This window comes from Blautia massiliensis (ex Liu et al. 2021), from assembly GCF_052064225.1.
GTDB lineage: Bacteria > Bacillota > Clostridia > Lachnospirales > Lachnospiraceae > Blautia_A > Blautia_A fusiformis.
In genome coordinates this window covers 57,672-113,356 of the sequence record NZ_JBQHWA010000005.1, presented here as the reverse complement: position 1 = coordinate 113,356, position 55,685 = coordinate 57,672, and the positions used below count along the sequence as shown (strand labels likewise).

The 55,685-nt window shown below is 44.7% G+C and carries 69 protein-coding genes (2 of these 69 cut by a window edge); 57 read left to right on the top strand and 12 right to left on the bottom strand.

The genetic code is table 11. From position 1 onward, the window contains the following. Positions 1-1,797, bottom strand: the 5' portion of a protein-coding gene (locus ACTNDQ_RS03225; RefSeq protein WP_441063682.1) for a leucine-rich repeat protein. It extends 735 nt beyond the left edge of the window; only the first 1,797 of its 2,532 coding nucleotides appear in the window; it begins with the start codon at positions 1,795-1,797; its stop codon lies off the left edge, out of view. 331 nt (positions 1,798-2,128) lie between these two features. On the opposite strand from ACTNDQ_RS03225, the gene rfbD reads away from it, so the two are divergent. Together rfbD and ACTNDQ_RS03215 are read left to right on the top strand one after the other, a co-directional pair. Next, positions 2,129-2,980, top strand: a complete 852-nt coding sequence (gene rfbD / locus ACTNDQ_RS03220) for a dTDP-4-dehydrorhamnose reductase (protein ID WP_441063680.1) — start codon at positions 2,129-2,131, stop codon at positions 2,978-2,980. Between the two features lies 1 nt (position 2,981). Continuing rightward, positions 2,982-4,280 (top strand): dicarboxylate/amino acid:cation symporter, encoded by a 1,299-nt coding sequence (locus ACTNDQ_RS03215; protein WP_015526900.1) that lies wholly within the window; start codon positions 2,982-2,984, stop codon positions 4,278-4,280. A 118-nt stretch (positions 4,281-4,398) separates the two neighbouring features. Here ACTNDQ_RS03215 and ACTNDQ_RS03210 read toward each other — a convergent pair whose 3' ends face one another. Further along, positions 4,399-5,316, bottom strand: a complete 918-nt coding sequence (locus ACTNDQ_RS03210; RefSeq protein ID WP_278797222.1) for a LysR family transcriptional regulator — start codon at positions 5,314-5,316, stop codon at positions 4,399-4,401. A 191-nt stretch (positions 5,317-5,507) separates the two neighbouring features. Between ACTNDQ_RS03210 and ACTNDQ_RS03205 the strand changes: the two genes are divergently transcribed. Together ACTNDQ_RS03205 and ACTNDQ_RS03200 are read left to right on the top strand one after the other, a co-directional pair. Beyond that, complete coding sequence (locus ACTNDQ_RS03205) at positions 5,508-6,431, top strand: 4Fe-4S binding protein (RefSeq protein ID WP_021977051.1); 924 nt, start codon at positions 5,508-5,510, stop codon at positions 6,429-6,431. A gap of 196 nt (positions 6,432-6,627) precedes the next feature. After that, positions 6,628-8,610 carry a sodium-translocating pyrophosphatase gene (locus ACTNDQ_RS03200; RefSeq protein WP_044961021.1) on the top strand — a complete coding sequence of 661 codons (1,983 nt, stop codon included), beginning with the start codon at positions 6,628-6,630 and terminating at the stop codon, positions 8,608-8,610. A gap of 121 nt (positions 8,611-8,731) precedes the next feature. On the opposite strand, the gene ACTNDQ_RS03195 is transcribed toward ACTNDQ_RS03200, so the two are convergent. The 5 genes from ACTNDQ_RS03195 to ACTNDQ_RS03175 are packed head-to-tail and all read right to left on the bottom strand — an operon-like array spanning position 8,732 to position 11,711. Continuing rightward, a complete protein-coding gene (locus ACTNDQ_RS03195; RefSeq protein ID WP_278797228.1) occupies positions 8,732-9,358 on the bottom strand; it encodes a stage V sporulation protein AA in 627 nt (208 codons plus the stop codon). A gap of 25 nt (positions 9,359-9,383) precedes the next feature. Next, complete coding sequence (locus ACTNDQ_RS03190) at positions 9,384-9,740, bottom strand: SpoVA/SpoVAEb family sporulation membrane protein (RefSeq protein ID WP_059085334.1); 357 nt, start codon at positions 9,738-9,740, stop codon at positions 9,384-9,386. Between the two features lie 2 nt (positions 9,741-9,742). Then, positions 9,743-10,798, bottom strand: a complete 1,056-nt coding sequence (locus ACTNDQ_RS03185) for a stage V sporulation protein AD (RefSeq protein WP_278797229.1) — start codon at positions 10,796-10,798, stop codon at positions 9,743-9,745. Continuing rightward, complete coding sequence (locus ACTNDQ_RS03180; RefSeq protein WP_059085336.1) at positions 10,795-11,253, bottom strand: SpoVA/SpoVAEb family sporulation membrane protein; 459 nt, start codon at positions 11,251-11,253, stop codon at positions 10,795-10,797. The genes ACTNDQ_RS03185 and ACTNDQ_RS03180 overlap by 4 nt, the downstream gene beginning before the upstream one ends. A gap of 41 nt (positions 11,254-11,294) precedes the next feature. Further along, on the bottom strand, positions 11,295-11,711 hold the full coding sequence (locus ACTNDQ_RS03175) for a stage V sporulation protein AB (protein ID WP_015526908.1): 417 nt from the start codon (positions 11,709-11,711) through the stop codon (positions 11,295-11,297). A gap of 191 nt (positions 11,712-11,902) precedes the next feature. Between ACTNDQ_RS03175 and ACTNDQ_RS03170 the strand changes: the two genes are divergently transcribed. The 37 genes from ACTNDQ_RS03170 (at position 11,903) to ACTNDQ_RS02990 (ending at position 38,311) form a co-directional block, all read left to right on the top strand. Further along, positions 11,903-12,634 carry a tRNA threonylcarbamoyladenosine dehydratase gene (locus ACTNDQ_RS03170; protein ID WP_044961026.1) on the top strand — a complete coding sequence of 244 codons (732 nt, stop codon included), beginning with the start codon at positions 11,903-11,905 and terminating at the stop codon, positions 12,632-12,634. Between the two features lie 117 nt (positions 12,635-12,751). Further along, positions 12,752-13,669: a UDP-N-acetylmuramate dehydrogenase gene (murB, locus tag ACTNDQ_RS03165; protein WP_279198982.1), complete on the top strand. Its 918-nt coding sequence runs from the start codon at positions 12,752-12,754 to the stop codon at positions 13,667-13,669. A gap of 187 nt (positions 13,670-13,856) precedes the next feature. Beyond that, positions 13,857-14,735, top strand: coding sequence for an RNase adapter RapZ (gene rapZ, locus ACTNDQ_RS03160; protein ID WP_015526911.1), 879 nt, complete (start codon positions 13,857-13,859; stop codon positions 14,733-14,735). A gap of 48 nt (positions 14,736-14,783) precedes the next feature. Next, positions 14,784-15,740 carry a DNA-binding protein WhiA gene (gene whiA / locus ACTNDQ_RS03155; protein WP_279198983.1) on the top strand — a complete coding sequence of 319 codons (957 nt, stop codon included), beginning with the start codon at positions 14,784-14,786 and terminating at the stop codon, positions 15,738-15,740. Next, complete coding sequence (locus ACTNDQ_RS03150; protein ID WP_015526913.1) at positions 15,737-15,991, top strand: HPr family phosphocarrier protein; 255 nt, start codon at positions 15,737-15,739, stop codon at positions 15,989-15,991. The genes whiA and ACTNDQ_RS03150 overlap by 4 nt, the downstream gene beginning before the upstream one ends. 145 nt (positions 15,992-16,136) lie before the next feature. Continuing rightward, positions 16,137-17,216, top strand: coding sequence for a hypothetical protein (locus tag ACTNDQ_RS03145; RefSeq protein ID WP_441063674.1), 1,080 nt, complete (start codon positions 16,137-16,139; stop codon positions 17,214-17,216). Between the two features lie 348 nt (positions 17,217-17,564). Continuing rightward, on the top strand, positions 17,565-17,882 hold the full coding sequence (gene rpsJ / locus ACTNDQ_RS03140) for a 30S ribosomal protein S10 (RefSeq protein ID WP_015526916.1): 318 nt from the start codon (positions 17,565-17,567) through the stop codon (positions 17,880-17,882). Between the two features lie 65 nt (positions 17,883-17,947). Next, entirely contained in the window at positions 17,948-18,580 is a 633-nt protein-coding gene (rplC, locus tag ACTNDQ_RS03135; RefSeq protein WP_015526917.1) for a 50S ribosomal protein L3, read from the top strand. A 21-nt stretch (positions 18,581-18,601) separates the two neighbouring features. Next, positions 18,602-19,222, top strand: a complete 621-nt coding sequence (rplD, locus tag ACTNDQ_RS03130; protein WP_015526918.1) for a 50S ribosomal protein L4 — start codon at positions 18,602-18,604, stop codon at positions 19,220-19,222. Beyond that, entirely contained in the window at positions 19,222-19,521 is a 300-nt protein-coding gene (gene rplW, locus ACTNDQ_RS03125; protein WP_015526919.1) for a 50S ribosomal protein L23, read from the top strand. Before rplD ends, rplW begins: the two co-directional genes overlap by 1 nt. A gap of 62 nt (positions 19,522-19,583) precedes the next feature. Further along, on the top strand, positions 19,584-20,429 hold the full coding sequence (gene rplB / locus ACTNDQ_RS03120) for a 50S ribosomal protein L2 (protein ID WP_015526920.1): 846 nt from the start codon (positions 19,584-19,586) through the stop codon (positions 20,427-20,429). A gap of 15 nt (positions 20,430-20,444) precedes the next feature. After that, on the top strand, positions 20,445-20,726 hold the full coding sequence (rpsS, locus tag ACTNDQ_RS03115) for a 30S ribosomal protein S19 (protein WP_015526921.1): 282 nt from the start codon (positions 20,445-20,447) through the stop codon (positions 20,724-20,726). Between the two features lie 86 nt (positions 20,727-20,812). Then, positions 20,813-21,202: a 50S ribosomal protein L22 gene (gene rplV, locus ACTNDQ_RS03110; RefSeq protein WP_015526922.1), complete on the top strand. Its 390-nt coding sequence runs from the start codon at positions 20,813-20,815 to the stop codon at positions 21,200-21,202. 11 nt (positions 21,203-21,213) lie between these two features. Further along, on the top strand, positions 21,214-21,870 hold the full coding sequence (rpsC, locus tag ACTNDQ_RS03105; RefSeq protein ID WP_015526923.1) for a 30S ribosomal protein S3: 657 nt from the start codon (positions 21,214-21,216) through the stop codon (positions 21,868-21,870). Further along, on the top strand, positions 21,870-22,307 hold the full coding sequence (gene rplP / locus ACTNDQ_RS03100; RefSeq protein ID WP_015526924.1) for a 50S ribosomal protein L16: 438 nt from the start codon (positions 21,870-21,872) through the stop codon (positions 22,305-22,307). The genes rpsC and rplP overlap by 1 nt, the downstream gene beginning before the upstream one ends. Then, positions 22,297-22,506: a 50S ribosomal protein L29 gene (gene rpmC, locus ACTNDQ_RS03095; protein ID WP_021650762.1), complete on the top strand. Its 210-nt coding sequence runs from the start codon at positions 22,297-22,299 to the stop codon at positions 22,504-22,506. The genes rplP and rpmC overlap by 11 nt, the downstream gene beginning before the upstream one ends. Positions 22,507-22,523: 17 nt before the next feature. After that, a complete protein-coding gene (gene rpsQ, locus ACTNDQ_RS03090; RefSeq protein ID WP_021650763.1) occupies positions 22,524-22,778 on the top strand; it encodes a 30S ribosomal protein S17 in 255 nt (84 codons plus the stop codon). 13 nt (positions 22,779-22,791) lie between these two features. Beyond that, the gene (gene rplN, locus ACTNDQ_RS03085; protein ID WP_019162495.1) at positions 22,792-23,160 is read left to right on the top strand and encodes a 50S ribosomal protein L14; all 369 of its coding nucleotides are present in this window, start codon (positions 22,792-22,794) and stop codon (positions 23,158-23,160) included. Between the two features lie 11 nt (positions 23,161-23,171). Beyond that, a complete protein-coding gene (gene rplX, locus ACTNDQ_RS03080; RefSeq protein WP_320811010.1) occupies positions 23,172-23,483 on the top strand; it encodes a 50S ribosomal protein L24 in 312 nt (103 codons plus the stop codon). Between the two features lie 22 nt (positions 23,484-23,505). Next, positions 23,506-24,045 (top strand): 50S ribosomal protein L5, encoded by a 540-nt coding sequence (rplE, locus tag ACTNDQ_RS03075; protein ID WP_021650765.1) that lies wholly within the window; start codon positions 23,506-23,508, stop codon positions 24,043-24,045. A 13-nt stretch (positions 24,046-24,058) separates the two neighbouring features. Next, entirely contained in the window at positions 24,059-24,244 is a 186-nt protein-coding gene (locus ACTNDQ_RS03070) for a type Z 30S ribosomal protein S14 (RefSeq protein ID WP_015526927.1), read from the top strand. 81 nt (positions 24,245-24,325) lie between these two features. Continuing rightward, positions 24,326-24,727 (top strand): 30S ribosomal protein S8, encoded by a 402-nt coding sequence (rpsH, locus tag ACTNDQ_RS03065; RefSeq protein WP_015526928.1) that lies wholly within the window; start codon positions 24,326-24,328, stop codon positions 24,725-24,727. 96 nt (positions 24,728-24,823) lie between these two features. Next, the gene (rplF, locus tag ACTNDQ_RS03060; RefSeq protein WP_015526929.1) at positions 24,824-25,363 is read left to right on the top strand and encodes a 50S ribosomal protein L6; all 540 of its coding nucleotides are present in this window, start codon (positions 24,824-24,826) and stop codon (positions 25,361-25,363) included. Between the two features lie 17 nt (positions 25,364-25,380). After that, positions 25,381-25,749: a 50S ribosomal protein L18 gene (gene rplR / locus ACTNDQ_RS03055; protein WP_118513010.1), complete on the top strand. Its 369-nt coding sequence runs from the start codon at positions 25,381-25,383 to the stop codon at positions 25,747-25,749. Between the two features lie 17 nt (positions 25,750-25,766). After that, on the top strand, positions 25,767-26,276 hold the full coding sequence (gene rpsE, locus ACTNDQ_RS03050; protein ID WP_015526931.1) for a 30S ribosomal protein S5: 510 nt from the start codon (positions 25,767-25,769) through the stop codon (positions 26,274-26,276). Positions 26,277-26,289: 13 nt separating this feature from the next. Next, on the top strand, positions 26,290-26,469 hold the full coding sequence (rpmD, locus tag ACTNDQ_RS03045; protein ID WP_015526932.1) for a 50S ribosomal protein L30: 180 nt from the start codon (positions 26,290-26,292) through the stop codon (positions 26,467-26,469). Between the two features lie 12 nt (positions 26,470-26,481). Continuing rightward, positions 26,482-26,922, top strand: a complete 441-nt coding sequence (gene rplO / locus ACTNDQ_RS03040) for a 50S ribosomal protein L15 (RefSeq protein WP_015526933.1) — start codon at positions 26,482-26,484, stop codon at positions 26,920-26,922. Beyond that, a complete protein-coding gene (gene secY, locus ACTNDQ_RS03035) occupies positions 26,922-28,235 on the top strand; it encodes a preprotein translocase subunit SecY (protein WP_015526934.1) in 1,314 nt (437 codons plus the stop codon). The genes rplO and secY overlap by 1 nt, the downstream gene beginning before the upstream one ends. Before the next feature lie 98 nt (positions 28,236-28,333). Continuing rightward, positions 28,334-28,978 carry an adenylate kinase gene (locus ACTNDQ_RS03030; protein ID WP_015526935.1) on the top strand — a complete coding sequence of 215 codons (645 nt, stop codon included), beginning with the start codon at positions 28,334-28,336 and terminating at the stop codon, positions 28,976-28,978. Positions 28,979-28,980: 2 nt separating this feature from the next. Then, entirely contained in the window at positions 28,981-29,739 is a 759-nt protein-coding gene (map, locus tag ACTNDQ_RS03025) for a type I methionyl aminopeptidase (RefSeq protein WP_015526936.1), read from the top strand. Between the two features lie 34 nt (positions 29,740-29,773). Then, positions 29,774-29,992 carry a translation initiation factor IF-1 gene (infA, locus tag ACTNDQ_RS03020; protein WP_005428560.1) on the top strand — a complete coding sequence of 73 codons (219 nt, stop codon included), beginning with the start codon at positions 29,774-29,776 and terminating at the stop codon, positions 29,990-29,992. A gap of 173 nt (positions 29,993-30,165) precedes the next feature. Next, positions 30,166-31,314, top strand: coding sequence for a hypothetical protein (locus ACTNDQ_RS03015; RefSeq protein WP_441063663.1), 1,149 nt, complete (start codon positions 30,166-30,168; stop codon positions 31,312-31,314). 350 nt (positions 31,315-31,664) lie between these two features. Further along, a complete protein-coding gene (locus ACTNDQ_RS03010; RefSeq protein ID WP_441063661.1) occupies positions 31,665-33,470 on the top strand; it encodes a histidine kinase in 1,806 nt (601 codons plus the stop codon). Continuing rightward, positions 33,451-35,076, top strand: a complete 1,626-nt coding sequence (locus ACTNDQ_RS03005) for a response regulator transcription factor (RefSeq protein WP_441063659.1) — start codon at positions 33,451-33,453, stop codon at positions 35,074-35,076. Before ACTNDQ_RS03010 ends, ACTNDQ_RS03005 begins: the two co-directional genes overlap by 20 nt. Before the next feature lie 108 nt (positions 35,077-35,184). Continuing rightward, positions 35,185-36,456: an ABC transporter substrate-binding protein gene (locus ACTNDQ_RS03000; protein WP_441063657.1), complete on the top strand. Its 1,272-nt coding sequence runs from the start codon at positions 35,185-35,187 to the stop codon at positions 36,454-36,456. A gap of 92 nt (positions 36,457-36,548) precedes the next feature. Next, positions 36,549-37,442, top strand: a complete 894-nt coding sequence (locus ACTNDQ_RS02995) for a carbohydrate ABC transporter permease (protein WP_441063655.1) — start codon at positions 36,549-36,551, stop codon at positions 37,440-37,442. Further along, positions 37,442-38,311, top strand: coding sequence for a carbohydrate ABC transporter permease (locus tag ACTNDQ_RS02990; RefSeq protein ID WP_441063653.1), 870 nt, complete (start codon positions 37,442-37,444; stop codon positions 38,309-38,311). The genes ACTNDQ_RS02995 and ACTNDQ_RS02990 overlap by 1 nt, the downstream gene beginning before the upstream one ends. A gap of 97 nt (positions 38,312-38,408) precedes the next feature. Here ACTNDQ_RS02990 and ACTNDQ_RS02985 read toward each other — a convergent pair whose 3' ends face one another. The 3 genes from ACTNDQ_RS02985 to ACTNDQ_RS02975 form a co-directional block, all read right to left on the bottom strand. Continuing rightward, positions 38,409-39,731, bottom strand: coding sequence for a sodium-dependent transporter (locus tag ACTNDQ_RS02985; protein ID WP_441063651.1), 1,323 nt, complete (start codon positions 39,729-39,731; stop codon positions 38,409-38,411). A 174-nt stretch (positions 39,732-39,905) separates the two neighbouring features. After that, on the bottom strand, positions 39,906-40,631 hold the full coding sequence (locus tag ACTNDQ_RS02980) for a UTRA domain-containing protein (protein WP_441063649.1): 726 nt from the start codon (positions 40,629-40,631) through the stop codon (positions 39,906-39,908). A 320-nt stretch (positions 40,632-40,951) separates the two neighbouring features. After that, complete coding sequence (locus ACTNDQ_RS02975) at positions 40,952-41,683, bottom strand: YoaK family protein (RefSeq protein ID WP_279199333.1); 732 nt, start codon at positions 41,681-41,683, stop codon at positions 40,952-40,954. 221 nt (positions 41,684-41,904) lie between these two features. Here ACTNDQ_RS02975 and rpmJ point away from each other — a divergent pair, with 221 nt between their 5' ends. The 12 genes from rpmJ to ACTNDQ_RS02915 all read left to right on the top strand — a co-directional run bounded on the left by rpmJ (position 41,905) and on the right by ACTNDQ_RS02915 (position 51,568). Continuing rightward, the gene (gene rpmJ / locus ACTNDQ_RS02970) at positions 41,905-42,018 is read left to right on the top strand and encodes a 50S ribosomal protein L36 (RefSeq protein WP_003022746.1); all 114 of its coding nucleotides are present in this window, start codon (positions 41,905-41,907) and stop codon (positions 42,016-42,018) included. Positions 42,019-42,325: 307 nt separating this feature from the next. Then, complete coding sequence (gene rpsM / locus ACTNDQ_RS02965; protein WP_008707282.1) at positions 42,326-42,694, top strand: 30S ribosomal protein S13; 369 nt, start codon at positions 42,326-42,328, stop codon at positions 42,692-42,694. A 55-nt stretch (positions 42,695-42,749) separates the two neighbouring features. Beyond that, positions 42,750-43,142, top strand: a complete 393-nt coding sequence (gene rpsK / locus ACTNDQ_RS02960; protein ID WP_015526942.1) for a 30S ribosomal protein S11 — start codon at positions 42,750-42,752, stop codon at positions 43,140-43,142. 16 nt (positions 43,143-43,158) lie between these two features. Beyond that, the gene (gene rpsD, locus ACTNDQ_RS02955; protein WP_015526943.1) at positions 43,159-43,752 is read left to right on the top strand and encodes a 30S ribosomal protein S4; all 594 of its coding nucleotides are present in this window, start codon (positions 43,159-43,161) and stop codon (positions 43,750-43,752) included. Positions 43,753-43,836: 84 nt separating this feature from the next. Next, entirely contained in the window at positions 43,837-44,796 is a 960-nt protein-coding gene (locus ACTNDQ_RS02950; protein WP_059085345.1) for a DNA-directed RNA polymerase subunit alpha, read from the top strand. A 91-nt stretch (positions 44,797-44,887) separates the two neighbouring features. Continuing rightward, positions 44,888-45,424: a bL17 family ribosomal protein gene (locus tag ACTNDQ_RS02945; RefSeq protein WP_021976084.1), complete on the top strand. Its 537-nt coding sequence runs from the start codon at positions 44,888-44,890 to the stop codon at positions 45,422-45,424. Positions 45,425-45,621: 197 nt separating this feature from the next. Next, positions 45,622-46,362, top strand: a complete 741-nt coding sequence (locus ACTNDQ_RS02940; RefSeq protein ID WP_278796104.1) for a LytR/AlgR family response regulator transcription factor — start codon at positions 45,622-45,624, stop codon at positions 46,360-46,362. A 379-nt stretch (positions 46,363-46,741) separates the two neighbouring features. Beyond that, positions 46,742-47,446, top strand: a complete 705-nt coding sequence (locus tag ACTNDQ_RS02935; protein WP_227588377.1) for a phosphatidylinositol-specific phospholipase C/glycerophosphodiester phosphodiesterase family protein — start codon at positions 46,742-46,744, stop codon at positions 47,444-47,446. A 30-nt stretch (positions 47,447-47,476) separates the two neighbouring features. Further along, positions 47,477-48,811: a MurT ligase domain-containing protein gene (locus ACTNDQ_RS02930; RefSeq protein ID WP_015526950.1), complete on the top strand. Its 1,335-nt coding sequence runs from the start codon at positions 47,477-47,479 to the stop codon at positions 48,809-48,811. Then, the gene (locus ACTNDQ_RS02925) at positions 48,808-49,536 is read left to right on the top strand and encodes a type 1 glutamine amidotransferase (RefSeq protein ID WP_015526951.1); all 729 of its coding nucleotides are present in this window, start codon (positions 48,808-48,810) and stop codon (positions 49,534-49,536) included. The genes ACTNDQ_RS02930 and ACTNDQ_RS02925 overlap by 4 nt, the downstream gene beginning before the upstream one ends. 9 nt (positions 49,537-49,545) lie before the next feature. After that, a complete protein-coding gene (locus ACTNDQ_RS02920; RefSeq protein WP_279199336.1) occupies positions 49,546-50,163 on the top strand; it encodes a WYL domain-containing protein in 618 nt (205 codons plus the stop codon). 13 nt (positions 50,164-50,176) lie between these two features. Beyond that, positions 50,177-51,568 (top strand): substrate-binding domain-containing protein, encoded by a 1,392-nt coding sequence (locus ACTNDQ_RS02915; protein ID WP_441063641.1) that lies wholly within the window; start codon positions 50,177-50,179, stop codon positions 51,566-51,568. A 95-nt stretch (positions 51,569-51,663) separates the two neighbouring features. On the opposite strand, the gene ACTNDQ_RS02910 is transcribed toward ACTNDQ_RS02915, so the two are convergent. Beyond that, on the bottom strand, positions 51,664-52,236 hold the full coding sequence (locus tag ACTNDQ_RS02910) for a xanthine phosphoribosyltransferase (RefSeq protein WP_015526955.1): 573 nt from the start codon (positions 52,234-52,236) through the stop codon (positions 51,664-51,666). Positions 52,237-52,409: 173 nt separating this feature from the next. Between ACTNDQ_RS02910 and ACTNDQ_RS02905 the strand changes: the two genes are divergently transcribed. The 3 genes from ACTNDQ_RS02905 to ACTNDQ_RS02895 all read left to right on the top strand — a co-directional run bounded on the left by ACTNDQ_RS02905 (position 52,410) and on the right by ACTNDQ_RS02895 (position 53,951). Beyond that, positions 52,410-52,637: a hypothetical protein gene (locus tag ACTNDQ_RS02905; RefSeq protein ID WP_015526956.1), complete on the top strand. Its 228-nt coding sequence runs from the start codon at positions 52,410-52,412 to the stop codon at positions 52,635-52,637. Positions 52,638-52,651: 14 nt separating this feature from the next. Next, entirely contained in the window at positions 52,652-53,020 is a 369-nt protein-coding gene (locus ACTNDQ_RS02900) for a metal-sensing transcriptional repressor (protein WP_015526957.1), read from the top strand. A 94-nt stretch (positions 53,021-53,114) separates the two neighbouring features. Then, positions 53,115-53,951, top strand: coding sequence for a P-loop NTPase (locus ACTNDQ_RS02895; RefSeq protein ID WP_288786858.1), 837 nt, complete (start codon positions 53,115-53,117; stop codon positions 53,949-53,951). A gap of 167 nt (positions 53,952-54,118) precedes the next feature. Here the strand turns inward: ACTNDQ_RS02895 and ACTNDQ_RS02890 are convergent, their stop codons facing one another. After that, the gene (locus ACTNDQ_RS02890; protein WP_021650784.1) at positions 54,119-54,997 is read right to left on the bottom strand and encodes a LysR family transcriptional regulator; all 879 of its coding nucleotides are present in this window, start codon (positions 54,995-54,997) and stop codon (positions 54,119-54,121) included. A 154-nt stretch (positions 54,998-55,151) separates the two neighbouring features. On the opposite strand from ACTNDQ_RS02890, the gene ACTNDQ_RS02885 reads away from it, so the two are divergent. Continuing rightward, positions 55,152-55,685, top strand: the 5' portion of a protein-coding gene (locus tag ACTNDQ_RS02885) for a phosphoribosylformylglycinamidine synthase (protein ID WP_441063637.1). It continues 3,222 nt past the right edge of the window; the window shows 534 of its 3,756 coding nt (coding positions 1-534); its start codon is at positions 55,152-55,154; its stop codon lies off the right edge, out of view.

The window sequence follows — 55,685 nt, the reverse complement described above, 5'->3', positions numbered from 1 at the left end:
TACAGATGCATCGGAAATATTGCATGCATAGCTGATATTGTTTTTCTTGGCATATGTAACTGCGTAAGAGCCGTACGGAGCATGGATCTTGCAAAAATATGCATGAGAGCTGTCAGACCAGTAATAGCCGCACCACACAGCATCCGTTCCAATGCTTTTAACGGTATCAGGTATGTTGATCCTGGATAGATTGTTACAGTAGGTGAAAGCTTCTTTTCCGATCTTTCTGACCCCTTTCTGGATGTCCACCTCTTTCAGCTCAGGAAGATAAGCAAAGGCCCTTTCGGAAATACTTGTGATCCCGGGTTTTATTATGACCTTTCTGATCTGGTTTTTGATAGCTTTCCAGGAGGAATCGCTGGAGAAGGAAAACCAGCTGTTTGTTGAAGAGACCGGGTATCGGTTGTTTTCCTCTGTGGAAATAGAAAGTGGTCCGTAGCCGGAGATCGTAAGGATACCGTTTTTGAAATTCCAGGTTGCGTTGTCACCTGCGATATGGTAAGTTTTTTTGTCAGCTTTTCCGTTGTCGGAATTAATGGAATAAAAGTTCAAGGTGTTGGAGTTTGAAGCATAATAAACGACCCTGGAATCCTTTACCACAGGCTGACAGTCAGAAATCGGAGCAGCTGTTGTAAACTCTTTGCTGAGACTCTTTCCCTTTCCGTCCACAAAAAGATAATGAAGGGTGCTGGAAGAGAGCGGATCGTTAGCGGAAGAGTTTTTCTTGTTATCGTCGGAGACGTATTCTTCCCAGGAAATCATAAAACGGTTGTCATTTATTTTGGTGATCTTTACGCCCGCAAAGCTTTTTCCTCCGCCTGTAAAGTTGGTAAGCTTCCTGGTAGTGGTTGCTTTTTCGGAAAAGTCAGACATTGGTGTGACGGACAGATAAAGGTTATGAGGCGTGTTTTCAGATACCTTATCATATTTGGACTGATCGATGGAAGTGCCAACGCATAATACACTGTCAGAGGAAACAGCCATGCCGTCAACGCTTGCGTAGCAGGCCAGTGCCCACACAGAAGTATGCGAGCCTCCGTATGGCAAAAGCTCTATGGTGGTGCAGGCAAGTGTAGTGCTGTCATATCTGGAAAGCTTTGTACATCGTGAACCCTCACTCTGCTCCAGTACGTAGAGATAAGAACCTTGTGATTTGATATACTGTGCAAAGGAATGCCACAGATCGCAGGAAACGATCTTTCCTTTCATGGCTGCCTGGTCGATCTCGGCCATAAGGAAGCCCTGATGTCCCTGACCGACAGAGGGATCCACATATCCTTCGTGACCGGTAACAACATAGAGCTTGCCGTTGCTTTCTGTCATTTCCACACAGCCATAGTCAAAGGGCGTGCGGACCTCACCGCCAAAAAGCTCCGGGTTACTGGTAATTGCTGCTGCACCGTTCCGGTTCCAGTTTGTATCGTAGCGGATAACGCGGATGACCTCAGCGGAATCGTTTTCTTTGTTGTTTGTCTGGCCTTCTACCAGATAATATCCGTCAGATCCGGCATAAAAGCCACCCCACAGTGGAAGCTCCATGTTGATCTTGCGCTTGCTTCTGATCTTCAGATCATTATCATAATATTCAACGCCGACAGAATTTTTCTGGTGGAAGACCCTCATGTATCCGCCGGAAACAGGAATAAGATCAGAGGTACGGCGTAACCTGACATGGAGATTGTCCTGTGCGGTTGGCGTAAGAGAGCCTGCCCGGGCTGTCTGTGGAAACAGGATCAGACAGAAGCAAAGACAGCAGAACAGAAATAGCAGAGATGTTAATTTTTTTAGCTTTTTCATAAGTTTCTCCTTTGTATGTGTTTTTAGATGATCTCCTGTTCAGATTATAATTCATGGGACAGAATTTACAATACAAAATCGGGAGTTATGGAACTCCCGATCCTCAGGATTTCTGTAAATTCTGTTCACAAAAACATCTTGAGGAAATACTGCCGGTGGGCAGTAACATCAGCAGCAGGAACCTTATGGAAACAGGAGCTTTTTTCTTGACAGTTTTTTGTGATATTGATAAAATATATTTCAGTATATAGGTTAAAGGGGCATTGGTTTTGATCTAATCAATGTCTCTTTATTTTATGTATCACACATATTACACCAGGGAGGTAGAAAGATGTTAAAAGTATGGATCGCAGGTGTCAACGGACAGATCGGACGGGCACTGAATGATGTTCTGGATCCAATGCAGATCGAGACTCTGAACACAGATCTTGATGAGCTGGATATCACAGACACAGATGAAGTGATCAACTTCGGTTCCATTAACCGTCCGGATGTGATCATCAACTGCACCGGTATCACAGATACCGATGAGTGTGAGAAGAATCCGGAACATGCATACCGTGTCAACGCACTGGGAGCAAGAAACTTAAGCATCGTGGCAAGAAAATGCGGGGCAAAGATCGTCCAGCTTTCCACAGATGATGTTTTCGACGGAAAGAGCAAAAAACCGTATACAGAGTTTGACGATACCAATCCGCTGACTGTTTACGGCCGTTCCAAGAGAGCCGGAGAGAACTATGTAAAAGAGTTTACACACAAACATTTCATTATCCGAAGCAACTGGGTATACGGAAAAGGCGGAAACAATTTTGTAAACCGTGTGCTGGAGACAGCAGAAAAAGGCCAGGAGCTTTCCGTTGCTTCGGATCAGTTCGGATCACCGACCAGCGCCAAGGATCTGGCAAGAATGATCCTGTATCTTATCGATACCAACGAATATGGAACTTATCACGTAACCTGCAGCGGTGTATGCAACCGTTATGAGTTTGCAACCGAGATCCTTCGCCTTGCAGGAAAGAAGATCGAACTGAGATCCGTGCCGACAGAGCAGTCAGATCTTTCTTCTGTCAGACCGCCATATGCCGTCCTTGATAATTTTATCCTCCGTATTATTGAAGTGTATGACATGCCGGACTGGAAAGCATCGCTGAAAGAATATATGGATGAAAGAGCGGAGGACTAGAATGAAAGAGAAAAATATAAAAGAGAAAACACAGCAGAAAAAGAAAATGGGCCTTACCACGAAGATCTTTGTGGCGCTGATCGCAGGTGCGATACTGGGAATCATTCTCTGTTACCTGGTTCCTGACAGCAGCTTCAAGAAAGATGTGATCGTGGAGGGAATCCTTTATGTGATCGGACAGGGATTTATCCGTCTGATGAAAATGCTGGTTGTACCGTTGGTATTCTGTTCCCTTGTCTGCGGAAGTATGTCCATCGGTGATACCAAGAAGCTTGGAACCGTAGGTGTGAGAACACTGGTATTTTATCTGGCGACTACAGCTCTGGCTGTTTCGGTTGCTCTGACGGTAGGTAATCTGATCAATCCGGGTGTGGGACTTGATATGAGCTCTATTCAGTCCTCCGCTTCCTCTGTGGAGACTATGGAGGCTACCTCTCTTACGGATACCATCCTGAATATCATTCCGGACAATCCGATCAATTCCCTGGCAAGCGGAACCATGCTTCAGGTTATCGTATTTGCCCTGATCGTGGGTGTGATCCTTGCGAAAATGGGAGAGCGCGCAGAGACAGTAGCGAACTTTTTCAGCCAGTTCAATGACATCATGATGGAGATGACCATGATGATCATGGCACTTGCACCGATCGGTGTATTCTGCCTTATTAGCAGAACCTTTGCAAACATCGGTTTCAGCGCGTTTATCCCGCTGGCAAAATATATGATCGGTGTTCTCCTTGCACTGGCGATCCAGTGCTTCGGCGTATACCAGATCCTGCTGAAGATCTTCACAGGACTGAATCCGATAAAATTCATCAAGAAATTTTTCCCGGTTATGGCATTTGCATTCTCAACAGCTACATCCAATGCCACGATCCCGATGTCCATTGATACCCTGTCCAAAAAAGTGGGTGTTTCCAAGAAGATTTCTTCATTCACCATTCCTCTTGGAGCTACCATCAACATGGACGGTACCTCTATCATGCAGGGTGTTGCCGTAGTATTTGCGGCACAGGCTTTTGGTATCCACTTAAGTCCGATGGATTATGTGACGGTTATCGGAACTGCAACCCTTGCTTCCGTAGGAACTGCCGGTGTACCAAGTGTTGGTCTTGTTACCCTGACCATGGTATTTAACTCTGTAGGACTTCCGGTTGAGGCAATTGGTCTGATCATGGGTATTGACCGTATCCTGGATATGACCAGAACAGCGGTTAACATTACCGGTGATGCAGTCTGCACAACCATCGTTGCACACCAGAACGGTGCACTGGATAAAAACGTGTTCAACGAATCAAACTAAATATCCGGTTCAAAAAAAGATCCGACCCTGTCGGGTGAGAAAAAACGAAAAACGGCTGTACATATCGTAAGAGCGATATGTGCGGCCGTTTTTTTACTGGATCAGGTAAGTCCCCTGCTTATTCCTGTTCCAGAACACCCATGACAGAGGGCAGTTCCAGCTGCTGATAGGTGTGAAGGATCTTTTCCAGCTCAAAGATGGCAGGGGTAAGAAACTTATTCTTGTGATAGACCAGCTTGAATTTCCGGTTCCATTCCCCTGCTTCGTTGCAGAAGACCCGGACTGAACGGTGACGGATCTCATGATGCATAAGACGGATGGACATAACAGAGAGCATCTGGTTATACAGCACTGCGTTCAGCAGTGCCTGCGGACTGTTGGCTTCCCAGGCAGTCCGGATCTTCAGATCATGGCGAAGGGTGTAATCCTCAAAAAGCTGTCTGGTACCGCTTCCATGTTCCCGGACTGCAAATTTCTGGTTGTTCAGCTCCTGGACATGGATGCGTCCTCTGCGGTAAAACGGATGCTTTTTTCCGGCGGCAAGGACCAGACAGTCATCGATGATGGGAAGAACGACAAGGTCCGGGGAATGGATCTCACCTTCTACCACAGCAGCGTCCAGCTCAGAACGCAGAAGCTTCTGCTCGATATTTTGCGTGTTGGTGACAAAGGAGTAAACGTCAAGGTCCGGGATTTTTTTCTGCAGATCCAGGATAATGGATGGGGTCAGGCAGGTTCCCACAGTGAGGGTGGAGCCAAGCTTCAGGGTGGAAGACTGTCCCTGGTTCTGCATCAGCTCTTCCAGCTGCTGAAACTGGCGGATCATTTCACGGGCATGGGGAAGAAGAAGCTTTCCCCGTTCTGTGAGATAAAGCTTTTTTCCAAGACGTTCAAAGAGAAGGCCGTTATAATGAGCTTCCAGCTCACGGATGGCCTGACTGACTGTTGGCTGGGAAAGATAAAGATGTTTGGCAGCAGCACTCATGGAGCCCTGTTCCGCAACGGCCGCAAAAACAGTGAGATGGCGGATGGTCATATGGAATCTCCTTTTATTGTAAATTAATATATAGGTAAAACCTATCATTTTTATAAAATAATATCATTTTTCAAATACATCTTCAAGTGGTATAGTAGAAAGTACGTGAAAACGATTTCAACATTGCAAAATACAGGGCAACGATACCATGGGAAAGTATCGGAATGCCGGTGAGACCAGGAGGAGGAAATATGTCAGCATTAACTGTAAGCAAAGAGGAAGAGAAAAGACTGAAGGGGCAGGGGTTTTTAAATAATCGGGGAACCGATGAATTTTCTGCACGGGTGATCACTGTAAACGGAAAGGTGACAGCGGCACAGCACAGATGTATGGCGGAAGCAGCAGAGAAATTCGGCAACGGAAATCTTACCTACACGACCAGGCTCTCCGTGGAGATCCAGGGAATCCCCTACGAAAAGATCGAAGAGTTTCAGGAATTTATTGCGAAGGAAGGTCTGGAGACAGGAGGAACAGGAGCAAAGGTCCGACCGGTAGTATCCTGCAAGGGAACCACCTGTCAGTATGGACTTCTGGATTCCTATGCAATTTCAGAAGAGATTTTCCGGAGATTCTATAAAGGCTACCGTCAGGTTGCACTGCCGCATAAATTTAAGATCGCAGTAGGCGGATGCCCGAATAACTGTGTGAAACCAAATCTGAATGATGTGGGGATCATCGGACAGAGGATCCCGCACTTTGACAGCGAGGCCTGCAAGGGCTGTAAAAAATGTGCCATTGAAGCTGCATGTCCAAACAAAGTGGCGAAAGTCGTTGACGGGAAACTGCACATTGATGAGGAGCTTTGCAGACACTGCGGAAGGTGTGTGGGAAAATGTCCATTCCATTCCATCCCGGACGGTACCTACGGATTCAAGATCTATATCGGTGGACGCTGGGGAAAGAAAATTTCTCATGGAAAGGCCCTGAACCGGATCTTTACGTCAGAGGAAGAGGCACTGGATGTTATTGAGAAGGCAATCCTGCTTTTTAAGGACCAGGGATTAAAGGGAGAACGTTTTGCCGAGACTATAGAACGAATTGGATTCGAAAATGCAGAAAAACAATTATTGGAAAAAAATCTTCTGGAAAGAAAAATGGAAATTTTGTCCAAATAGATATATAAAAAAACTTCCTATTATATAAGCTGTCTGAAACTGATAAAATGCGAGCAATAATATAAAAAAATTTTATTTCATTTATATAAATTTTTATTATATCACAATATTAACAAAAAACTAAGTGAAAATTCTATTTGAAATATGCAAAATAATGTGATAAAGTATTAACAATACATGAACGGAGGTAAAAAGAGTGGAAAACTACATGTATTTGGTGCCGGTGGCAGCAGTACTGGCACTTCTGTTCGCAGCATACCTTGCAGCGAAGGTCAGCAAGCAGGATGCAGGAACAGACAGAATGAAGGAGATCGCAGGTGCGATCGCAGAAGGTGCCCGCGCCTTCTTAACAGCAGAGTACAAGATCCTGGTTATTTTTGTAGCTGTACTTTTTGTACTGATCGGAATCGGAGTTGGAAGCTGGGTAACAGCAATCTGCTTCGTAGTAGGTGCTCTGTTTTCAACAATCGCAGGATACTGCGGTATGACCGTTGCAACAAAGGCTAATGTAAGAACAGCAAATGCAGCAAAAGAGGGAGGAATGAACAAGGCTCTTTCCATTGCATTCTCCGGCGGTGCTGTTATGGGTATGTGTGTTGCAGGTCTTGGTGCACTGGGTGTCAGCGTTGTGTATATCATCACAAAGAACGTTGACGTACTTTCTGGATTCAGCCTTGGTGCTTCTTCCATCGCACTGTTTGCACGTGTTGGTGGTGGAATCTATACAAAGGCAGCTGACGTAGGAGCTGACCTTGTAGGTAAGGTTGAGGCAGGAATCCCGGAGGATGACCCTCGTAACCCGGCTGTTATCGCGGATAACGTAGGTGATAACGTAGGTGATGTTGCCGGTATGGGTGCAGACCTTTTTGAGTCCTATGTAGGATCTCTGGTATCTGCCCTTACACTTGGTGCGGTAGCCGGAGCAGTTTCCGGTGTTCTCTATCCGCTGGCTATTGCAGGCTGTGGACTGATCGCATCCATCATTGCAACATTCTTTGTAAAAGGTGATGATAATTCCAATCCGCAGAAAGCCCTCACAAGAGGAAGCTATGTATCTGCAGCACTTGTTATCATCGTGTCCCTGATCCTCAGCAAGACTCTCTTCGGAGACATGAAGGCAGCCATTGCTGTGATCGCAGGTCTTGTTGTCGGTGTCATCATCGGAAACATTACAGAGTATTACACATCTGCAGATTACAAACCGGTTCAGGGAATCGGCGAGCAGTCTGAGACAGGTGCAGCTACAACTATCATCAGTGGTATCGCAGTAGGTATGAAATCTACAGCATTCCCGATCCTGCTGATCTGTGTTGGTATTTTTGTAGCATACGGTGTGGATGGATTATACGGAATCGCTCTTGCAGCAGTTGGTATGCTTTCCACAACAGGAATCACAGTTGCCGTTGACGCGTATGGACCCATCGCTGACAATGCCGGTGGTATTGCAGAGATGTCAGGTCTGGATGAGTCAGTTCGTGAGATCACAGATAAGCTTGATTCTGTAGGTAACACAACAGCAGCTATGGGTAAAGGCTTCGCGATCGGTTCCGCAGCTCTTACAGCGCTTGCTCTGTTTGTATCTTATGCGAATGCAGTAAATCTGGATGCGATCAATATCCTTGCTCCTCGTGTTACGATCGGTATCTTTATCGGTGGTATGCTTACATTCCTCTTCTCGGCCTTCACAATGGAATCCGTTTCCAAGGCTGCTTACAAGATGATCGAGGAAGTAAGACGCCAGTTCCGTGAGAAACCGGGTATCATGAAGGGTACCGAGAAACCGGATTACAAATCATGCGTTGCGATCTCCACAACAGCAGCTCTTCACGAGATGATGCTTCCTGGAATCATGGCGGTCGTTGTTCCGGTTATCGTAGGTGTTGTTCTTGGCGTTGAGGCTCTTGGAGGACTTCTTTCCGGTGCGCTTGTAACAGGTGTACTGATGGCAATCTTCATGTCCAACGCAGGTGGTGCATGGGATAATGCAAAAAAATACATCGAGACAGGTCATCATGGCGGAAAAGGCAGCGAGGCGCACAAAGCAGCCGTTGTCGGCGATACAGTCGGCGATCCGTTCAAAGATACATCAGGGCCTTCCATTAACATCCTGATCAAGCTTATGACTATTGTATCACTGGTATTTGCTCCTCTGTTCTTATCCATCGGAGGACTTCTGTAAATATCATTTCAGAAAAAAGTAAACCCATATTATATAAAAAAAGCTCTTTGCAGAGAAATCTGCAGGGAGCTTTTTTTTGCGACAGGCGGCGGAATTGTACGGATATGAGAGTGTGCTCTGGTTATGATTCAGTTTCTGGATTTTCTGTTCGTGCAGCCTGTTCGATCAGTGTCCGGTTTACATCATCCTCATAGGTACGCATCTGCACCTGCATAGGTGTGGGATCATCGCTTAGCTTCAGATGCCCGAAATGATTAAAGAAGATCAGTACGCCGAGGCCGATCCCGATGGAGTAGGAAATCTCCAGGATGGTAAAGCCGGAGGAACTTTTTCCCGTAACAAGAGCGTAAAACTGGCTAAAAAGGCTGCCCATATCTACGTCATTATTAAAGGTCATAATGGAAAAAGCGGCGCCGAAAAAGGAAACCAGGCATACAAAAAGGATTTTTACATACCGGAAAATTTTCCCTGTGGCAGAGCTGATGCGGTAGGTGATGATAAAATCCGTTTCCCCGATGGGAGAAATATCAATGGAGGGTTCCAGCTTCTGGATCTTTTTCAGAAGATCCGAGACAGACATCACATAGTGTCCGGGCTTTTTTGCATCCAGAACGATCACAGGCATGACCCGCAGACGATTGAGGATTTTGGGGTCACTCATGGAAAGTGCAGCGATATCCTGAAGATATACATGTGGGTTGGTGACTTCAATGTTCTGATCCAGCTGCAGATAAAGAGTATCACTCATGAGAAAAAACTCCTTTCCCGGAATATTATTTTTTCATTTTTGGACGGAAGAAGAGACTGGCCAGATAAGAGAAGATCAGGGCGGAGGAAACTCCGGCAGCACAGGCAGTGAAGCCTCCTGTAAAAAGCCCAAGGATGCCGTCTTCTTCAATGGCTTTTTTCATACCCTCCCATAATACATGTCCGAAACCGATCAGCGGGACGGAGGCCCCGGCACCTGCAAAATCCACCAGCGGCCGGTAGACGCCAACGGCACTTAACAGGGCGCCGCTACATACCAGAAGTACCATCACACGGCCAGGCATCAGCTTTGTCTTGTCCAGAAGGATCTGGATCAGGGCACAGACAAGGCCGCCGAACCAGAATGCGTTAAAGTAATCCATGCTCATACCTCCATATGCTCGATGACAACTCCGTGGGCAATACCTGGAATACTGTCACCTTCATTAAAGCTTACTTTGGAAAGAAGCGCTCCTGTTGGTACAAAAAGGATCCGCTTCCATTCTCCGGATACAATCTTCGGAAGGATATAGGAGGCAAGGACTACAGCAGAACAGCCGCAGCCGCTTCCTCCTGCGTGGGTGTCCTGAGAAGGATTGTCATAGATCAGGATACCGCAGTCTTTATGAATGGGAGAAAGCCGGATATTTTGTTCCTCCAGAAGATCCAGGAGAATTTTCTGCCCGATGATCCCCAGATCCCCGGTAAAGACGGCATCATAATCCGAAGGCGTCCGCCCGAAATCCGAAAAGCTTCGTGCAATGGTATCGCAGGCTGCAGGAGCCATACAGCCTCCCATGTTCATGGAATCCCTGAGACCGTAATCCATCACACGGCCGGCAGTAAGGCCGGTGATAGCAGCACAGCCTTTGCCGGAGCGCAGAGGAGCTTTTTCTCCGGGAGGAGATGTACTTAGGATACAGGCACCGCTTCCGGTTACTGTCCAGGTGGCAGAAAACGGCCGCTGGTTTCCGTATCCCAGAGGAAAACGAAATTCTTTTTCCGCACTTGCGAAATGGCTGGAGGTGGCACATAAGACCCGTGTGCCGAATCCGGCGGTCAGAGCAAGGGAACCGAGAGAAAGTGCTTCCCCTATGGTGGAGCATGCGCCGTAAAGACCGTAAAAGGGAATTCCAAGTCCAGCGGAGCCGAAACAGGTGGCTGATGTCTGAGCAAGAAGATCTCCGGCGAACATCAGATGGATATCTTCGGAGCCCAGTCCGGCTTTGCTTATGGCCTGAGTGGCAGTTTCTTTCTGCAGTGTGCTTTCCGCAGATTCCCAGGTGTCACAGCCAAACATGGGATCTTCACAGACCAGGTCAAAAAGATCTCCAAGAGGACCGTCCGCCTCTTTCTGACTGACGATGGATGCGGCGCTTTCGATATACAAAGGCTGTGAAAATGCAATGCTGGCTGCGCCAAGTCTGAGATTTTTGCTCATGATATCACCTCCAGGATCTTCAGGATATAATAGATCACACCCAGTCCCCAGGCGCTTAAGATGCCGTAGAGGATCACAGGACCTGCAATAGTAAAGATCTTGCACCCTATGCCGAAAACCTGTCCTTCTGCCCGGAACTCAATGGCGGATGCAGCCACTGAGTTGGCGAATCCGGTAATGGGAACAAGACTTCCTGCACCGCCGAATTTGCCGATTTTGGGATAAATACCAAAGCCTGTGAGAAGGACGCTTAAGAGAATGAGAAGGACAGAACACCAGGTTCTGGAATCGGAAGCATCTGCACCGAGAGCCTGTGCTGTGTTTAAGATAACCTGTCCAAGAAGACAGATCAGTCCGCCTGTGAGAAAAGCTTTTGCCATATTCAGCGGCAGACTGTGGGTGGGAGTAAGCTGCTTGACATATTGTTCATATTTTTTTTCGTTGATATTTTGCATATGGAAAATCCTTTCGTGAGATGGTAGAGTGACAGTAAGAATTACATCCAGCTCATGGCATAATAAAACAGGGAGCCCAGGGCTTTTCCGGCAGCAATGGAAATTATTACCGGAGAAAGCCCCTGAGAGAGCTTCAGCCGTCTGGCAAAGACGGGAAAGACTTTTGCGATTTCTGCCAGTGCAAGGATCCAGCCGCCCAGGAAAATTCCGAAAAATACTCCGCAGACAGCCAGGAAAAAAGGTCCCAGCGGAATTCTGATCGGAAACAGGGTGACGACGGTTCCGGCAACTGTTCCCAGAAGTGTCAGATCTTCATAAAGAAAAATCTGGTCAGCTGTATGCGTGATACCTGCATAGCGGGGAACAATGGAAAGGCCGATCAGCAGTCCGGAGACACCTCCTGCAACGATGATCCCGGCACAGAAACCGATAAAGCACAGAATCAGCTGTTGAAGCATGGACAGAACCTCCTTGTGGGATTGTATGGGAATAGTATGAGAAAATATAAATTTTTTATGCGAAAATCTTAAAAAACAAGAATATCTGTACATTTACGGACAGAGATAGTATAATAAAAAGGAATATGGACAGCGGCGGACAGGCGCTGTCTTTCTCAATCAAAAGAAAAAACAGTGTCAGGAGGACGGATATGCAGGATGCTTTTTCACGTATGGAATTGCTCGTTGGAAATACAGGTGTAAAAAAACTCAGCAGGGCGAAAATTGCAGTATTCGGTCTTGGCGGAGCCGGATCACAGGTGGCAGAGTCACTTGCGCGCTGCGGTGTGGGGAGTCTGACACTGATCGATCATGAAAAGATCACATTGACGAATATCGGAAGCCAGGTGCTGGCACTTCATTCTACTCTGGGAATGAGCAAGGTAGAGGCGGCCAAGAAGAGAATCCGGGATATTGATGAGAATATTTTGGTGCATACCTACGAAACCTTTTATAATGAGGAGACTGCGGGAATGTTTGAATTGCGTTCCTTTGATTATATTGTGGATACAATGGGAACACTGTCGTCAAAACTGCTTCTGATCAGCAGAGCAAGGGAGGGACGTGTGCCTGTGATCTCCTGCCTGGACATCGGGGACAAGATAGACCCGTCTAGACTTGAGGTTGCGGATATCAGCAGGACCACAGTATGCCCGGCGGCCAGGATCATAAAAAAAGAACTGCGTAAACAGGGAATACGTAAACTCAAAGTACTGTATTCCAGAGAACAACCGGCAAAAGAAAAGCTTTTCAGACGGAGAAGAACTATGGTGAAGAAGCCTGCCGAAGGAAATATTTCCTTTGTGACAGGGACTGCGGGATATCTGCTGGCGGGAGAAGTTGTGCGGGATATACTGTCAGCCGGAAACGTTTCACACAGCTGACAGCAAATGAGAAATTGAGCGCAGATCACGGACAGATCCAGTTCATGAGCATGAGTCAAGGCGGAACAGTAATGTCTGCTTTACAGAAATAAAACAGAAAGACTGAGGAAATAAAAAGTGAATTCAGAAATCATAAAAAAGTTCTGCGATCTTCTTGGAGAAGAACGTGTTTTTACAGGCGAAGCAATGAGCCGTCATACAACTTTTAAGATCGGAGGTCCGGCGGATTATTTTCTGATGCCGGATAAAGACACAGATGTGGGGCGTATCGTAAAAATCTGTAAAGAAAGTGCGATCCCTTATTTTATCCTCGGAAATGGAAGTAATCTTCTGGTAGGAGACGGCGGTTACCGTGGCGCGGTTATCCAGATCTACAAAAATATGTCTGCCGTTACCGTAGAAGGAACAGAGATCACCGTACAGGCAGGTGCGCTGCTTTCATCGGTGGCAGCAGCAGCAAAAAATGCAGCTCTTACAGGCTTTGAGTTTGCAGGCGGGATCCCGGGAACTATGGGCGGTGCGGTTGTGATGAATGCAGGTGCCTATGGCGGCGAGATGAAGGATGTTCTCACAGAGGTAACTGTGATGGATGAGGAGGGAGAGATCGTTACCCTTCCGGCAGATAAACTGGAACTGGGATATCGTACCAGCATCATCAAAACCGCAGGTTATATCGTGCTGGAAGCAAAGCTGCAGCTGAAGGAGGGAAATCCGGAAGTGATCCGTGAGACCATGAAAGATCTGACGATCCGTCGTACCACCAGACAGCCGTTGGAGTATCCCAGTGCTGGAAGTACCTTTAAGAGACCGGAGGGATATTTTGCAGGTAAGCTGATCATGGACAGCGGTCTTGCTGGATATCAGGTAGGTGGTGCACAGGTTTCTGAGAAACACTGTGGCTTTGTGATCAATGCAGGCGGTGCAACTGCCAGGGATGTCCGCACGCTGATGGATAATGTCAGGGATATCGTTTATAAGAAATATGGAGTTACGCTGGAACCGGAGGTGAAGTTCCTGGGTGATTTTGAAGCCTGATGACCATTTCTGGTACATCGTTTTCAAAATAATTATACCACTTACTTGTCTGTGGATCCGATCGCACAGACCTAAAAGGCTCAGCGTAGTCCGGCTTTCAGGTACCCAGGATACGAAACAGAGGGAACAGGAATGCGTATGTACGCTTTACAGATAACGGAAGAAGAAATGGAAAGGAAGAGAGACTATGCGTTTTGTGATCGTTACAGGAGTGTCAGGAGCAGGAAAAACAGCTGCACTTAAAATGTTGGAGGATATGGGATATTTCTGCGTGGATAATCTTCCAATCCAGCTTCTGGAAAAATTTGCTTCCCTTCTTCCTGAGATGCAGAGCGAAAATGTTAGAAATGTGGCTCTGGGGATCGATGCCAGAAGCGGAAGTGCCCTTGATGAACTGGAAGTAGTTCTGGACCGTATGAAGCAGACCGGATATGATTACGAGATCCTGTTTATGGATGCAGAGGATTCGGTCCTTGTAAAACGCTATAAAGAATCCAGAAGAAGCCACCCGCTGGCAAGAGCAGGGAGAGTGGATGAGGGAATCCGCCTGGAACGTGAGAAAACAAAATTTCTCCGGAAACGTGCGGATTATATCATTGATACCAGCCATCTGCTTACCAGGGAGCTTCGCCAGGAAATCGAAAAGATCTTTGTGGATGACAGAGAGTTCAGCAATATCATGATCTCTGTGCTTTCCTTCGGCTTTAAGTATGGAATCCCGGCAGATGCAGATCTTGTGTTTGATGTGCGATTTCTTCCCAATCCCTATTATGTGGATGAACTGCGTCCTCTGACAGGCCTTGACGATGAAGTGTTCAATTATGTGATGGCCAGTGATACGGCGAAAGCCTTCGCGGACAAACTGGAGGATATGATCCGTTTTCTGATCCCTAACTACATTAAAGAAGGGAAAACAAGCCTTGTGATCGGTATCGGATGTACAGGGGGAAAACATCGTTCTGTTACTATTGCCAGAGAACTTTTTTCCAGGCTTTCCAAATCGGATGAATACGGCATCCGCCTGGAGCACAGGGATGCGGAGAAGGACAGACTTCTGAAAAAATAACTGCCGCGATGAAAAGGGTGGCAGGGAAACAGTAAAAGAGGGTTCGGGATGTCATTTTCAGGAAAAGTCAAAGAAGAACTTGCAGGACAGCTTAGTCTGGCCAGGCACTGTCAGGTGGCAGAACTGGCGGCACTGCTCTGCGGCTGCGGCCGTGTGGAAAAAATGTCGGATGGAAACAGAAAACTGTGGATCCAGACAGAAAATGAAGCAGTTGCAAGAAAAAGCTTTACATTATTGCGAAAAACCTTTAATATAGAGACAGCGATTGTTATTCGGGAAGGGTCTCATCTCAAACGGGGTAAGGTATATCTTGTTGAGGTTACGGATCCTGCCAGAACAGAGGAAGTACTGCAGGGGACAAAGCTTTCTGTGGATAACGAAACCGGTTTACTTGAAATGGATAATTCGCTTGTGGTTCAGATGAACTGTTGCAAGCGGGCATTTATTCGCGGTACTTTTTTGTCGTCCGGTTCGATCAGTGATCCAGAGAAAGGGTATCATTTTGAGATCGTGTGTCCGGACAGCAGGAAAGCAGAACAATTACAGGGGATTATCCGCAGTTTTCGCGTAGAAGCTAAAATTGTGGTGCGCAAGAAATCATATGTGGTCTATGTGAAGGAAGGCGCGCAGATCGTTGACATGCTGGCAGTCATGGAGGCGAACGTAGCCCTTATGGATCTGGAGAACATCCGGATACTTAAGGAAATGCGTAACACGGTAAACCGTAAGGTGAACTGTGAGGCTGCGAATATCAATAAAACGGTAAATGCGGCAGTGAGACAGGTGGAAGATATACAGCTGATCAGCAGAACTATCGGCTTTGAGAGCTTAAGCGATGGACTGGCACAGATAGCCAGGCTGAGACTGCAGTATCCGGATGCCACTCTGAAAGAATTAGGTATGATGTTGAATCCGCAGGTGGGCAAATCAGGTGTGAATCACCGGCTTCGCAAGCTGAGTGAGATCGCAGATGAGCTGCGGGAGAAGAAGGAGGAGCTATTATGATTAAAAAACCAATCACTATCAACTTATCCACTGGACTGGAGGCAAGACCTGTAGCACAGCTTGTTCAGGTGGCAAGCCAGTTTAACAGTGAAATTTATGTTGAGATTGGCAAAAAAAGAGTCAATGCAAAGAGCATTATGGGAATGATGACCCTGGGACTTGACGCTGGAGAAGAGATTACACTGTCAGCCAACGGTGATGATGAGAATGCAGCGATGGAGAGCATTGAACAGTATTTAAGCAACCAGTAATCAGTTGGGACAGAGCAGTCCGCGGAAAAGGGTAGATTCCTGCGGATGTGGAATATAAAGGGATACAGACGGAAAGGAAGACCGATTCCCGCTGTATCCCTTTCCGCTTCAAAGTACCTACAAATATGAAAGAGGAAGATTACCTATGTCAAAAGTATTGAAATTTATCGTACATTTTGTTGTGATATGCACACTGATCTGTGTACTGGGACTTGTTCTTCCGCCGTTCTTCGGGGTGAGAACAGTGATCGTGGATAAATCCGATAAGGCAACGAACCTCCCAGTCGGATCTGTTACATATGCGATCCCGGAGAAGAGTTCTGCGATCAGCGCAGGTACTCCGATCCTTGTACAGAAAGATTCCGAGACATATAAATATACGATCACCAATCTCGATGCCTCCAAGGGAACCGGAACAGTAACAGATCAGTCCGTTTCCGGAGGAAAGACTTTTACCATTAAGGTTGGAGATTATGTTCCGAAAGTTGTAGTTACCATTGGCTATGTGGGATATCTTATGGTGGCCACAGAAAGTATTGAAGGCCTGATCATTCTTGGTCTGGTCGTATTGTTCCTGATCATCCTGTATGTGATCGCAGAACTCTGGAAGAAAGAGCCGGATGATATTGAGGAAGATGTGAACGATCCGGAACCGGGTTATGTGAAGTCCAGGAAAGAGCTGAAGCAGGAAGAAAAAGCACGTGCCAGAAGAATGAAGGAAGAAGAAAAAGAAATCATTCAGGAAGAAAAGGCACGAAAGCACAAAAATAAAAAAGCAGATAAGCGTAAGGTCCGTACGGGCGGTTTCGTAGATGAGATTGACGAAGAGGATGTTGCAGGCTATTCGGAGAATAAAAAGAAGGCTGCCATACAGCAGACTGCACAGACTGCCGCAAGTGAAGCTCATGCGGAACTTAAGAAAGAGATTGCAGCAGCCACTTCAGAAGAAGCAGATATGCTTTCCAGACTGGAAATAGCAGAACGTACGGTTGAAGAAAACAGAAAGCCGCATCCGGCCGGAAAGGTCGAAGAGGTTCCGGAAGAGGAAGAGGAGCCGGTTACCATTGGAAGCCTTGCGATGCCGTCTTATTCCGCAGCGCAGCTTGCAAGCCGCGTAAAGAAGGCCGGTGATGCGCCGGATATTGTTAAGGATGACATCACGAAGGTTACACTGTTTGATTACTCGGATATCATCAGTAGTGATGTGGACGATATGGAAGAATAAAATAAGTACCTATTATATAAGAAGAAAATGGTTCAGAAATGAGCCATTTTCTTCTTTTTAAAAAAAATCAAAAAAATTAAAAAAAAGGCTTGCATTCTGAAGAATCATCGTATATACTAATCCTTGCTGTGACATTGATAGCTATGAAGCGCGAGGTTGCTGCCACACTGGCAGGTTTTCCGTGGAGCGAATGTCAAGTTAGGAAACTGACGACAAGTCACTGTACAAAGTTCAATAACCATCTTGGGATGGGACGTGTGTGCAAATATACCATGACACACACGGAGATGTGTACAGTCGCCGCTTGTCGTACTGCTATATAAGTACGAATAGGAGGAGACTTTTTTTATGGCAAATCAGGTAATGAGAATCACATTAAAGGCATATGATCATCAGCTCGTTGATGCATCTGCAGCAAAGATCATCGAGACAGTAAAGAAGAACGGAGCAATGGTAAGTGGACCGGTTCCGCTTCCTACTAAGAAAGAGGTTGTTACAATCTTAAGAGCTGTTCATAAATACAAAGATTCCAGAGAGCAGTTTGAGCAGAGAACACATAAGAGACTTATCGATATCCTGACACCAACTCAGAAAACAGTAGATGCACTTTCCAGACTGGAAATGCCGGCTGGTGTTCACATCGATATCAAGATGAAAAACCGCTAATAATGTCATTTGACATTAACTATATGATTACCGAATGGTAATCCGCTATAAGGAGGAAGAAAGAAATGAAGAAAGCTATTTTAGCTACTAAAGTCGGAATGACTCAGATCTTCAATGAAGATGGAATGTTAATTCCGGTAACTGTTTTACAGGCAGGTCCTTGCGTTGTAACTCAGGTTAAAACTGAGGAGAACGATGGATACACATCAGTTCAGGTTGGCTTCGGCGAGATCAGAGAGAAACTGGTCAACAAACCGGAGAAAGGCCACTTTGACAAAGCTGGTGTAGCTGTAAAGAGATTTGTAAAAGAGTTCAGATTTGACAATGCCGGCGAGTATGAGGTTGGACAGGAGATCAAGGCTGATATCTTTGCAGCAGGAGATCATATCGATGCTACTGCAGTTTCCAAAGGTAAAGGCTTCCAGGGCGCCATCAAGAGACATGGCCAGTCCAGAGGACCTATGGCTCACGGTTCTAAATATCATCGTCATGCAGGTTCCAACGGCGCTTGCTCCGATCCGAGCAAGGTTTTCAAAGGAAAACATATGCCAGGTCACATGGGACATGTTCAGGTAACTGTTCAGAATCTTGAGATCGTACGTGTAGATACAGAAAATAACTTACTGTTAGTTAAGGGTGCTGTTCCAGGACCTAAGAAATCTTTGGTTACAATCAAAGAGACAGTAAAGTCCTTATAATAGGAAAGGAGGAGCATCAGAATGGCTAATGTAACTGTTTATAATATGGAAGGCAATGAAGTTGGCACAATGGAGCTGAATGACGCAGTATTCGGCGTTGAGATCAACGAGCATCTCGTTCATCTTGCAGTTGTTCGTCAGCTTGCAAATAACCGTCAGGGAACTCAGAAAGCGAAAACTCGTTCTGAGGTAAGAGGCGGCGGAAGAAAACCGTGGAGACAGAAAGGAACAGGTCATGCAAGACAGGGTTCCATCCGTGCACCACAGTGGACAGGCGGCGGTGTTGTATTCGCTCCGGTTCCGAGAGATTATGAAGTGAAAATGAACAAGAAGGAAAGAAGAGCAGCTCTTAAATCCGCTCTGACATCCAAGGTTCAGGATAATAAACTTGTTGTTGTTGACAGCCTTGCACTTGCTGAGGTTAAGACAAAAGAGATGCAGAAGGTTCTTACAAACCTGAAAGCAGAGAAAGCTCTTGTAATCACAGCTGACAACGATCAGAACGTAGTTCTTTCCGCAAGAAACATCGCTGACGTGGAAACTGCAACACCGGCTACAATCAACACATACGATGTTATGAAACACAACACCGTAGTTGTTACAAAGGATGCCGTTGCATCTATCGAGGAGGTATACGCATAATGGCAAGTATTCAGTACTATGACGTAATCATCCGTCCGGTTATCACAGAGAAATCCATGGCAGACATGGGTGAGAAGAAATATACATTCCTTGTACATCCGGAAGCTAACAAGACTCAGATCAAAGAGGCTGTTGAGAAGATGTTCGAGGGAACAAAAGTTAAGAGCGTAAACACCATCAACAGTGATGGAAAGAAAAAACGCCGTGGAATGGTAGTTGGAAAAACTGCTAAGACTAAAAAAGCTATCGTAGCTCTTACAGAAGAGAGCAAAGATATCGAGATTTTTGAGGGACTTTAATTAACAGATAAGTCCGAATATGTGCACGAAAGCACGAGAACAAATTCGAAAGGAGAAACATCATGGGAATCAAAAGCTATAACCCATATACACCGTCAAGAAGACATATGACTGGTTCCGACTTCTCTGAGATTACAGCTGCAAAACCAGAGAAATCCCTCGTTACTTCCCTTAAGAAGAACGCTGGACGTAACAATCAGGGTAAGATCACTGTAAGACATCAGGGTGGCGGAAGCAGAAGAAAATACAGAATCATCGACTTCAAGAGAAGAAAAGATGGAATCCCTGCAACAGTTAAAACAATCGAGTACGATCCGAACAGAACAGCTAACATCGCTCTGATCTGCTACGCAGATGGCGAGAAAGCTTACATCCTCGCTCCAGAGGGACTTAAAGTAGGCCAGAAGGTTTACAATGGTCCTGAAGCTGAGGTTCGTGTTGGAAACTGCCTCCCACTGGAGCTTATCCCGGTTGGTACTATGGTTCACAACATTGAGCTTCATCCTGGAAAAGGCGGACAGATGGTTCGTTCTGCAGGAAACGGCGCACAGCTCATGGCTAAAGAAGGAAAGTACGCAACACTTCGTCTTCCTTCCGGTGAGATGAGAATGGTTCCGATTGTATGCCGCGCAACTGTTGGTGTAATCGGAAACGGAGATCACAACCTTATTAACATCGGTAAAGCCGGACGTAAACGTAACATGGGTATCAGACCTACAGTTCGTGGTTCCGTAATGAACCCGAATGACCATCCACATGGTGGTGGTGAAGGTAAGACCGGTATCGGACGCCCAGGTCCTTGCACACCGTGGGGCAAACCTGCTCTCGGCCTGAAGACCAGAAAGAAAAACAAACAGTCCAACAAGTACATCGTAAGAAGACGCGATGGAAAAGCATTATCGAAATAATAAGGAGGAGAAAGCATGTCTCGTTCACTGAAAAAAGGACCTTTTGCAGACCAGAGCTTACTTAAAAAAGTAGACGCTCTTAACGCTGCAAATGATAAATCCGTAATCAAAACTTGGTCTCGCCGTTCCACAATCTTCCCGTCTTTCGTAGGACACACAATCGCTGTTCATGACGGAAGAAAACATGTGCCGGTATATATCACAGAGGATATGGTAGGACACAAACTTGGTGAGTTCGTTGCAACAAGAACTTACAGAGGACACGGAAAAGACGAGAAGAAGTCCGGAGTACGCTAGTCATCAGATTTATAACTGCCCGCTGTCAATTTAAGACAGCTGGCAGATAACTTAGATATCGAATTTAAGAAAGGAGGCACTTTAAGATGGCAAAAGGACATAGAAGCCAGATAAAGAGAGCCAGAAATGAGAATAATAGAGAGACAAGGCCGTCTGCAAAGTTATCTTATGCAAGAATTTCTGTTCAGAAAGCCTGCTACGTATTAGATGCGATCCGTGGCAAAGATGTACAGACAGCACTTGGTATCCTGACATACAATCCGAGATACGCTTCCAGCGTGATCAAAAAACTGCTTGAGTCAGCAGTAGCAAACGCTGAGAACAACAACGGAATGAACGCAGACAACCTTTATGTTGCAGCATGCTATGCAGATAAGGGACCTACAATGAAGAGAATTCAGCCGAGAGCACAGGGTAGAGCTTACAGAATCGAGAAGAGAACTAGCCATATCACAGTTGTGCTTGATGAAAGGTAAGGAGGAAAAGCATGGGACAGAAAGTTAATCCGCATGGCCTTAGAGTCGGAGTTATCAAGGATTGGGATTCCAGATGGTATGCAGAAGACAAGTTTGCTGACTACCTGGTAGAAGACTACAACATCAGAACATTCCTTAAAAAGAAATTATACAGCGCAGGTGTTTCCAAAATCGAGATCGAGAGAGCATCTGACAGAGTTAAGATCATCATCTACACAGCAAAACCTGGTATCGTAATCGGTAAGGGTGGCGCAGAGATCGAGAAAGTTAAAGCTGAGCTTCAGAAATACACAGACAAGAAGCTTATCGTTGACATCAAAGAAGTTAAGAGACCGGACAAAGATGCACAGCTGGTTGCTGAGAACATTGCTCTTCAGCTTGAGAACCGTATTTCCTTCAGACGTGCTATGAAGTCCACAATGCAGAGAACAATGAAGGCTGGCGCTAAGGGAATCAAGACTTCCGTATCCGGACGTCTCGGCGGAGCTGATATGGCTCGTACAGAGTTCTACAGCGAGGGAACAATCCCGCTTCAGACACTTCGTGCAGATATCGACTATGGCTTTGCGGAAGCAGACACCACATACGGTAAAGTTGGTGTTAAGGCATGGATCTACAATGGTGAGATTCTTCCGACAAAAGGAACTAAGGAAGGGAGCGATAAATAATGTTAATGCCAAAAAGAGTAAAACGTCGTAAACAATTCCGTGGCTCCATGAGAGGAAAAGCCCTTAGAGGCAATGTTATCAACTATGGTGATTTCGGTCTTGTTGCTACTGAGCCATGCTGGATCAGATCTAATCAGATCGAGGCAGCCCGTGTTGCTATGACCCGTTACATCAAACGTGGCGGTAAAGTTTGGATTAAGATTTTCCCGGATAAACCGGTAACAGCTAAACCAGCTGAGACTCGAATGGGTTCCGGAAAAGGCGCTCTGGAGTACTGGGTAGCAGTAGTAAAACCAGGTCGTGTTATGTTTGAGATTGCAGGCGTGTCCGAAGAGGTTGCCCGTGAAGCATTACGTCTTGCAATGCACAAGTTACCATGTAAATGTAAAATCGTTTCTCGTGCAGACTTAGAAGGCGGTGATAACAGTGAAAATTAATAAGTTCGTGGAAGATTTAAAAGCAAAGTCAGTTGCAGAACTGAATGAAGAATTAGTAGCTGCTAAAAAAGAGCTTTTCAATCTGAGATTTCAGAATGCAACAAACCAGTTAGACAATACAGGACGAATCAAAGAGGTTCGTAAAAATATTGCCAGAATCCAGACAGTAATCACTGAGCAGGCAAACGCTTCCAAATAGGACAGGAGGACATAATCGTGGAAAGAAATCTGAGAAAAACCCGCGTGGGTAAGGTTATCAGCGACAAAATGGATAAGACCATCGTAGTTGCAATTGAAGACCATGTAAAACATCCTCTTTACAAAAAAATCGTGAAGAGAACATATAAATTAAAAGCTCATGACGAGAACAATGAGTGCAACATCGGAGATACCGTTAAGGTAATGGAGACCAGACCGCTGTCCAAGGACAAGAGATGGAGACTGGTTGAGATCGTAGAGAAAGCTAAATAAGGAGGAAACCAGTATGATTCAGCAGGAAACTAGACTGAAAGTTGCCGACAACACTGGTGCAAAAGAAATCCTTTGTATTCGTGTTATGGGCGGCTCTACAAGAAGATATGCAAACATCGGTGACACAATCGTTGCTACGGTTAAAGATGCAACACCAGGCGGCGTTGTTAAAAAAGGTGACGTTGTTAAAGCTGTAGTTGTTAGAACTAAAAAAGGCGCTCGTCGTAAAGACGGATCTTACATCCGTTTCGATGAAAATGCTGCCGTAATTATCAAGGATGACTTAACTCCGAGAGGAACACGTATCTTTGGACCAGTTGCCAGAGAGCTTCGTGAGAAGAAATTCATGAAGATCGTTTCCTTAGCTCCGGAAGTATTATAGGAGGGTGCCGAATGTCAGCTATGAAAATTAAAAAAGGTGATACTGTAAAGGTAATCGCCGGAAAAGATAAAGGTAAGGACGGAAAGGTTCTTGCAGTTAACGTAAAAGACAACACAGTAGTTGTTGAGAACGTAAACATGGTTACAAAGCACGCTAAACCGTCCGCAGCTAATCAGAACGGTGGAATCGTGACAAAAGAAGCTCCGCTTCATATCTCCAACGTAATGCTCGTTGTAGACGGAAAAGCTACAAGAGTTGGATTCAAGATGGATGGAGACAAAAAAGTTCGTGTTGCCAAAGTAACAGGAAAGACAATCGATTAATTAAGAGAGGAGGCATATAAAGGTGAGTAGATTAAAAGATCTTTACAAGAACGAGATCATGGATGCCATGACCAAGAAATTCGGATACAAAAACGTAATGGAAGTGCCAAAACTCGAGAAAATCGTTGTTAACATGGGTGTTGGCGAGGCAAAAGAGAACGCTAAACTTCTTGACGCTGCAATCGCAGATATGGAACTTGTTACAGGACAGAAAGCAATCGCTACAAAAGCTAAAAAATCTGTCGCTAACTTCAAAATCAGAGAGGGTATGCCGATCGGATGTAAAGTTACTCTGAGAGGCGAGAAGATGTATGAGTTCGCTGATCGTCTTATCAACCTTGCTCTTCCACGTGTACGTGACTTCCGTGGTGTTAACCCGAACGCATTCGACGGAAGAGGAAACTATGCTCTTGGTATCAAAGAGCAGCTGATCTTCCCAGAGGTTGAGTACGATAAGGTTGATAAAGTAAGAGGAATGGACGTTATCTTCGTTACAACTGCTAAAACAGATGAAGAGGCACGCGAATTACTGACATTATTCAACATGCCATTTGCTAAATAGGAGGAAAAGATTCATGGCTAAGACAGCAATGAAAATTAAACAGCAGCGTAAAGCTAAATTCTCCACAAGAGAGTATACTCGCTGCAGAATCTGTGGCCGTCCACATGCATACCTGAGAAAATACGGAATTTGCAGAATCTGCTTCCGTGAGCTGGCATACAAAGGTCAGATCCCGGGTGTTAAGAAAGCTTCCTGGTAGGCCGAGGCGAAAGCAACTTTTTAATCATTTAAATAATATTCACACGACATGTAAAGTCTGAAGAAAGAGGAGGAAACTTACATGACAATGAGCGATCCGATCGCAGATATGCTTACAAGAATCCGTAACGCAAATACTGCAAAACATGACACTGTAGACGTACCGGCATCCAAGATGAAAATTGCTATCGCAAACATCCTTGTAGATGAGGGATACATTGCAAAATATGATCTGGTTGAGGATGGAGTTGTTAAAACTCTTCACATCACACTGAAATATGGTGAGGACAAAAACCAGAAGATCATCACAGGACTTAAGAGAATCTCCAAACCAGGTCTTCGTGTATACGCAGGCAAGGATGAGCTTCCGAAGGTTCTTGGTGGACTTGGTATCGCAATCCTTTCCACAAACAAAGGCGTTATCACTGACAAAGAGGCTCGTAAGCTTCAGGTTGGTGGCGAGGTACTTGCATTCGTTTGGTAGGCCAAAGCCTCTTAACGAAGCAGTCATATAGCTTTTAAACTGAAAACAGAGAGGGCATGGGCCCTCTCCGACAATCTAAGTAAGGAGGACAAATTTATGTCACGAATCGGAAGACTTCCGGTTGCAATTCCAGCTGGCGTTGAGGTTACAGTCGCAGATGGAAACGTTGTAACAGTAAAAGGACCTAAGGGAACACTTGAGAGAGCACTCCCGACAGAGTTAGAGATCAAAGTTGAAGACGGTCATGTAGTTGTAACAAGACCGAACGACTTAAAGAGAATCAAAGCCCTTCACGGCTTAACAAGAAGCCTTATCCACAACATGGTTGTTGGTGTAAGCGAAGGATACAAAAAAGAGCTTGAGGTTAACGGTGTTGGTTACAGAGCTGCTAAGCAGGGCAAGAAACTTGTACTTAACCTCGGATATTCTCACCCGGTAGAGATGGAAGATCCAGAAGGTCTTGAGTCCACAGTTGACGGAAACAAGATCATCGTATCTGGTATCAGCAAAGAAAAAGTTGGCCAGTACGCAGCTGAGATCAGAGACAAGAGAAGACCTGAGCCATACAAGGGCAAGGGAATCAAGTACGTTGACGAAGTTATCAGACGTAAAGTCGGTAAGACCGGTAAGAAATAATTAAGGAGAGTGAGAATATGATTAACAAAGCATCCAGAAGCGAAATTCGCGAAAAGAAGCATAGAAGATTACGTCATCATTTAAACGGAACTGCAACTACTCCTCGTCTGGCAGTATTTCGTTCCAACAAGCACATCTATGCACAGATTATTGATGACACAGTTGGTAAAACTTTAGTATCCGCTTCTACTCTCCAGAAGGACGTAAAAGCAGAGCTTGAGAACACTGATGATGTACAGGCTGCAGCAAAAGTTGGAGCAGTGATCGGTAAAAAAGCTGTTGAGGCTGGTATCGAGAGCGTTGTTTTCGACAGAGGTGGATATATCTACCACGGAAAAGTTAAAGCACTGGCAGATGCAGCAAGAGAAGCTGGACTGAAATTCTAAGAGGAGGAAAAGAACACATGAAACGTAATCTTATTGATGCTAGTCAGTTAGAGTTAGAAGATAAAGTAGTATCAATCAAGCGTGTTACCAAGGTTGTTAAAGGTGGTCGTAACTTCCGTTTCACAGCTTTAGTTGTTGTAGGTGACGGCAATGGACACGTTGGTGCAGGTTTAGGAAAAGCAGCAGAAATTCCGGAGGCGATCCGCAAAGGTAAAGAGGACGCTATGAAGAAGCTTGTTACTGTTGCAAGAGACGAGAACAATTCCATTACACATGACTTCATCGGAAAATTCGGAAGCGCTGAGATGCTTCTGAAGAGAGCTCCGGAAGGTACTGGAGTTATCGCCGGTGGCCCGGCACGTGCCGTAATCGAGCTTGCAGGTATCAAAAACATCCGTACAAAATGTATGGGTTCCAGAAATAAACAGAACGTAGTTCTGGCAACAATCGCAGGCCTGAGCCAGTTAAAGACTCCGGAAGAGGTTGCAAAGCTCCGCGGAAAATCTGTAGATGAGATTCTGGGTTAAGGAGGATATGGAAATGGCAGATACAATCAAGGTTACACTGGTAAAATCTCCGATCGGTGCAGTACCGAAACACAAAAAAACTGTAAAAGCTATGGGTCTTACAAAGATGCATAAAACAGTTGAGATGCCAGACAACGCTGCAACCAGAGGAATGATTCAGCAGGTGCAGCACCTGGTAAAAGTAGAAGATTAAGGAGGTGCCAGAATGGAATTATCAAACTTAAGACCCGCAGAGGGTTCCAAGCATAGCGATAACTTCAGAAGAGGCCGTGGACATGGTTCAGGAAACGGCAAAACTGCTGGTAAAGGACATAAAGGACAGCTTGCTCGTTCCGGACACAAGAAACCGGGATTCGAGGGCGGTCAGATGCCTTTATACAGACGTCTTCCTAAGAGAGGTTTCACTAACAGAAACTCTAAAGAAATTATCGCAATCAATGTAGACGTTCTCAATCGTTTTGAGGATGGCGCAGAGGTTACAGTTGACAGCTTACTTGCAAGCGGTGCAATCTCCAAGATCGGTGATGGTGTTAAGATCCTTGGAAACGGCGAGCTTACAAAAAAACTTAATGTTAAAGTAAACGCTGTCAGCGAGACTGCAAAAACAAAAATTGAAGCTGCTGGTGGTACAGTAGAGGTGATCTAATGTTTGAGACTCTTAAGAGTGTTTTCAAAGTAAAGGAAATGAGAAGAAAGCTTCTCTATCTGATCTGGATGATATTCGTGATCAGAATCGGATCCCAGCTTCCTGTACCGGGAGTCGACAGTGACTTCTTTAAGCAGTGGTTTGAATCTAATACCGGTGACGCATTCAATTTCTTTGATGCGTTCACCGGCGGTTCCTTTACTCAGATGTCAATTTTCGCATTGAACATCACACCTTACATTACTTCTTCCATTATCATTCAGCTTCTTACCATTGCCATTCCGGCACTGGAAGAGATGCAGCGTGACGGAGAAGAAGGAAGAAAAAAGCTTACAGCAATCACACGTTATGTAACGGTTGGTCTTGCTCTGTTTGAGTCTGTTGCCATGGCAATCGGATTTGGACGTCAGGGTATGATCCCGAACATGAGCTTCCTTAAAGGAATCGTAGTTGTTGCAAGTTTAACAGCGGGTTCCGCAATGCTTATGTGGCTGGGCGAGCGTATTACAGAGAAGGGCATTGGAAATGGTATTTCCATCGTCCTGACTATCAATATCGTGTCCAGGATCCCGAGTGATATGTCCCTTCTTTATGAGAACTTCGTCAAGGGCAAAACAATTGCAAAAGGAATGCTTGCAGCCTGCATCATTGCTGTGATTATTCTGTTTGTTGTAGTGCTCGTACTTATCCTCAACGGAGCAGAGAGAAGAATTCCGGTTCAGTATTCCAGAAAGATGGTTGGACGTAAAATGATGGGCGGTCAGTCCACAAACATCCCGCTCAAGGTAAATACTGCCGGCGTTATCCCGGTTATTTTTGCTTCCTCTATCATGTCTTTCCCGTCGATCATTGCTCAGTTCGCTGGCAAAGGAAACGGAACGGGCATCGGAAGTGAGATCTTAAGAGGACTTTCCTCCAATAACTGGTGTAATCCAAGTCAGATCCAGTACAGCTGGGGTCTGATCGTGTATGTGGTACTTTGCGTATTCTTCGCATACTTCTATACATCAATTACCTTTAATCCGTTGGAAGTAGCCGATAATATCAAAAAGCAGGGCGGTTTTATCCCAGGCATCCGTCCGGGAAAACCGACTTCAGATTATTTGACTAAAATCCTGAATTATATTATATTTATAGGTGCAGTAGGTCTTGTTATCGTGGCCGTTATACCGTTCTTCTTTAACGGTGTGTTCGGTGCGGATGTTTCCTTCGGCGGTACATCTATCATCATCATCGTAGGTGTTATCCTGGAGACCGTTAAGCAGGTGGAATCTCAGCTGCTTGTACGTAATTACAAAGGCTTCCTGAACTAATTGAAAATGAAGGTTGCGGTGCGAAAGTGTCGCAGCCTTGATTTATAAACAGGACTGTCTGAAAATCAGGCAGAAAACAGGAAAATGGAGGGTATGCTATGAGAATTATTATGTTGGGTGCACCGGGGGCAGGTAAAGGTACTCAGGCTAAGAAAATTGCGGCGAAATATGGGATTCCGCACATCTCCACAGGAGATATTTTCCGTGCTAACATCAAAAACGGTACCGAGCTTGGAAACAAAGCAAAAACTTACATGGATCAGGGACTTCTTGTTCCGGATGAACTGACCTGCGACCTTGTTGTTGACAGAATCCAGCAGGATGACGCAAGGGAAGGGTATGTTCTGGATGGTTTCCCGAGAACAATTCCGCAGGCAGAATGTCTGACAGAGGCTCTGAACAAACTTGGAAGCAAAATTGACTATGCGATCGATGTGGATGTGCCGGATGATAACATCGTGAAACGTATGGGCGGACGCCGTGCATGTGTGAAATGCGGTGCAACTTATCACGTTGTATTTGCAGCACCGAAGACAGAGGGGGTCTGCGATACCTGTGGTGACAAGCTTGTACTCCGTGATGATGACAAGCCGGAAACAGTCCAGAAGCGTCTGAATGTTTATCATGAGCAGACACAGCCATTGATTGACTATTACACCACACAGGGTGTTTTGAAGACGGTAGACGGAACCAGGGATCTGAATGAGGTATTCCAGGAGATCGTTGACATCTTAGGAGAATAAGAATGTCCGTAACAATTAAGACACAGCATGAAATCGAACTTATGAGAGAAGCAGGCCATCTTCTTGAGAAGGTGCATGACGGTTTGATCCCTTACATCAAACCGGGTGTCAGCACCAAAGAGATTGATAAGATCGGGGAAGAAATGATCCGGTCTATGGGCTGTATTCCGAACTTTCTGAATTACGGAGGTTTTCCGGCTTCTTTCTGTATCAGCCTGAATGACGAGGTTGTGCATGGAATTCCATCCGAAGAGAAGATTATCCAGGACGGGGATCTGGTTAAGATCGACGCCGGCCTGATTTACAAGGGCTACCATTCTGACGCAGCACGTACCTATGCGGTAGGTGAAGTATCCAAAGAAGCACAGCAGCTTATTAAAGTTACAAGAGAGTGCTTTTTTGAAGGACTGAAAATGGCAAAAGCCGGAAATCATTTAAATGATATTTCCAAAGCCATCGGAGCCCACGCAGCAAAATACCGTTACGGTATTGTACGTGACCTTGTAGGACATGGAATCGGAACTCATCTTCATGAGGATCCGCAGATTCCAAACTTCCCGCAGAAGCGCAGGGGCATCAAGCTCCTTCCGGGAATGACCCTGGCCGTCGAGCCCATGATCAACCTTGGTCGTGCGGACGTGGCATGGCTGGACGATGAGTGGACAGTAGTAACCATGGATGGTTCACTTTCCGCACATTATGAAAATACGATCCTCATCACCGATGGGGAACCAGAGATTCTGACGCTTACGAATCTGTAAGCAGCAATTGTTGTCATGACATAGGAGGTAAAAAATGTCAAAAGCAGATGTGATCGAAGTAGAAGGCACTGTTCTGGAGAAACTGCCTAATGCGATGTTTAAAGTGGAACTGGAAAACAAACATGTGGTACTTGCCCATATCAGCGGTAAACTCCGTATGAACTTCATCCGTATTCTCCCGGGAGATAAAGTAACGATCGAACTTTCTCCGTATGATCTTTCCAAAGGAAGAATCATCTGGAGAGATAAATAAGAAATATTGTAAAAGACGACCTGGTGGCGTTAAGCTGCCGGGTCTTTTTTTGCCTTTTCTGCAGAAAAAGAATTTGAAGTGGAGTTTATCACTCACATTTTTTCACGCTTTAAACATAAAGTGAACAGATTTTGCTGATATAGTATGAGCATACAAAAAAGAGAGGTGTTTATATGAAGAAAAAATATCTTGCAGCAATCTTAGGAGTTATGATAGCAACAACATCTGTTACCACATGCGGGGTAGCGACAACAGAGACAACAACGAATACAGCGGAAAGTTCAGAGAATAAAGAAACAGAAGATACAACAGTAGAGAGTGCAGAAAGCACAGATGATAGTGACAGCAGTGCAGATGTGGATAAAGAGAATTCTGATGAGGAAGATGTGACCTACGGTGAAGTGAAATCTGTGGAAGACGGAAAGATTATCATCGCAGTTGGAACGATGAAAGAAATGGGCGGAACCATGGTCGTAGACGGCGGAACTTACACATCCAACGGTGTAGGATCACCGGCAGTATACTGCACCGCAGATATTGCAGTAAAAGATGCCACACTTACAGCAAACGGATCAGAAGCAGTATGCATCGAAGGCATGAACTCATTGCATCTGTTTGACTGCGATCTCACCGGAAATATGAGCGATTTAAGCCAGAATGACAGCACCTGGACCGTAATCCTCTACCAGAGCATGTCCGGTGATTCCGAAGTAGGAAACAGCACCTTCCAGATGGATGGAGGAACCCTTACATCACAGAATGGCGGTGTGTTCTACACAACCAACACAGAGAGCGACATCACTCTGAATGCTGTAGATATCACATACAACAATGACAATGAGTATTTCCTCCGCTGTACAGGAAATAACAACGAAAGAGGCTGGGGAGAAAGCGGAGCCAACGGAGCAGACTGCGACTTTACCGCAATCAGCCAGGATATGGAAGGTGATGTGATCTGGGACACCATCAGCCAGATTGATTTCTATATGACAGATGGAAGTAACCTTACCGGAGCTATTGTAGACGATGAAAGCTTTGCCGGTAACGGCGGAGATGGCTACTGCAATGTATATGTCAGTGACGACTCTACCTGGACAGTAACCGGCGACAGCACCGTATCCACACTTTCCAATGATGGAACCGTCGTGGATGACTCCGGAAAAACTGTTACGATCAAAGGAACAGACGGAACTGTATATGCAGAGGGCGATAGTGACTATACCATTACGGTAGATAAGTATGAAGATACTACAGACACCTCAGGCAGCGATACAATAGCATCCTGGTTTGACTATGAAGTGGAGAAACCGGAGACACTTTAACCGGATATGTTTCATAAATATCCGCCTGAAATATCAGGTGAGAATATCTGATATAACAATTCAGATTCTGAGCAGATAAATTTGCTACAGTAATTTATGGAACTGCAATAAATGAACAGAAATTATCTCATTCCGGTAGAAATGAGAGTAATGGAACAGTATAAAATAAACAGGAAAAGCGTTTTATACAGACGAATATCTGTATAAAGTGCTTTTTTCTGTCTGAAAATGAAAAACACAAAAAAATACTAGTATTTTTTTACAAGAATATCTAGGGGAAGGGCAGGTGGATTTGCTATAATAAATGACAGTATTGGTATAAATAAAAAACATTTTCGGAGGGCATGTCCATGCTGCACAAAAAAGGAATACGGTTAAAGATACTGATCCTGTGTCTGGGATGTACATTGACAGGATTATTTCTCCAGACACTGCTGTTTCAGAACACTTCTTCACAGCTGATCTATAATCAGGCGAAAAATGACAGTTACCATTCCATGCAGAATATGCAGGATGATCTGCATACATTTATAAAAAATATAGAGAATGGAATGATCGATATCTACAATGAAAAAGAACTGCTTTCAGACCTGAAAAGAAAGACAGATATTGATACCATGCGAACAAAATATAATCGGCTGACCTTCAATATGGCCACACAGAATTTTGACAGTTCCAGCTGGGTAGTATCCATGTATCTGTATGATACAGACCATCAGCTGATCAGCAACTATCAGAGAGCAAAAACGCCAAAACATAATTATCCCAAGGATATATACGATACCAGTATCGAAAATAATGCGCAGAAGGTAAGGGACTATTTTGAATCTGATGATACCGGGATGTTGGTCACAAGCTATTATAATCCTTACCGGGAAAAAGATATCGTCCGTTTTATGCTGAAAATCTATCAGTATGTAACCATAAATGCAAAATGTGGTTACATTGTGTGCGATGTAGACAGCAAAGCACTGAAAAAAATCATCAGCAAATATAATGTTGATGATGAAATGTTCATCTGGATCCAACCGCAGGGAGGCCGGCCTGTGTTATCCTGCGGAAAGCTGGAAGATGACTGCAGATCCAGTTATAAGAAATTGTCAGATATGATCCGGAAAAAAGAAGAGTCCGCACAGGATATCCGAATCAATGACAGAGAACTTTTTTCCGTATATCAGGAAGATTATAATCTGGGGGCATTTTCCATCATGCCGAAAGAATTACTTGCAAAAAATGAGAAAGTTCTGAACCAGAATCTTCTTCTGATCACAATAATCATGTTGGCAGTGACCAGTATTTCCTTTTATTTTGTCAGCAAAAGCTTAAGCAGACCACTGGAGGATATGACAAAAACCGTTAAGCGGATACAGGCAGGAGAAACGCATTTGCGTATGGAAAACCTGAAAGAGGACGAGGCAGGAGAACTGGGAAAAAGTTTTAACAATATGTTGGACCAGATCGAGGGCTTGATCGCAAGAGAATATGAAAACAAACTGCTTCTGAACCATGCGCAGTATCAGGCTTTACAGGCACAGATCAATCCACACTTTCTTTATAATACGTTGGATACTATGGGAAGCATTGCCGAGATAGACGGATGTGACCAGGTCAGTGCGCTGTGTCAGTCGTTGGCAGAGCTTTTCCGCTACAGCCTCAATATGAAAAAGCCGTTTTCCACGGTGTCCCAGGAAATGGTTCATCTGAAAAATTATATTTATATTATGAATATCCGGATGCAGAATCAGATCCAGTATACATTTGATATCAATGACACGATCCTGAACGATGAACTGCCACGTATCTCCATACAGCCACTGGTGGAGAATGCCATCAATCATGGACTGAAAAATTACAAAGGTGAGAAAAAAATTTACATATGTGCTTGTCCGGAAGAACAGAATCTGGTTATTACCGTCGAGGATAATGGAGTGGGAATGTCCGAAGAACGGATCAGGGAGTTGTTTGAGGAAAGCCCGGACCAGGGAGATAAAAGAGATTCCATTGGAATTCTGAATATTCATAAAAGAATGAGGCTTTTGTTTGGAGAACAGTACGGGGTAAAGATTGAGAGCACTCCGGGAAAGGGAACCAGGGTGATACTCACTGTTCCGAGAAAAAAGCAGGGGGGAAATTATTTTGAAGAGCAGAAAATATAAAGTATTGTTTGCAGATGATGAATACTGGACAAGAGAAAAGATCAGGCGGATCATAGACTGGGAAAAGTATTCGCTGGAATTTCTGGAACCGGCGGCAGATGGAGAAGAGGTGTTAAAAAGAATCGGGGAAGAAAAGCCGGATATTCTTATTACAGACATCAATATGCCTTATCTGAACGGAGTGGAACTGCTGAAAAAAATTAAAGAGGTACAGCCGCATCTGCTGACATTTGTGATCAGCGGATATGATGATTTTGATTATGTAAAGGAATCCTTTATGTCCGGCGCCATTAATTATCTTATGAAGCCAGTCAATAAAATAGACCTTGTAAACGCATTGTCCAAAGCTTTGGAAATTCTGGCGGATAGACAGGAAAAGCAGGAATCGGAGAAGAAACAGAAGTTGGATCTTCTGCGGGCATCATCCTTTATTCAGGACCGTGAGTATTCCCAGCTTCTGGATACCAGAGTAACTTCCAGAAACATGAATATGGTACGGACAACTCATATGCAGTTTGCAGGTGCATGCCTGATCCTGATAAAAATCCATGATCTGGGGGAGTTGATGCAGTTGTATGGATATGATATCAATCTTCTTTCTTTTTCTGTGAAGAAGCGTCTGCAGGAAATCTGTGGAAAAGAAGGCGTGATCTTTAACCATGTTTACCGTTCCAATGAATTTCTGATCATTTTGCAGAAAGAAAATGCGCTTGTACAGTATCTGGGACTGAAGATCATTAATGATCTTGCAATCGCAACAAAGAGCCCGATCACAGTTGTGGAATCTGAGCATAATTATTCTACAGAAAATATAGGAGAAGCATATATACAGGATATTTCATGTATGATGCTCAGAAGCTTCGGAAAGAAAAGTGTAGTCATAAAAACCGGAAAAGAGCCGGCAAAAGAAGATGCACAGATTCAAAGCAGGATTTCAGAGACACATATAAGAGAAATCCATAACTGTATGAAAAATAATGACCAGCAGGGTATGAAGAGGCTTATTTTTCAGGAGATCGGTCTTGGCAGGGCAGAAGAAAACAGATGGACATACCTGGAGGTACGGCAGACAGTGATGCGTTTTATCAATATCATACAGGAAGAGTATCTTCGGAAGCAGAGAAAAAAACAGATTCAGGATATGCAGGAACTGAGGGAAATGGCAGATGGAGCTATCGGAACAATGAATACGGAGAAGGTCTGTGAGGTTATGACTGAGATTATAGAGGACTGCATGAATGAGAAGTCTTTGGAAACGAATGATTCCATACGGAATTGCATACAAGAAGCAGCAGAATATGTGGAGGAACATTTTCAGGATAATATCACACTCACATCCCTGTCAGGAATGTTCCATGTGGAAAGCTCCTATTTTTCCAGAATGTTCCGAAAAGAAACAGGGAAAAATCTCATGGTATATCTTTGTGAGAAACGTATGAATAAGGCCATTGAATATATGAAAAAATCTGACCGAAACTTGACAGAGATCGCATTCATGGTAGGATATGACGATTACACGTATTTCAATAAGGTGTTTAAAAAAGTAAAAGGGATGAGTCCAAGAGAGTACAGGAATTCATTGAATGAATCGGAAATTTTAAAATAATGACAACTTATTTTTTCAAATAATTACTAATGCACAAGGCTGTGACTCGGCTATAATGGATTCATCAAATGAAGGACGAGAAGAAACACGAAAAAGGAGGAAGAAAGAATGAAAAGAAAAGCAATGAGCGTGGTGATCGCAGCAAGTGTATTGATCGGAACCATGAGTGGGAGTGCAGTTATGTGCAATGCGGCAGCAGAGGAGGAGCCGGTAACACTTACAATTCTAGCAGGACAGTCCAATACAGATGCCGGTATTGAGGATATGATCGATGAGGCGATGGCAGAAAAATATCCGAATGTAACGCTGGAGTGGGAATGTGTAGACTGGGGAAATGATTTCCAGCCGAAGATGCAGCAGTATATGCAGTCCGGCCTTCCGGATATCATGATCGGAAAAGCACAGGATGTGGCAACTTACGCGCCACAGGGTGTTCTTGGCGAGATTGATTCCAAATATCTGGACCGTGGACTGGATGCGGTAAGAGAAAACGTATCCATTGATGGAAAAGCTTACGGAATGGTTTTCAACGCACTGTACCAGGGTGTTTACTACAACCGCACCATGTTTGAGGAAAACGGATGGGAAGTTCCGAAGACTCTGGATGATCTGCAGGCGATCATTGATGACTGTAATGAAAAGGGAATCACACCTTTTGCAAGCCACATGGTAGATACCTGGTCTATCGGAAATGTGACCATGCAGTTTGCAATGAACGATGTATTTAATAAAACTCCTGACTGGGGTGACAAATTCCGTGCCGGCGAGGTAAGCTTCTCCGATGACAAAGATATGCAGAATGCTTATAACTACAACAAACTGATCTATGACAATACATTCAAGGATACATTCTCCACAGAGCAAACAGACTGTGATGCAAAAATGGTTCTTGGAGAAGCAGCGATGAAGGTTTCCGGTTCCTGGTCTATCCAGAACTTCCTGGATATTGACGAGAACTTTGACTTTGGTATTTTCCCGTTCCCGAATCAGACCGGCGATTCCAAACTGATCTTTGAGCCGAATATCACCATTATGACAAGTGCAAAGACAGAGCATCAGGAAGCAGTAGATGCATTCCTGGATGTTATGACATCGGATAAAGATCTGGCAGTTGAGATTCTTGACTATACAAAGACGTCTTCCATGCTGAAAGATGTATCACCGACATTCAATAACCCGATCCAGAAAGATATCGACCAGTATGCGGCAGATAATAATATTGTGGATGTAACTCTTGGAAACAATCAGCTCGTATGGGGCGGCTTCCAGGAAGAAAATGCAAAAGATATTGCTGCATGGCTTCAGGGTGAAGAGTCCTTTGAAGACTGTCTCAAAGCGGCAGATGGAAGAGTTGATGCAAGCAGTGCAAGTGCAGAATAAAAAGTTAAAACAGATGTAAAGGGGAGGGTATAGATCCCTCCCCTTTTGTAAACTTTCGTGAGCATAAAATGGCGGCAGAATGGAGCGATATTATGAAAAAAAACAAGAATTCTTCAAGTATTGAAAAGCGTATGGTCAGGCAGTATCTGGTTCTGGTACTTCCGGGAATGATCATTTTTACAATAGGTCTGATTATTCCACTGATTCTTTCTTTCCGGTATTCTCTGACAGACTGGGATGGAATGACTCCGGAGAAAACTTTTGTGGGGATCCAGAATTACATAAAACTTTTTAAAGATAAAGACTTTCTGGATGCCTGGTGGTTTACCATCAAATTTACTATTGGAAATACTGTGATCCAGAACATTCTGGCACTTCTTTTTGCAGTTGCGCTGGACAGCGGGATCCGTGCACAGAAAATGTATCGTGCGGCATTTTTTATTCCATGTCTGATCAGTGCGGTAGTTGTAGGTTTTGTATGGCTGAAAATGTTCTCCAACGTGCTTCCTGCTATCAATGACTGGCTGGGAACCAATTTTAATTTCATGCTGTTTGGAAGCCCGGATACGGTTCTTGGAGGGCTTCTCATTGCAAATAACTGGCAGTGGGTAGGATATTGGATGCTGATCTATCTTGCAGGACTTCAGTCCGTACCAGCAGAACTTTATGAAGCTGCAAAAGTAGACGGCGCAAATGCGATCCACAGATTTTTCAATGTTACGATTCCGATGCTTGCTCCTGCCATCACGATCTGCGTAGTTGGAATCACAACAGGTTCTCTGAAGGTATATGATCTTCTGGTAACATCCACAAAAGGAGGACCGGGAAGAGCTTCCACATCTGTTATTTATAAAACATATACAACAGCCATCAATGGAAGACAGTATGGTTACGGCTCTGCAATGACAGTCACACTTGTATTTGCTCTTTTACTTGTGGCTCTGATCCAGGTAAAAGGATTGCGTAAAAAGGAGGTACAGGCATAATGGCAGGCTTAAGAAAAAAAGAAAAAGATGAGACAGCAAAACAGCCTTATACCAAAACAACAGCTATCGTACAGGTTATTATGACTTTATGTGCAATTATTTATCTTGCGCCGATCTTTATTATTTTGAATTATTCCTTCAAAACAAAGAAAGAACTGTACCTGGAAAGCCCGCTGTCCCTTCCGAAGTCACTGAACCTGGAAAACTATATCAAGGCTTTCGATAAGCTGAATATGAAAGCAACGTTTATCAACACGTTTGTTTACACAGGAATCAGTGTCCTGATCCTTGCTGTATTGTGTGGAACAACAGCATGGGCGATCGCAAGATGCCACAGAAAGTTTTTCAAATTTGCGTATGTATATTTTATTGTGGGAATCCTGATCCCGTATCAGGCGCTGTTTCTGCCAATCTATACGATCGGTTACAAAATGCATCTTACTAATACGAGATATGGGATCATATTGATGTATGTCGCCACAGGACTGTCTTTTGGAGTTTTTCTGATGACTAGCTTTATGAGTACGGTTCCTCTGGAACTGGAGGAATCAGCCAGAATTGACGGGTGTTCTGTTTTTCAGACATACTTTAAGATCGTGCTTCCGCTTCTGAAACCGGCGATGGCAACGCTAGTCATCATGCAGTCTTTTCAGATCTGGAATGATTATCTTCTTGCCAGCCTTTATGTGAGCAAAAAACAGTTGAAAACCCTGACTGTGGCGATCCAGTCCCTGTTTTCGGCACAGAGCAGTGATTATACTACTGCAATGGCAGCAATCGTCATTTCGGTTCTTCCGATCGCAGTTCTGTTTATGTCACTGCAGAAATATTTTATCAAAGGAATGACGGTCGGAGCTGTAAAAGGCTAAAGGTGAATGAATGATTTATAAAATATAAAGAAAAACCTGTGTGCTTTCTCTTAAAGAAAACACACAGGTTTTTTTGCTGTACACAGATGAAAAAAATTTATCCGATCCCGCCCAGCACAACACCAAGGATTAGCACCAGAAAGCATACCGGAATATAAAGATATTTACACACCGGATAAAAATATTTCGTGAATGGTTTCTCGCGGCCTTTGTTGACCTGGCTTTCCACATAGCTTCGGCCGAAGATCCAAAAGAACATGATCCCTGCAAGTCCTGCGCCGAGAGGACAGATATAGATGGAAAGTACATCCATCCAGTCAGAAACAATGCCCTGGATAAGAAGCGAAACCACAACGCCGATCACTGAGATCACCATGCAGGAAGGGATCCGGCCAAGACCTGTTTTTTCCTGAACTGTGGCAATAGGAGCTTCATAAAGGTTCATAAGCGAGGTCATGCCTGCAAGGAACACAGCTACGAAAAAGATGATGGCAATGATCCGTCCGCCAGGCATGGTTTTGATCAGGTGTGGCAGGTAGATGAACAGAAGTCCGGGACCGCCCTGGTCAAGCTTGGCACCTGTGGTAGCCATGGCCGGAATGATAACAAGTGCTGCCAGCATAGCAGCCAGAGTATCAAAAAGTGCTACCCTTGCAGCAGATGCAGGGATATCTTCGCTGTCCGGAAGATAAGATCCGTAGATCAGTGTACCGTTGCCTGCAACAGACAGGGAGAAAAATGCCTGTCCAAGTGCGAAGATCCAGGTGGAAGGCTTTGCCAGAACTTCCGGCTCCACGCGGAAGATATAGCGGTATCCGGCAGCAGCTCCCGGCTGAAAGGCAACATAGATGCCAAGGATCACAAACAGTATAAAGAAGATAGGCATCATCACTTTATTGGCCTTTTCGATGCCGCTTCCAACGCCGTACATCAGGATAAACATGCAGATCACAAGAGCAGCCAGCTGCCAGAGATTATTTCCCCAGGCAGAGGCCATGCCTCCGAATTTGGCGCCAAAGGACTCAATATCTGCCGGTGCCAGGGTAGATCCTGTAAAGGTTCCGAGCATATATCGGAAGATCCATCCCATAACAACCGTATAACCGATAGCCATGGCCAGTGCACCGATCACCGGTATCCAGCCCAGTGTTTCGCCCAGCCTTCGTCTGCATTTGGTTTCGCAGGCCATGCCGAAGGCGTCAATGGGCCCGGAACGTGTCCCGCGGCCAAAGCTCATCTCACCGATCACCCCGGTAAAGCCGATCAGTGCCACAAAAATAAAATACGGGATCAGGAACGATCCCCCGCCATACAGGGAAACTCTGGTGGGAAACATCCAGATATTTCCCATTCCAACCGCAGACCCGATGCAGGCCAGAATGAACCCCCAGCGGCTGTTAAAAGATTCTCGTTTTTTCATAAAAATAAAATTTCCTCTCTCCGTTGATCGTTTCAGTATAACATAATTTTGGAAAATAGGAAACTGCAGCATCTATACAGATCCAGGTATCTATACAGATCCAGGCGGATATTTGTGAGCCACATTTGTCACCTGCTCATAACCGTATAGCTGCGAAGCAGTTATGAGCCGGGCTCATCGGCGCAGGGCATTATCATAAAATCGAAAATGATCCGGTCTGTGCCGTGACTGGGTATACTCAAACATCACACCGTCACTGTTATAAGTCTGGCTGGACACCACAGCCACGCAGTTATAATCCTTTACATTCAGATGAAGATATTTTTCATCAATTTCTGTAACCTTTTCCATAGTCATGATACGTTTGCTGTTGACAATGGACATATGAAGCACCTGTTCCAGATATTCATAGATAGAATGACTGGCAATCTCGGCAGTAAGGCCGGGAACGGATTCCTTCAGAAAATAATTATGGTTGATGATCAGCGGGATATCTTCAAGATAATGGATACGCTGAATATAATATACTTCTGCACCAGCGGGAAATCCTGTGTAAGCTGACTGATTTTTGCTGATACAAAGCTCTGTAAAAAGAGCCACCTCCGTATGGGCATTCTGACCGTTCCTTGCAGCAGATTCCTTGAAGGTTTCGATCTCTCCGATGGTGAAAGCAGTCTTCTCGTTTGGACGGTAGATATTGCGGACACCTTTTCCCTGCATGGTCTGTACATAGCCGTCACTGACAAGAAGACTGACCGCACGTCGCAGAGTATTGCGGGAGCAGCCGTAAGTCTGGATCAGAGTGTTTTCGGAAGGCAGAAGCTCCTGATAGGCAAAGGTGTTGTCCTCTATTTTCATTTTCAGATCTTTATAGATATCTTCGTAAATACTTTTGGGCATTTCAATTCTCCATTCATGTTCGGTCAAAAATATATAGCAGGATTTATGATTTCTGGAATAATTATAAAAGATTTTCCCGGTAAGTGCAATGTAAATACCGTGAAATGTTTAAACAAGTTACAGAGCATATTGATATGTTATGAGGATAGTATGAGAAATATAGATGAAATCAATTTGCGGCCATTCAAAATCATAATACTGGATTTCGAACGCATATAAGCTGTAAGCGTCAGAGGGGCTTACGCGTAAACAAAAAAAGGAAATGTGACAGTGTAAAAACAGATCACATTTCCTCTTATTTTATCAAAGCTAAAATAAAGTCAGGCCTCTTTTTTCTTACAGGAAAGATTTCTGAAGCTGCTGCCGTCAGAAGCTGTGCTTCGGGTAACTGCCGGTGTATCGGCTACGGTATTCCGGTCTGCACTGATCAGCCATACAGCATAGAAGGCAGGAACCAGACAGAGCCATACGCCTGAAAGACCGCAGGTCATATACAGGATCAGAGACAAAGCTGCACCTGTATGAAAAGAAAGCAGCGTCATTCCGTAGAATTTTGCTTTATCGCACTGTGCGCTGTCCTTTTTCATAAGGAACTGAGTGACAGCTGTGGTGAACTGGCGAAGGTTGTTGGTGGAAAAGATCGTGGAGCTGTTATATCCGCCGGGAGCCTTGAAGGTACACCACTGGAAAGGCATTGCAAAGAACACGGGGTAAAGAGCCACAACCGGAGACATTCCGGAAGGAAAGAATCCCAGGAGCAGGATCGCAAAGATATCGATCCCGATACTGATAAAACGAAGATCTGCGGAAAAATGCTCTGGGATCCAGACCGTAAGGATAACAGCAGCCATATATATGAGAAGCGCACCCACACGCAGAAGCATATCCGAAAAATCCCTGCCTATGAGATCCCGCACAACACCAAGAAGATTGGCTGTCTGGGCATTGCCGAAGAGATCAGCTCTTGACACAATGGCATAAAGCCCCAGGTATCCACCGATAAAAGATAAGGTGTAATGTATCAGAAAACGATATTTCATTTCCGTATGCATATGTAAAGATTCCTTTCATTAAAATAGGCAGATTCCATATGTCTGCCGGACTTTGCCACCCATTATAATACAGCCTGTAAAAAAAATCAAAAATTTTTTAAATTTTTTCTTGCATTTCAGGAAAACAGGTGTTAGTATATATTTCAAGCGCGCAAATACTGTGTATGAGTGCGCCTGTGAAACTGCAGATATGAGACTAATTTACGGAAGGAGGATTTCCAGTGAAAGTAAGATCATCTGTAAAGCCGATCTGCGAGAAGTGCAAGGTCATTAAGAGAAAGGGATCCATCAGAATCATCTGTGAGAACCCGAAGCACAAACAGCGTCAGGGTTGATTCCCATATCGGAACTTCTTTGGAATGTTTGTGAAACGTGCGGCTGCGGTATGAAACACCCGGCAGGGTTGTTCTACTGAACAGATAATAAGCATGTATTGCCTAATACCGAGAGGCAACAGCGGTTAAGATCCGCAATTTCGGAAAGGCTGTGATTCGCCAATTACAGCTGGGTGTTTTACCGAGGCACCCCAATTAGGAAACTAGAAAAGAAAGCGGCAGGTCGATATGTCCCATTTCACCTTGCGAGAGCAAGTGACATACGATATGCGGAACTTTCAGAAACAGAAAATGGAGGAAACAGTACATGGCTCGTATAGCTGGTGTAGACTTACCAAGAGAGAAACGTATTGAAATCGGTCTTACCTACATTTATGGAATTGGTAGACCAAGCGCAGACAAAATTCTTGCTAAAGCAGAGGTTAATCCTGACACACGTGTCAGAGATCTGACTGATGACGAGGTTAAGAGACTGAGCGCTGTTATTGATGAGACAATGACAGTAGAAGGTGATCTGAGAAGGGAAATCGCCCTTAACATCAAGAGACTGCAGGAGATTGGATGCTACAGAGGTATCCGTCATCGTAAAGGACTCCCGGTTCGTGGTCAGAAGACTAAGACAAATGCGAGAACTCGCAAGGGACCGAAGAGAACTGTTGCAAACAAGAAGAAATAATTTATAGATATAACTAATTAATTTCAATAAAAGGAAAGTGTAGGTTAGTTTTAAAATGGCAAAAGTTACAAAGAAAACGACAAAACGTCGTGTCAAGAAAAACGTTGAACACGGACAGGCACACATTCAGTCTTCCTTCAACAATACAATCGTCACACTGACAGATAACGAAGGAAACGCTCTTTCATGGGCAAGTGCCGGTGGTCTTGGATTTAAAGGTTCAAGGAAATCTACCCCTTATGCAGCACAGATGGCAGCAGAGACTGCAACAAAGGCTGCTTTAATTCATGGATTAAAAACAGTAGACGTTATGGTAAAAGGCCCGGGCTCAGGCCGTGAAGCTGCAATCCGTGCGCTTCAGGCATGCGGACTTGAAGTAACCAGCATTCGTGACGTAACTCCGGTTCCTCACAACGGATGCCGTCCACCAAAACGCAGAAGAGTCTAATTAGGAGGTAGTTGAAATGGCAGTAAATAGAGTACCTGTTCTGAAAAGATGCAGATCCCTTGGCCTGGATCCGATTTACTTAGGAATTGATAAGAAGTCCACAAGACAGTTAAAACGTGCAAACCGCAAGGTGTCTGAGTATGGTCTTCAGTTAAAAGAGAAACAGAAAGCAAAATTTATCTACGGAGTTCTTGAGAAACCTTTCCGTAACTACTACAAGAAAGCCGACAGAATGCAGGGCCAGACAGGTGAGAACCTTATGGTTATGCTTGAGAGCAGACTTGACAACATCGTTTTCCGTATGGGATTTGCCAGAACAAGAAGAGAGGCTCGTCAGATCGTAGATCACAAGCACGTACTTGTTAACGGAAAATGTGTAAACATTCCGTCCTACCTGTGCAAAGCAGGAGACACAATTGAGATCAGAGAGAAGAGCAAAGGCTCTGAGAGATATAAAGGAATCCTTGAGATCACTGGCGGAAGACTTGTTCCGGAGTGGATCGACGTTGATCAGGAGAACCTGAAGGGTGTAGTTAAAGAGCTTCCTACAAGAGAGCAGATCGATGTTCCTGTAAACGAGATGCTTATCGTCGAGCTGTATTCTAAATAATTAGTAACTGTTTACTGTGCCTACAGTTATAAAAATTGGTAATACCCTCGAATGTTGATTAACCCAGAAGGAGGGAACCTTATAGTGTTTGATTTCAATAAACCAAAAATCGAAATTACCGAAATATCCGAAGATAAGAAGTTTGGAAGATTCGTTGTAGAGCCTCTGGAAAGAGGTTATGGTACTACCCTTGGCAATTCTTTAAGAAGAATTATGCTGTCCTCCCTTCCGGGAGCTGCAGTAAGCCAGGTGAAGATCGATGGTGTACTTCATGAATTCAGCTCCATTCCGGGCGTGAAGGAAGATGTGACCGAAATCATCATGAATCTGAAATCTCTTGCCATTAAGAATCACAGCAGTGATAATGAGCCGAAGACCGCATACATTGAGTGTGAGGGCAAAGGTGTTGTTACAGCAGCTGATATCCAGGCAGATCAGGATATTGAGATCATGAACCCGGATCAGGTGATCGCAACCCTGAACGGTGGAAAAGACTGCAGACTGGCCATGGAGCTTACCATTACCAAGGGACGTGGCTATATCAGTGCAGACAAAGGCAAAACCGATGACATGCCGATCGGTATGATCGCAGTGGATGCGATCTACACACCGGTAGACAGAGTCAACATGATCGTAGAGAATACACGAGTTGGTCAGGTAACTGACTTTGACAAGCTTACACTGGATGTATATACCAATGGAACACTTGATCCGGATGAGGCAGTCAGCCTTGCAGCGAAGGTTCTCAGCGAGCATTTAAACCTGTTCATTGATCTTTCCGAGAATGCTAAGACCGCAGAGGTTATGATCGAGAAAGAAGACAATGAGAAGGAAAAGGTTCTTGAGATGAGCATTGATGAGCTTGAGCTCTCTGTTCGTTCCTACAACTGCCTTAAGAGAGCCGGTATCAATACGGTTGAAGAATTATGCAACAAGACTTCTGACGATATGATGAAGGTTCGTAATCTGGGCCGCAAATCCTTAGAGGAAGTACTTGCAAAACTCAAAGAGCTGGGACTTCAGCTCCAGCCTACAGAGGAATAATCCGGAAACAGAGTAATGAGTGGGGTGTCAGCAGCAGGACAGTAAGACCGAACAAGCATGTCCTGGTGTCCCACAGATGGAGGATAATAAAATGGCAAAATATAGAAAATTAAGCAGAACATCTAACCAGAGAAAAGCACTTCTCAGAAATCAGGTTACAAACCTTCTTCATCACGGAAAGATCGTGACAACAGAAGCTAAGGCTAAAGAGATCCGTAAGATCGCTGAGGGACTTATCGCTATGGCTGTACGTGAGAAAGACAATTTCGAGACAGTTACAGTAACAGCTAAGGTTGCTCGTAAAGATGCTGACGGAAAACGTGTAAAAGAAGTCGTAGACGGCAAAAAGAAAACAGTTTACGATGAAGTTCAGAAAGAGATCAAGAAAGATGCTCCTTCCAGACTTCATGCACGTCGTGAGATGATGAAAGTTTTCTATCCTGTAACAGAGGTTCCTGCTAAGGGCGCTGGCAGAAAGAAAAATACAAAAGAAGTTGACATGGTTGACAAGATGTTCAGCGAGATCGCTCCGAAATACGCAGATCGTAACGGTGGTTACACAAGAATCGTTAAGATCGGACAGCGTAAAGGCGATGCAGCAATGGAAGTTCTTATCGAGCTTGTATAATTTACTTCTGACCGATTTAAAGGACATTTGCAGAAATGCAGATGTCCTTTTTTAATATTCCAAAAAACTCGAAAAAATGCATAAATGGTGGGTTTTCGACCATAAATTACATTAAGATATCATAATTTGAATAACAAATCATGGTATAATATATAGAACAAAAGTAACAATGATGGAGTAAAAGGGGATACATAAATATGACGATGATGACCATTGCCATTTGTGATGATATGCAGGCGGATGCGAGAAAACTTCACAAACAGCTTGAGCGGATCGTTCCAGGGTCAGAAATTCGGATATTTAAAAGCGGCGAGCTTTTATTGGAAGAATTGGAAAAGAAAAGGAAACCTTATGATGCAATCTTTGTGAACATTGATTCAAAGAAAGTAGACGGACTGGAAACAATAAGGAAGATACGTGAAAAAGAAATGTCAGTGGCAGTGCTTTTTATGAGTAGAAGCGATGAATATTACAGAAATGCTTTTGACCTGTTTGCATATAACTATTTACTGAAACCTGTGACCGAAGAAACTTTGGAATATGTAATGGAACCACTGAAGAAGCGACTCAGCGACGGGAATGATGAGCGGGTGATCCATTTTCAGTATCGTGCCCGTGTGTATACTTTACGCTACAGTCAGGTTAGCTATATTACCAGCAGTCTGCATATCGTGAATTTCCATAGGACAGACGGAAGCATACTCCAGTGCAGAGGTAAGCTGAAAGACTTCGAAAAACAGCTTGACGACGGTACATTTTTGCGGTGTCATCAGAGCTTTATAGTAAATATGGAACGGGTCACAGGAGCTGAAAATGACAGCTTCCATATCGGAGAGCATGTAATACCGATCTCCCGATCCTATAATCGGAATGCACACGAGAAATATGATGAATATCTGAGGCTTCAGCAGGAATATGACGAGGAAGAAGAGGATTAACTTGATTATTATCCTTTTTTAGCGTACAATCGGTAATGTATGAAATACGACTACACGTATGCGAAAGGATGATAAACATGGTCGGTGGGACTTTTGGTATTACCGGACAGAAACAATATAGGAATGGTTTGGGACAGGTTCCCGGATATGATAAATTTGCAGAAGATAAAAAGGAAAGCAGCGAGGAAATGTTTTCCTTTACGTCTTGTGCATTTTTTTGTTGCCTGAGATGATGCGACGTTTTATACTGACATTGGAAATACTGTTTGTATCGCTTTTTCTTCTGGGAGGAAGTTTTCCGGAAACAGAAGCTGCCCGGAATACATCAGGAGGATTTAGCTGGAAGGACTACAGGACCATTGCACATGCTCTGGGAGGTATGGACGGAAAGGATTACCTGAATTCCAGAGAGGGATTTCTGTTCATGTATGAACAGGGAGTTCGTCTTTTTGAATTGGATCTTTCCAGGACATCCGATGGAGTATGGGTCTGCAGGCATAACTGGAACGATTCCATGGGACAGTGGGATGGCAACGGAAAAAAAGTCCTTACAGAAAAGGAATTCAGACAAAGTAAAATATATGGGAAATACACCCCCATGACACTGGAGGATTTTTTCCTTCTTCTGAAAGATTATCCGGATGCATATGTGCTGATCGATTCCAAACAGTATTCTCTTCGCAATTATCAGAGAACACTGGAGGATTACAGTGATTATGTGGAAATCGCCAGGAATGCAGGTGCCGGTGAGACGCTGGATCGGATCATTCCGGAAATCTACAATGAAGCAATGTTTCCCGGAACGGCCATGCTCTATTCTTTTCCTTCCTATGTATATTCACTGTGGCAGGAGTATTCTGTGGAAGAGCTGGAGTATATTGCATCCTTCTGTAAAGAAAAGGGAATTCCGGCAGCAACAGTATACTGGGAGTATTGGTCAGAAGAAACGGAGAAGATCTTTGAAAAAAACGGGATCAGTCTGTATGTTTATACGGTCAATGACCGTGACCAGGCCAGAAGATACATTTCGCAGGGAGCAGAAGGAATCTGTACCGATTTCCTGACAGCGGAAGATCTGTGGTAAGAGAAATAAAAATAAAGGAATCAGAAGATTATGAAAATAAGAACAACCATTGCTGTGATGGCAGCAAAGATCACAGGACATGTCTGTAAGCTTATGGGCCGGCAGGGTGTGACCTGGGCCGGTAAGGTCGCGATGAAGATCTGTCCGGATATCCTGGAAGAGCTTTCTTCTCAGGTAAGAGAAAAAATATTTGTAGTATGCGGAACCAACGGAAAGACCACAACCAATAACATGCTGTGCGCAGGCCTTGAGGCAGAGGGAAAAAAGGTCATCTGCAATCATACCGGTTCCAACATGCTCAACGGAGTTGTGGCAGCCTTTGTATTGGGGGCAAAATTCAGCGGAAAACTGGATGCGGATTATGCCTGTATCGAGGTGGATGAGGCATCCACAAGACATGTGTTCACAAGGATCAGACCGGATTATATGGTTATGACCAATCTGTTCCGTGATCAGCTGGACCGTTATGGCGAGATCGATATCACTATGAATATCCTGGAAGAAATGATGAAAAAGGTTCCGGATATGAAGGTTATTGTCAATGGTGATGATGCACTGTCTGCATATCTTGCCATGGACTGCGGAAATCCTTTTGTAACCTACGGGATCAGCAAACCGGTGATCGAGAACAAAACAAACGAGATCCGTGAGGGCCGGTTCTGTAAGTGCTGTGGAGAAAGGCTGATCTACAGCTTCTATCATTACAGTCAGCTGGGAGACTACAGATGTCCGAAATGCGGCTTTAAACGTCCGGAGATCGACTTTGATGCCACAGATGTGAAGGTGGATGATCAGATTGCCTTTACAGTGGAGGATAAACGGATCGTGGCCAATTATAAGGGATTCTATAATGTGTATAATATTCTGGCTGCCTATGCGGGAATTCGTACCGCAGGCTTTAAGGCGGAGCATTTTAATGAGATGCTCCGGAAGTTTAATCCGGAAAACGGACGCAATGAACAGTTTCGGATCAAGGGCACCAGTGTTGTTCTGAATCTTGCCAAGAATCCGGCCGGTTTTAACCAGAACATTTCAGCTGTGATGCAGGACGGATCACCAAAGGATATCATCATTGTGATCAATGATAATGCACAGGATGGAAAAGATATCTCCTGGCTCTGGGATGTGGATTTTGATCTTTTCGGAGGTGACAATATCAATTCCATCACAGTCAGTGGTATCCGGTGTCAGGATATGCGCCTCCGTCTGAAATATGTGGATATCCCGTCCATGCTGGAAAATGATGTGGAGACAGCCATCCGCAAACGAATCGGGGATGGATGCGGCAATCTTTATGTACTTGTAAATTATACGGCGCTGTTTGGCACCAGAAATATCCTGAAGAAACTGGAGGGTGAGAAATGAAGATAACGATAGGGCATTTATATCCGGATCTTCTGAACCTTTACGGTGACAGAGGAAATATCCAGTGTCTGATGAAGCGCTGTCTCTGGAGAGGAATCGAGGCAGAAACCATAGCTTATGAACTGGATGACAGAATCGATTTTTCCAAACTGGATATCGTACTTCTTGGCGGTGGCTCCGACAGAGAACAGATGCTGGTATGTGAAAAGCTGAAGGAAATCCAGAAGGATTTCAAGGCGTATGTGGAAGACAATGGAGTTGTGATCGCAATCTGTGGAGGGTATCAGCTCCTTGGAAATTATTATAAGACGGATCAGGGAATGATCGAGGGTCTGAAGCTTGTAGATATGAGCACTGAGCAGGGAAAAGGCCGCCTTATTGGAAACATTGTGATGCAGAGCGATCTTTTTGATATGCCCATCGTAGGTTTTGAAAATCATGGAGGGCGTACCACCATCGGAAACAACAGATCCCTGGGAAAGGTTCTGTCAGGATACGGAAATGACGGACAATCCGGTGAGGAAGGGGTTGTATACAAAAATGTGATCGGTACGTATCTTCACGGACCGCTTCTTCCCAAGAATCCGCAGCTTGCAGATCTTCTGATCAGCCGTGCACTGGAAAAGAAATACGGTAAAAAGATCGAACTTGAGAAACTGGACGACAGCGAGGAACAGGAGGCAAACTCCTATATTTTCCATCGCTTTGTAAAAAACGAAGGATAAGAGGGCAGTATGGCAAAATCAAACAATCAGAAGGCGAAGATCCTGTACCTTGAAAAAATGCTGCGGGAAACAGGGGAGCATCGGGTAATATCTATGCAGAAGATCCTTGAGAATCTTGAGAAACAGGGAATCCGTGCAGAGCGAAAGAGCATTTATGATGATGTGGAGGTATTACGTTCTTTTGGAATGGATATCCGTTATACAAGAGAACGGCCGGGTGGGTATTATCTTGCCGGTGAGAGTGCCGGAGAGGAACAGCCGTCTGAAGAATCCGGGCTGACTGCGGAAGCTAAGGAGATTCATGAAACTAAAGATATTCATGAGACCTCTGTGACAGGGTACCGGAAGCTTCTTGAGGCTTCAGCCGGAACCATAAAAAAAGAAATAAAACTTCTCTGTACCGGAGCTGTACAGGCGGAGGTGCGTGACTTTTTCGGCACAGATGCAGAATATAAGATGAAAGATAGCGGAGATCTGACGGTAACTGCAGAGCTTCCGGAAAATGGAAAATTCTACGGCTGGCTGACCGGGATGGGCGGCAGTGTACGTATCCTGAAACCCAAGAAATCTGCAGCCGCCTACAGAGACTATCTGAAATCACTGGCAAAGGACTATAAAGGCTTATAGGAGAGATTTGATCATGAAGAAAAAAACAGCAATCCTGCTTGTGGGAGCTTTTGTCTTTACAGCAGCCTTTTCCGGCTGTGGAAAAAACAAAGAGGCGACAGAGGCAGCCAATGAAAGTGTGGAGTCTGAAGACCCGGAGGGAAAAGCCAAAAACAGCAATGATGCAGAGGAAGAAGAAAAAGAAGAAGCAAAAGAAACTGCGGCAGCAGATAAGAAAGTAGGTGTGTTTCTGCCTTCATCAGCAGATGATCCCCGTTGGTCTGCTGATGGAGAAACTCTTCAGAATACACTGGAAGATGATGGATATGATGCAGAGATATTTTGGGCAGATGAAGACAGTGATACGCAGGTATCACAGATCCAGTCCATTCTGGACGATGAAGAGCTTTCTGCACTTGTCATCGCACCTTCAGATGCTTACAGCCTGAACGATGTGCTGGAGCAGGTGTATGAGAAATCTATCCCTGTGATTTCTTACGATCAGCTGATCATGGATACAGATAAGGTCAACTATTATGTTACCTTTAATACAAGAAAAGCCGGAAAAATGGTGGGAGATTCCATCATAAAAAAAATGGATCTGGAGAAAGCCCGGGAAGAAAAGAAAACTCTGACCATTGAGTTCCTTATGGGCTCTCCGGATGATCGTGACGCACTGTTTTTTTATAATGGCGTGATGGAGAAGCTTCAGGAATATTTCGACGACGGAACACTGGTATGTACTTCAGGAAAGCTGACCTTTGATGATACTGCAGTGATGCGTTCCGGAAGAAACACCGCAAAGAATGATATGGCGGAGATCCTTTCTCAGAATTATACAGAGGGTGCGCCGGATATTATCTGCACAGGTGCTGACGACCTTGCACTTGGGGCTGTGGATGCCCTGGAGGATGCAGGACATGTGTCTGGAGAGGATGACTGGCCTATGATCACAGGAGGCGGCTGTGAGGCAGAAGCAGTGACCGCTGCGATCCAGGGAAAGATTGAGGATGATCTGCTGTTTGATAACCGTGTACTGGCAAATGACTGTGTGACGATGGTGGATGCTCTTCTGAAAGGGGAGAAGCCGGAGATCTCCGATTATGAGCAGTATGACAACGGGACCAAGATCGTGGGAACTGTGACCAGTGATATCCAGCTGATCGATGCAGATAATTATCAGATGCTTGTGGATGACGGATATTATGAAGAGAAAGAGATCATGCCGGAGGCAACTGCCACACCAACGCCGACAGTGACATCGGAAGCTACGGTGATGGAAGAACCGGATATAGATGAAAATACACCGGAAGCTGCATCGGCTTCATCGGAAAAGGAAGAAACGGAAATTTCCGGAACACCGACACCGGAGGAAACAGTAACTCCGACACCTTCAGAGAAAGCGGAAAAGGGTGCAGATGCATAGATCAGAAATGATATCATGATCTGGCTGTGATAAAAATAAAAATACTCCCGGAAACAATGTATATAAGTTTCCAGAAGTATTTTTTATGATAAATCTTATTCACGGAAAGTAAGTTTGCCATCAGCAATGGAATCAATGATAGCAAGGGATTCCAGATGGATACCCATGTCACGGATGGTCTGTCCGCCGGACTGGAAGCCTTTTTCGATAACGATTCCGGCTCCTTCAAGAGTTGCGCCGGATTTCTTAACGATGTCGATCAGACCGAGAAGTGCACAGCCATTGGCAAGAAAATCATCGATCAGGAGTACGTGATCTTCCGGTCCGAGAAATTTCTTGGAAAGGATCACATCGTAAACTTTCTTGTGGGTGAAAGACTCTACCTTGGTGGTGTACATCTCGCCGTCAAGGTTCACACTCTGTGCTTTCTTGGCAAATACAACCGGTACATGGAAATACTGTGCCGCAATACAGGCAATACCGATACCGGAAGCCTCGATGGTAAGGATCTTGGTGATTGGACAGTGGTCAAAACGTTTCTTGAATTCTTTGCCAACCTCGTTGATCAGGTCAATATCCATCTGATGATTCAGGAAGCTGTCCACTTTTAAAATATTTCCTTCTTTTACTACGCCGTCTGTCAGAATTCTGTCTTTTAAAAGCTGCATGAAATTTATCTCCTTTGATTTATCACATTAATATATGTTTACTGCCCACGGACAGAGCAGTAATATTTTTAATATGTATCATACGACAATATTTGCGTGAGTGCAATTATTTTTGACAAAAAAACATAAAATTATTATAATGGATAAGATGACTAAGAAAGGAACAGGCACAGATGAAAGAGTATGAAGTAATCTGGGAAATTTTTAACAAATGTCCGAGAAATCAGATGCGTGATGTATTTGTGGAAGAAGTGGAGATTGCAGATCCGGAAGCGTATGTGAAACAGAAATTTCAGGGGAAGGATGTCTCCTACGAGAAGACAGTACTGGAAGACGGAACCATCATTTTTGACATTCAGACATCTATGATCCGGCAGCGCTGTTCTTTCACGGAGATCTGAAGGAGGAAATACACATGAAAGAAACACATGTGCACGTTCTCGAGGATGGAACCGTTCTTGAACATACCCACGGGGAACAGGAACATGTGCATACTCACGATGGCACACATCCTCATCATCACAGCCACGCACAGACCAAGGCCGTACTCAACAGACTTTCCAGGGCCATCGGGCATATGGAATCCATTAAGCGTATGGTGGAGGAAGGACGTGACTGCAGCGAAGTGCTGATCCAGCTGTCAGCCGTAAAATCTGCGATCAATAATACAGGCAAGATCATACTGCAGGATCATATAGAACACTGCATCGTGGATGCAGTGGAGCATGGAGACAGGGATGCTATCAAGGAACTGGAAAAAGCGATCGACAGATTTATGAAGTAAGGTAAGGAGTTCATGAGAGCTCATGAATGAGAAAAATGCACGGACAGAGAGCCAGTTCTGTCTGTGTAAATACAAAGAATGAGAGGAATCTATTATGACAAAAGAGTGTAGCAATACATCCTGCAACAAATCAAGCTGTGAAGGCTGCGGACAGAAACAGCCCCAGAGCCTCATGGCAGAACCAAACGTTTTTTCTGACGTAAAACATGTGATCGGAGTTGTCAGCGGAAAGGGAGGCGTGGGTAAATCCTTCGTAACAGGCTCCCTGGCAAACCTGATGGCTTCCAAGGGATATAAAGTGGGCATTATGGATGCTGATATCACCGGTCCGTCCATCCCGAAGATGTATGGCATCAAGGGCAATGCACAGGGCAGTGACAATGGGATCTATCCGATGCCAACTGCAAACGGAATCGAGGTTATGTCTGTAAACCTTCTTCTCCCGGATGAGGAGACACCGGTGATCTGGAGAGGTCCGGTCCTTGCAAATATGGTAAAACAGTTCTGGAGTGATGTGATCTGGGGTGAATTGGATTATCTCTTTGTAGATATGCCGCCAGGAACCGGAGATGTTCCGCTGACAGTATTCCAGTCTCTGCCGATCGAGGGTGTCGTGATCGTTACTTCTCCGCAGGATCTGGTCCGCATGATCGTCAAGAAGGCCTATAACATGGCTGATATGATGAAGGTTCCGGTTCTTGGAATCGTGGAGAACTATAGCTATGTGAAATGTCCGGACTGCGGAAAAGAGATCAAGGTCTTTGGCGAGAGCCATATCGATGAGATCGCTGTAGAACTGAAGGTTCCGGTCCTGGGCAAGATGCCGATTGACGTGAAGCTTGCAGAGCTTGCAGACAGCGGTCTGTTCAGTAAGATCGAGAATGAGTATATCACTGCGGCAGCAGACGTGATGCCGAAGGCTGAAGCGTAAGTAATAAGAATAATATCTGACCGATATCAATAACAGAAAAGACCACCGGAATTGAGTACATGAGGATCGTAATAACCTTATGGCAGATTCCGGTGGCTTTTTTACTGAATCAGGGAAGTATCCTGCTTCGATCGCGAAAAGCAGTAAGCGGCAGGAACTTGATCGTATCAGATCTGGGAAAAATATTTAAGAAAGCACTGGGCAGCCTGGGAAAGCTGTAGTGCTTCATGATGAGCAATCACGGCACTTCTTGCGGGCAGAGGTGTTTTCAGATGGACAGGTTCCAGACCCGGACGGTTGCGGAGCATATAATCCGGGATACAGGCAATACCAAGTCCGATCTCTGCAAGATCGATCAGCAGATCGTTGCTGTTCAGTTCAACCTCAGGCAGCAGCTTCAGTCCCTGGGCTGCAAACACCTGATGAAGATATTCGCTGGTGGTACTCTTTGGAGCGAGCATCAGGATGGGATAATCCAGAAGATTTTCCATGGAAAGAGGCGATTTGCCCATGGTGAAATAGTCCGGATTTGCCACGAAGATATCCCGGAATTCCAGCACAGTCTGAAGCTTGGTGTGGGCTGAAAGCCGGGAATTCGGGTAGTTGGTGACGATCAGCTCAGCCTGGCCGTTTTCCAGAAGCTCCGCACATCCGATGGAGGTACTGTTGATGATCTTGATCCGTACCTCCGGATGATCCTTGTGGAAACGGCGGAGATAGGGGATGAGAAAATAGCGGCACAGAGTATCGCTGGCACCGATCCGCAGCTGACCGGTAAGATTTCCTTCTCCGGAAAGGACAGCCTCTCCTTCGTTTAGCATGGAAAGTGCCGGCTTTACATGCTGGAGGAGAAGTTCTCCCTCCGGAGTCAGGATGACCCGTTTGGTACTGCGCACAAACAAAGTATGGCCCAGCTTTTTTTCAAGGTTTTTGACGGCCTGGCTTACTGCAGACTGTGAGATAAAAAGCTGTCTGGAAGCCTCCGAAAAGCTCAGCGTCGTGGCCACGTAATAAAATACTTTGTAAAGTTCAAGATTGATATCCATATGTGAAAAATCCTCCGCTTATAAATGATATAAGATATATTAATTTTACTAATGATATTTCCTATGATACTATATTTTCAGCAGAAAAGAAAGACTGAAATGCTTTCTGCACGTTTACCATCCTTATTATCGGGTATAGAGAAAGGAGCCTTCTATGAGCAACGTAAGACGTGTGTATGTAGAAAAGAAACCTGCCTTTGCAGTAAAAGCAAAGGAACTGAAACATGAGATCAAACATTATCTTGGTATCAGCACTGTGACAGCAGTCCGTGAGCTGATCCGTTATGACGTGGAGAATATCTCCGATGAAGTATTTGAGAAAGCCTGCAAGACCGTATTTGCAGAGCCGCCGGTAGATGATCTGTATCTTGAAAAATTTGATGTGGCAGAGGGCGCACGTGTATTTTCCGTAGAATTCCTTCCCGGACAGTTTGACCAGAGAGCCGATTCTGCAGTGCAGTGTGTACAGTTCCTGGATGAGAATGCAGCACCGATCATCCGTTCAGCAACTACTTATGTAATCGAAGGAACCGTTACAGATGCAGAGTTTGAGGCGATCAAACATCACTGCATCAACCCTGTGGATTCCCGTGAGACAGGTCTTGAGAAGCCGGAAACACTGGTAACAGTATTCCCGGATCCTGAGGATGTGAAGATTTTTGACGGATTCAAGGATATGGCTGAGGCT

Coding starts and splice junctions, on each gene's coding strand:
- ACTNDQ_RS03030 (WP_015526935.1), top strand. CDS start 28,334: ATGAGAATTATTATGTTGGGTGCACCGGGGGCAGGTAAAGGTACTCAG.
- ACTNDQ_RS02985 (WP_441063651.1), bottom strand. CDS start 39,731: ATGAAAAAACGAGAATCTTTTAACAGCCGCTGGGGGTTCATTCTGGCC.
- secY (WP_015526934.1), top strand. CDS start 26,922: ATGTTTGAGACTCTTAAGAGTGTTTTCAAAGTAAAGGAAATGAGAAGA.
- rpsD (WP_015526943.1), top strand. CDS start 43,159: ATGGCAGTAAATAGAGTACCTGTTCTGAAAAGATGCAGATCCCTTGGC.
- ACTNDQ_RS03015 (WP_441063663.1), top strand. CDS start 30,166: ATGAAGAAAAAATATCTTGCAGCAATCTTAGGAGTTATGATAGCAACA.
- ACTNDQ_RS02910 (WP_015526955.1), bottom strand. CDS start 52,236: ATGCAGCTTTTAAAAGACAGAATTCTGACAGACGGCGTAGTAAAAGAA.
- ACTNDQ_RS02940 (WP_278796104.1), top strand. CDS start 45,622: ATGACGATGATGACCATTGCCATTTGTGATGATATGCAGGCGGATGCG.
- ACTNDQ_RS02900 (WP_015526957.1), top strand. CDS start 52,652: ATGAAAGAAACACATGTGCACGTTCTCGAGGATGGAACCGTTCTTGAA.
- ACTNDQ_RS02890 (WP_021650784.1), bottom strand. CDS start 54,997: ATGGATATCAATCTTGAACTTTACAAAGTATTTTATTACGTGGCCACG.
- ACTNDQ_RS03215 (WP_015526900.1), top strand. CDS start 2,982: ATGAAAGAGAAAAATATAAAAGAGAAAACACAGCAGAAAAAGAAAATG.
- rplX (WP_320811010.1), top strand. CDS start 23,172: ATGTCAGCTATGAAAATTAAAAAAGGTGATACTGTAAAGGTAATCGCC.
- ACTNDQ_RS02935 (WP_227588377.1), top strand. CDS start 46,742: ATGGACGGAAAGGATTACCTGAATTCCAGAGAGGGATTTCTGTTCATG.
- rpsC (WP_015526923.1), top strand. CDS start 21,214: ATGGGACAGAAAGTTAATCCGCATGGCCTTAGAGTCGGAGTTATCAAG.
- rpsE (WP_015526931.1), top strand. CDS start 25,767: ATGAAACGTAATCTTATTGATGCTAGTCAGTTAGAGTTAGAAGATAAA.
- ACTNDQ_RS03145 (WP_441063674.1), top strand. CDS start 16,137: ATGTCAAAAGTATTGAAATTTATCGTACATTTTGTTGTGATATGCACA.
- rplF (WP_015526929.1), top strand. CDS start 24,824: ATGTCACGAATCGGAAGACTTCCGGTTGCAATTCCAGCTGGCGTTGAG.
- rfbD (WP_441063680.1), top strand. CDS start 2,129: ATGTTAAAAGTATGGATCGCAGGTGTCAACGGACAGATCGGACGGGCA.
- rplW (WP_015526919.1), top strand. CDS start 19,222: ATGGCAAGTATTCAGTACTATGACGTAATCATCCGTCCGGTTATCACA.
- ACTNDQ_RS03175 (WP_015526908.1), bottom strand. CDS start 11,711: ATGCTTCAACAGCTGATTCTGTGCTTTATCGGTTTCTGTGCCGGGATC.
- ACTNDQ_RS02990 (WP_441063653.1), top strand. CDS start 37,442: ATGGCAGGCTTAAGAAAAAAAGAAAAAGATGAGACAGCAAAACAGCCT.
- ACTNDQ_RS02945 (WP_021976084.1), top strand. CDS start 44,888: ATGGCAAAATATAGAAAATTAAGCAGAACATCTAACCAGAGAAAAGCA.
- rplV (WP_015526922.1), top strand. CDS start 20,813: ATGGCAAAAGGACATAGAAGCCAGATAAAGAGAGCCAGAAATGAGAAT.
- ACTNDQ_RS02915 (WP_441063641.1), top strand. CDS start 50,177: ATGAAGAAAAAAACAGCAATCCTGCTTGTGGGAGCTTTTGTCTTTACA.
- rplP (WP_015526924.1), top strand. CDS start 21,870: ATGTTAATGCCAAAAAGAGTAAAACGTCGTAAACAATTCCGTGGCTCC.
- rplC (WP_015526917.1), top strand. CDS start 17,948: ATGAAGAAAGCTATTTTAGCTACTAAAGTCGGAATGACTCAGATCTTC.
- rpsJ (WP_015526916.1), top strand. CDS start 17,565: ATGGCAAATCAGGTAATGAGAATCACATTAAAGGCATATGATCATCAG.
- infA (WP_005428560.1), top strand. CDS start 29,774: ATGTCAAAAGCAGATGTGATCGAAGTAGAAGGCACTGTTCTGGAGAAA.
- ACTNDQ_RS02930 (WP_015526950.1), top strand. CDS start 47,477: ATGAAAATAAGAACAACCATTGCTGTGATGGCAGCAAAGATCACAGGA.
- map (WP_015526936.1), top strand. CDS start 28,981: ATGTCCGTAACAATTAAGACACAGCATGAAATCGAACTTATGAGAGAA.
- rpsH (WP_015526928.1), top strand. CDS start 24,326: ATGACAATGAGCGATCCGATCGCAGATATGCTTACAAGAATCCGTAAC.
- rpsS (WP_015526921.1), top strand. CDS start 20,445: ATGTCTCGTTCACTGAAAAAAGGACCTTTTGCAGACCAGAGCTTACTT.
- ACTNDQ_RS02895 (WP_288786858.1), top strand. CDS start 53,115: ATGACAAAAGAGTGTAGCAATACATCCTGCAACAAATCAAGCTGTGAA.
- rpmD (WP_015526932.1), top strand. CDS start 26,290: ATGGCAGATACAATCAAGGTTACACTGGTAAAATCTCCGATCGGTGCA.
- ACTNDQ_RS03185 (WP_278797229.1), bottom strand. CDS start 10,798: ATGAGCAAAAATCTCAGACTTGGCGCAGCCAGCATTGCATTTTCACAG.
- ACTNDQ_RS02975 (WP_279199333.1), bottom strand. CDS start 41,683: ATGCATACGGAAATGAAATATCGTTTTCTGATACATTACACCTTATCT.
- ACTNDQ_RS02980 (WP_441063649.1), bottom strand. CDS start 40,631: ATGCCCAAAAGTATTTACGAAGATATCTATAAAGATCTGAAAATGAAA.
- ACTNDQ_RS03205 (WP_021977051.1), top strand. CDS start 5,508: ATGTCAGCATTAACTGTAAGCAAAGAGGAAGAGAAAAGACTGAAGGGG.
- rplD (WP_015526918.1), top strand. CDS start 18,602: ATGGCTAATGTAACTGTTTATAATATGGAAGGCAATGAAGTTGGCACA.
- rplO (WP_015526933.1), top strand. CDS start 26,482: ATGGAATTATCAAACTTAAGACCCGCAGAGGGTTCCAAGCATAGCGAT.
- rplB (WP_015526920.1), top strand. CDS start 19,584: ATGGGAATCAAAAGCTATAACCCATATACACCGTCAAGAAGACATATG.
- ACTNDQ_RS03180 (WP_059085336.1), bottom strand. CDS start 11,253: ATGCAAAATATCAACGAAAAAAAATATGAACAATATGTCAAGCAGCTT.
- ACTNDQ_RS03195 (WP_278797228.1), bottom strand. CDS start 9,358: ATGAGTGATACTCTTTATCTGCAGCTGGATCAGAACATTGAAGTCACC.
- rapZ (WP_015526911.1), top strand. CDS start 13,857: ATGCGTTTTGTGATCGTTACAGGAGTGTCAGGAGCAGGAAAAACAGCT.
- rpsM (WP_008707282.1), top strand. CDS start 42,326: ATGGCTCGTATAGCTGGTGTAGACTTACCAAGAGAGAAACGTATTGAA.
- ACTNDQ_RS03070 (WP_015526927.1), top strand. CDS start 24,059: ATGGCTAAGACAGCAATGAAAATTAAACAGCAGCGTAAAGCTAAATTC.
- ACTNDQ_RS03150 (WP_015526913.1), top strand. CDS start 15,737: ATGATTAAAAAACCAATCACTATCAACTTATCCACTGGACTGGAGGCA.
- ACTNDQ_RS03190 (WP_059085334.1), bottom strand. CDS start 9,740: ATGGATTACTTTAACGCATTCTGGTTCGGCGGCCTTGTCTGTGCCCTG.
- ACTNDQ_RS03010 (WP_441063661.1), top strand. CDS start 31,665: ATGCTGCACAAAAAAGGAATACGGTTAAAGATACTGATCCTGTGTCTG.
- rpsK (WP_015526942.1), top strand. CDS start 42,750: ATGGCAAAAGTTACAAAGAAAACGACAAAACGTCGTGTCAAGAAAAAC.
- whiA (WP_279198983.1), top strand. CDS start 14,784: ATGTCATTTTCAGGAAAAGTCAAAGAAGAACTTGCAGGACAGCTTAGT.
- ACTNDQ_RS03170 (WP_044961026.1), top strand. CDS start 11,903: ATGCAGGATGCTTTTTCACGTATGGAATTGCTCGTTGGAAATACAGGT.
- rplR (WP_118513010.1), top strand. CDS start 25,381: ATGATTAACAAAGCATCCAGAAGCGAAATTCGCGAAAAGAAGCATAGA.
- ACTNDQ_RS03210 (WP_278797222.1), bottom strand. CDS start 5,316: ATGACCATCCGCCATCTCACTGTTTTTGCGGCCGTTGCGGAACAGGGC.
- ACTNDQ_RS03000 (WP_441063657.1), top strand. CDS start 35,185: ATGAAAAGAAAAGCAATGAGCGTGGTGATCGCAGCAAGTGTATTGATC.
- ACTNDQ_RS02925 (WP_015526951.1), top strand. CDS start 48,808: ATGAAGATAACGATAGGGCATTTATATCCGGATCTTCTGAACCTTTAC.
- rplN (WP_019162495.1), top strand. CDS start 22,792: ATGATTCAGCAGGAAACTAGACTGAAAGTTGCCGACAACACTGGTGCA.
- ACTNDQ_RS02905 (WP_015526956.1), top strand. CDS start 52,410: ATGAAAGAGTATGAAGTAATCTGGGAAATTTTTAACAAATGTCCGAGA.
- ACTNDQ_RS02920 (WP_279199336.1), top strand. CDS start 49,546: ATGGCAAAATCAAACAATCAGAAGGCGAAGATCCTGTACCTTGAAAAA.
- ACTNDQ_RS02995 (WP_441063655.1), top strand. CDS start 36,549: ATGAAAAAAAACAAGAATTCTTCAAGTATTGAAAAGCGTATGGTCAGG.